Annotated in this window: 63 protein-coding genes and 1 tRNA gene (2 of these 64 only partly in view); 28 read left to right on the forward strand and 36 right to left on the reverse strand. The window is 64.9% G+C overall.

Features of this window, described 5'->3' with window-relative positions; all coding sequences use genetic code 11:
• The 4 genes from OU999_09915 to OU999_09930 all read right to left on the reverse strand — a co-directional run.
• On the reverse strand, positions 1-591 hold the 5' portion of the coding sequence (locus OU999_09915; protein ID WAC22083.1) for a nucleotidyltransferase family protein. It extends 435 nt beyond the left edge of the window; 591 of the gene's 1,026 nt are visible here — the first part of the coding sequence; it begins with the start codon at positions 589-591; its stop codon lies beyond the left edge, outside the window.
• The gene (locus OU999_09920; GenBank protein ID WAC22084.1) at positions 588-1,469 is read right to left on the reverse strand and encodes an HprK-related kinase A; all 882 of its coding nucleotides are present in this window, start codon (positions 1,467-1,469) and stop codon (positions 588-590) included. Before OU999_09920 ends, OU999_09915 begins: the two co-directional genes overlap by 4 nt.
• Positions 1,470-1,566: 97 nt before the next feature.
• Positions 1,567-1,878: an HPr-rel-A system PqqD family peptide chaperone gene (locus tag OU999_09925; protein WAC22085.1), complete on the reverse strand. Its 312-nt coding sequence runs from the start codon at positions 1,876-1,878 to the stop codon at positions 1,567-1,569.
• Between the two features lie 17 nt (positions 1,879-1,895).
• Positions 1,896-2,303 carry a hypothetical protein gene (locus OU999_09930; GenBank protein WAC25402.1) on the reverse strand — a complete coding sequence of 136 codons (408 nt, stop codon included), beginning with the start codon at positions 2,301-2,303 and terminating at the stop codon, positions 1,896-1,898.
• 215 nt (positions 2,304-2,518) lie between these two features.
• On the opposite strand from OU999_09930, the gene OU999_09935 reads away from it, so the two are divergent.
• The 8 genes from OU999_09935 (at position 2,519) to OU999_09970 (ending at position 11,103) form a co-directional block, all read left to right on the forward strand.
• Positions 2,519-3,817 (forward strand): ATP-binding protein, encoded by a 1,299-nt coding sequence (locus OU999_09935; protein WAC22086.1) that lies wholly within the window; start codon positions 2,519-2,521, stop codon positions 3,815-3,817.
• Between the two features lie 201 nt (positions 3,818-4,018).
• Entirely contained in the window at positions 4,019-5,071 is a 1,053-nt protein-coding gene (locus tag OU999_09940) for a substrate-binding domain-containing protein (GenBank protein WAC22087.1), read from the forward strand.
• An 8-nt stretch (positions 5,072-5,079) separates the two neighbouring features.
• A complete protein-coding gene (gene pstC, locus OU999_09945) occupies positions 5,080-6,456 on the forward strand; it encodes a phosphate ABC transporter permease subunit PstC (GenBank protein ID WAC22088.1) in 1,377 nt (458 codons plus the stop codon).
• A complete protein-coding gene (pstA, locus tag OU999_09950) occupies positions 6,449-7,744 on the forward strand; it encodes a phosphate ABC transporter permease PstA (GenBank protein WAC22089.1) in 1,296 nt (431 codons plus the stop codon). The genes pstC and pstA overlap by 8 nt, the downstream gene beginning before the upstream one ends.
• A gap of 8 nt (positions 7,745-7,752) precedes the next feature.
• Positions 7,753-8,538 carry a phosphate ABC transporter ATP-binding protein PstB gene (gene pstB / locus OU999_09955; protein ID WAC22090.1) on the forward strand — a complete coding sequence of 262 codons (786 nt, stop codon included), beginning with the start codon at positions 7,753-7,755 and terminating at the stop codon, positions 8,536-8,538.
• Between the two features lie 89 nt (positions 8,539-8,627).
• Positions 8,628-9,338, forward strand: a complete 711-nt coding sequence (gene phoU / locus OU999_09960) for a phosphate signaling complex protein PhoU (GenBank protein ID WAC22091.1) — start codon at positions 8,628-8,630, stop codon at positions 9,336-9,338.
• A 33-nt stretch (positions 9,339-9,371) separates the two neighbouring features.
• Positions 9,372-10,067 carry a phosphate regulon transcriptional regulator PhoB gene (phoB, locus tag OU999_09965; GenBank protein ID WAC22092.1) on the forward strand — a complete coding sequence of 232 codons (696 nt, stop codon included), beginning with the start codon at positions 9,372-9,374 and terminating at the stop codon, positions 10,065-10,067.
• A 139-nt stretch (positions 10,068-10,206) separates the two neighbouring features.
• On the forward strand, positions 10,207-11,103 hold the full coding sequence (locus tag OU999_09970) for an SDR family oxidoreductase (protein WAC22093.1): 897 nt from the start codon (positions 10,207-10,209) through the stop codon (positions 11,101-11,103).
• 172 nt (positions 11,104-11,275) lie between these two features.
• Here the strand turns inward: OU999_09970 and serB are convergent, their stop codons facing one another.
• Complete coding sequence (gene serB, locus OU999_09975; GenBank protein ID WAC22094.1) at positions 11,276-12,160, reverse strand: phosphoserine phosphatase SerB; 885 nt, start codon at positions 12,158-12,160, stop codon at positions 11,276-11,278.
• Here serB and miaA point away from each other — a divergent pair.
• From miaA to OU999_10030, 11 genes are all read left to right on the forward strand, one after another.
• On the forward strand, positions 12,147-13,112 hold the full coding sequence (gene miaA, locus OU999_09980) for a tRNA (adenosine(37)-N6)-dimethylallyltransferase MiaA (GenBank protein WAC22095.1): 966 nt from the start codon (positions 12,147-12,149) through the stop codon (positions 13,110-13,112). The two genes, serB and miaA, sit on opposite strands and share 14 nt — an antisense overlap.
• Before the next feature lie 223 nt (positions 13,113-13,335).
• Positions 13,336-15,084 carry a biosynthetic-type acetolactate synthase large subunit gene (gene ilvB / locus OU999_09985; protein ID WAC22096.1) on the forward strand — a complete coding sequence of 583 codons (1,749 nt, stop codon included), beginning with the start codon at positions 13,336-13,338 and terminating at the stop codon, positions 15,082-15,084.
• Entirely contained in the window at positions 15,084-15,599 is a 516-nt protein-coding gene (ilvN, locus tag OU999_09990) for an acetolactate synthase small subunit (GenBank protein ID WAC22097.1), read from the forward strand. Before ilvB ends, ilvN begins: the two co-directional genes overlap by 1 nt.
• A 147-nt stretch (positions 15,600-15,746) precedes the next feature.
• A complete protein-coding gene (ilvC, locus tag OU999_09995) occupies positions 15,747-16,766 on the forward strand; it encodes a ketol-acid reductoisomerase (GenBank protein WAC22098.1) in 1,020 nt (339 codons plus the stop codon).
• Between the two features lie 70 nt (positions 16,767-16,836).
• Positions 16,837-17,913 carry an 8-amino-7-oxononanoate synthase gene (locus OU999_10000; GenBank protein WAC22099.1) on the forward strand — a complete coding sequence of 359 codons (1,077 nt, stop codon included), beginning with the start codon at positions 16,837-16,839 and terminating at the stop codon, positions 17,911-17,913.
• Positions 17,910-18,527, forward strand: a complete 618-nt coding sequence (gene bioD, locus OU999_10005; GenBank protein ID WAC22100.1) for a dethiobiotin synthase — start codon at positions 17,910-17,912, stop codon at positions 18,525-18,527. Before OU999_10000 ends, bioD begins: the two co-directional genes overlap by 4 nt.
• Positions 18,524-19,777, forward strand: coding sequence for an adenosylmethionine--8-amino-7-oxononanoate transaminase (locus OU999_10010; GenBank protein ID WAC22101.1), 1,254 nt, complete (start codon positions 18,524-18,526; stop codon positions 19,775-19,777). The genes bioD and OU999_10010 overlap by 4 nt, the downstream gene beginning before the upstream one ends.
• An 86-nt stretch (positions 19,778-19,863) precedes the next feature.
• Positions 19,864-20,487: a YceI family protein gene (locus OU999_10015; protein WAC22102.1), complete on the forward strand. Its 624-nt coding sequence runs from the start codon at positions 19,864-19,866 to the stop codon at positions 20,485-20,487.
• 348 nt (positions 20,488-20,835) lie between these two features.
• Positions 20,836-22,500: a 2-isopropylmalate synthase gene (leuA, locus tag OU999_10020; GenBank protein ID WAC22103.1), complete on the forward strand. Its 1,665-nt coding sequence runs from the start codon at positions 20,836-20,838 to the stop codon at positions 22,498-22,500.
• 237 nt (positions 22,501-22,737) lie between these two features.
• Positions 22,738-23,712 carry a nitronate monooxygenase family protein gene (locus OU999_10025; GenBank protein ID WAC22104.1) on the forward strand — a complete coding sequence of 325 codons (975 nt, stop codon included), beginning with the start codon at positions 22,738-22,740 and terminating at the stop codon, positions 23,710-23,712.
• A gap of 121 nt (positions 23,713-23,833) precedes the next feature.
• Entirely contained in the window at positions 23,834-24,712 is an 879-nt protein-coding gene (locus OU999_10030) for a hypothetical protein (GenBank protein ID WAC22105.1), read from the forward strand.
• On the opposite strand, the gene OU999_10035 is transcribed toward OU999_10030, so the two are convergent.
• From OU999_10035 to gspI, 14 genes are all read right to left on the reverse strand, one after another.
• Positions 24,709-25,008, reverse strand: coding sequence for a putative quinol monooxygenase (locus OU999_10035; GenBank protein WAC22106.1), 300 nt, complete (start codon positions 25,006-25,008; stop codon positions 24,709-24,711). The two genes, OU999_10030 and OU999_10035, sit on opposite strands and share 4 nt — an antisense overlap.
• A gap of 11 nt (positions 25,009-25,019) precedes the next feature.
• Positions 25,020-26,993 (reverse strand): potassium transporter Kup, encoded by a 1,974-nt coding sequence (locus tag OU999_10040; protein ID WAC22107.1) that lies wholly within the window; start codon positions 26,991-26,993, stop codon positions 25,020-25,022.
• Positions 26,994-27,127: 134 nt separating this feature from the next.
• Entirely contained in the window at positions 27,128-27,829 is a 702-nt protein-coding gene (locus OU999_10045; protein ID WAC22108.1) for a tetratricopeptide repeat protein, read from the reverse strand.
• Positions 27,829-28,251, reverse strand: a complete 423-nt coding sequence (locus OU999_10050; protein ID WAC25403.1) for a cytochrome c-type biogenesis protein CcmH — start codon at positions 28,249-28,251, stop codon at positions 27,829-27,831. Before OU999_10050 ends, OU999_10045 begins: the two co-directional genes overlap by 1 nt.
• Positions 28,251-28,778, reverse strand: a complete 528-nt coding sequence (locus OU999_10055; GenBank protein WAC22109.1) for a DsbE family thiol:disulfide interchange protein — start codon at positions 28,776-28,778, stop codon at positions 28,251-28,253. Before OU999_10055 ends, OU999_10050 begins: the two co-directional genes overlap by 1 nt.
• 13 nt (positions 28,779-28,791) lie before the next feature.
• Positions 28,792-30,774: a heme lyase CcmF/NrfE family subunit gene (locus OU999_10060; protein WAC22110.1), complete on the reverse strand. Its 1,983-nt coding sequence runs from the start codon at positions 30,772-30,774 to the stop codon at positions 28,792-28,794.
• Positions 30,771-31,223, reverse strand: coding sequence for a cytochrome c maturation protein CcmE (gene ccmE, locus OU999_10065; GenBank protein ID WAC22111.1), 453 nt, complete (start codon positions 31,221-31,223; stop codon positions 30,771-30,773). The genes OU999_10060 and ccmE overlap by 4 nt, the downstream gene beginning before the upstream one ends.
• A gap of 16 nt (positions 31,224-31,239) precedes the next feature.
• Complete coding sequence (locus OU999_10070; protein WAC22112.1) at positions 31,240-31,368, reverse strand: hypothetical protein; 129 nt, start codon at positions 31,366-31,368, stop codon at positions 31,240-31,242.
• Entirely contained in the window at positions 31,365-32,096 is a 732-nt protein-coding gene (ccmC, locus tag OU999_10075; protein ID WAC22113.1) for a heme ABC transporter permease CcmC, read from the reverse strand. The genes OU999_10070 and ccmC overlap by 4 nt, the downstream gene beginning before the upstream one ends.
• A gap of 254 nt (positions 32,097-32,350) precedes the next feature.
• Positions 32,351-33,418, reverse strand: coding sequence for an NAD(P)-binding domain-containing protein (locus tag OU999_10080; GenBank protein WAC22114.1), 1,068 nt, complete (start codon positions 33,416-33,418; stop codon positions 32,351-32,353).
• Between the two features lie 65 nt (positions 33,419-33,483).
• Positions 33,484-33,560, reverse strand: a tRNA-His gene (locus OU999_10085).
• Positions 33,561-33,721: 161 nt separating this feature from the next.
• Positions 33,722-34,720, reverse strand: a complete 999-nt coding sequence (gene gspK, locus OU999_10090) for a type II secretion system minor pseudopilin GspK (protein ID WAC22115.1) — start codon at positions 34,718-34,720, stop codon at positions 33,722-33,724.
• Positions 34,717-35,328: a type II secretion system minor pseudopilin GspJ gene (gene gspJ / locus OU999_10095; protein ID WAC25404.1), complete on the reverse strand. Its 612-nt coding sequence runs from the start codon at positions 35,326-35,328 to the stop codon at positions 34,717-34,719. Before gspJ ends, gspK begins: the two co-directional genes overlap by 4 nt.
• Positions 35,328-35,705 carry a type II secretion system minor pseudopilin GspI gene (gene gspI / locus OU999_10100; GenBank protein WAC22116.1) on the reverse strand — a complete coding sequence of 126 codons (378 nt, stop codon included), beginning with the start codon at positions 35,703-35,705 and terminating at the stop codon, positions 35,328-35,330. The genes gspJ and gspI overlap by 1 nt, the downstream gene beginning before the upstream one ends.
• A gap of 131 nt (positions 35,706-35,836) precedes the next feature.
• On the opposite strand from gspI, the gene OU999_10105 reads away from it, so the two are divergent.
• From OU999_10105 to OU999_10125, 5 genes are read left to right on the forward strand one after another with little or no spacing between them, the layout of a single operon-like run.
• The gene (locus tag OU999_10105) at positions 35,837-36,478 is read left to right on the forward strand and encodes a 2OG-Fe(II) oxygenase (protein ID WAC25405.1); all 642 of its coding nucleotides are present in this window, start codon (positions 35,837-35,839) and stop codon (positions 36,476-36,478) included.
• Entirely contained in the window at positions 36,448-37,698 is a 1,251-nt protein-coding gene (locus OU999_10110) for a divalent metal cation transporter (GenBank protein WAC22117.1), read from the forward strand. Before OU999_10105 ends, OU999_10110 begins: the two co-directional genes overlap by 31 nt.
• On the forward strand, positions 37,695-38,483 hold the full coding sequence (gene pxpA / locus OU999_10115) for a 5-oxoprolinase subunit PxpA (protein WAC22118.1): 789 nt from the start codon (positions 37,695-37,697) through the stop codon (positions 38,481-38,483). The genes OU999_10110 and pxpA overlap by 4 nt, the downstream gene beginning before the upstream one ends.
• Complete coding sequence (locus OU999_10120) at positions 38,458-39,117, forward strand: carboxyltransferase domain-containing protein (GenBank protein WAC22119.1); 660 nt, start codon at positions 38,458-38,460, stop codon at positions 39,115-39,117. The genes pxpA and OU999_10120 overlap by 26 nt, the downstream gene beginning before the upstream one ends.
• Positions 39,114-40,055, forward strand: a complete 942-nt coding sequence (locus OU999_10125) for a hypothetical protein (GenBank protein WAC22120.1) — start codon at positions 39,114-39,116, stop codon at positions 40,053-40,055. Before OU999_10120 ends, OU999_10125 begins: the two co-directional genes overlap by 4 nt.
• Positions 40,056-40,067: 12 nt before the next feature.
• Here OU999_10125 and OU999_10130 read toward each other — a convergent pair whose 3' ends face one another.
• Entirely contained in the window at positions 40,068-40,703 is a 636-nt protein-coding gene (locus OU999_10130; GenBank protein ID WAC22121.1) for a glutathione S-transferase family protein, read from the reverse strand.
• A gap of 43 nt (positions 40,704-40,746) precedes the next feature.
• Positions 40,747-42,066: a serine hydrolase gene (locus OU999_10135; GenBank protein WAC22122.1), complete on the reverse strand. Its 1,320-nt coding sequence runs from the start codon at positions 42,064-42,066 to the stop codon at positions 40,747-40,749.
• 276 nt (positions 42,067-42,342) lie between these two features.
• Here OU999_10135 and OU999_10140 point away from each other — a divergent pair, with 276 nt between their 5' ends.
• The gene (locus tag OU999_10140; protein WAC22123.1) at positions 42,343-42,735 is read left to right on the forward strand and encodes a hypothetical protein; all 393 of its coding nucleotides are present in this window, start codon (positions 42,343-42,345) and stop codon (positions 42,733-42,735) included.
• Positions 42,736-42,745: 10 nt separating this feature from the next.
• Here the strand turns inward: OU999_10140 and OU999_10145 are convergent, their stop codons facing one another.
• From OU999_10145 to OU999_10170, 6 genes are all read right to left on the reverse strand, one after another.
• Positions 42,746-43,429: a glutathione S-transferase family protein gene (locus OU999_10145; protein ID WAC22124.1), complete on the reverse strand. Its 684-nt coding sequence runs from the start codon at positions 43,427-43,429 to the stop codon at positions 42,746-42,748.
• Positions 43,429-44,340: an alpha/beta hydrolase gene (locus OU999_10150; GenBank protein WAC22125.1), complete on the reverse strand. Its 912-nt coding sequence runs from the start codon at positions 44,338-44,340 to the stop codon at positions 43,429-43,431. Before OU999_10150 ends, OU999_10145 begins: the two co-directional genes overlap by 1 nt.
• A gap of 8 nt (positions 44,341-44,348) precedes the next feature.
• Entirely contained in the window at positions 44,349-44,999 is a 651-nt protein-coding gene (locus OU999_10155; GenBank protein ID WAC22126.1) for a 3-oxoacid CoA-transferase subunit B, read from the reverse strand.
• On the reverse strand, positions 44,999-45,451 hold the full coding sequence (locus OU999_10160) for a hypothetical protein (GenBank protein ID WAC22127.1): 453 nt from the start codon (positions 45,449-45,451) through the stop codon (positions 44,999-45,001). Before OU999_10160 ends, OU999_10155 begins: the two co-directional genes overlap by 1 nt.
• Positions 45,448-46,281, reverse strand: a complete 834-nt coding sequence (locus OU999_10165) for an acid phosphatase (GenBank protein WAC22128.1) — start codon at positions 46,279-46,281, stop codon at positions 45,448-45,450. Before OU999_10165 ends, OU999_10160 begins: the two co-directional genes overlap by 4 nt.
• Before the next feature lie 158 nt (positions 46,282-46,439).
• Positions 46,440-47,147 (reverse strand): CoA transferase subunit A, encoded by a 708-nt coding sequence (locus OU999_10170; protein ID WAC22129.1) that lies wholly within the window; start codon positions 47,145-47,147, stop codon positions 46,440-46,442.
• Between the two features lie 182 nt (positions 47,148-47,329).
• On the opposite strand from OU999_10170, the gene OU999_10175 reads away from it, so the two are divergent.
• Positions 47,330-48,148: a universal stress protein gene (locus tag OU999_10175; GenBank protein WAC22130.1), complete on the forward strand. Its 819-nt coding sequence runs from the start codon at positions 47,330-47,332 to the stop codon at positions 48,146-48,148.
• Between the two features lie 28 nt (positions 48,149-48,176).
• Here the strand turns inward: OU999_10175 and OU999_10180 are convergent, their stop codons facing one another.
• A complete protein-coding gene (locus OU999_10180; protein ID WAC22131.1) occupies positions 48,177-50,318 on the reverse strand; it encodes a TonB-dependent siderophore receptor in 2,142 nt (713 codons plus the stop codon).
• 205 nt (positions 50,319-50,523) lie between these two features.
• Here OU999_10180 and OU999_10185 point away from each other — a divergent pair, with 205 nt between their 5' ends.
• Positions 50,524-51,558, forward strand: coding sequence for an alpha/beta hydrolase (locus OU999_10185; protein WAC22132.1), 1,035 nt, complete (start codon positions 50,524-50,526; stop codon positions 51,556-51,558).
• 13 nt (positions 51,559-51,571) lie between these two features.
• Positions 51,572-52,315, forward strand: coding sequence for a ParA family protein (locus tag OU999_10190; GenBank protein ID WAC22133.1), 744 nt, complete (start codon positions 51,572-51,574; stop codon positions 52,313-52,315).
• On the opposite strand, the gene OU999_10195 is transcribed toward OU999_10190, so the two are convergent.
• The 8 genes from OU999_10195 to ispG all read right to left on the reverse strand — a co-directional run.
• Positions 52,297-52,425: a hypothetical protein gene (locus tag OU999_10195; protein WAC22134.1), complete on the reverse strand. Its 129-nt coding sequence runs from the start codon at positions 52,423-52,425 to the stop codon at positions 52,297-52,299. The genes OU999_10190 and OU999_10195 overlap by 19 nt on opposite strands.
• A 52-nt stretch (positions 52,426-52,477) precedes the next feature.
• A complete protein-coding gene (locus OU999_10200; protein WAC22135.1) occupies positions 52,478-52,858 on the reverse strand; it encodes a type II toxin-antitoxin system VapC family toxin in 381 nt (126 codons plus the stop codon).
• A complete protein-coding gene (locus OU999_10205) occupies positions 52,858-53,145 on the reverse strand; it encodes an AbrB/MazE/SpoVT family DNA-binding domain-containing protein (protein ID WAC22136.1) in 288 nt (95 codons plus the stop codon). Before OU999_10205 ends, OU999_10200 begins: the two co-directional genes overlap by 1 nt.
• 56 nt (positions 53,146-53,201) lie before the next feature.
• Complete coding sequence (locus tag OU999_10210; protein ID WAC22137.1) at positions 53,202-53,951, reverse strand: hypothetical protein; 750 nt, start codon at positions 53,949-53,951, stop codon at positions 53,202-53,204.
• Positions 53,952-54,029: 78 nt separating this feature from the next.
• Entirely contained in the window at positions 54,030-54,545 is a 516-nt protein-coding gene (locus OU999_10215) for a hypothetical protein (GenBank protein ID WAC22138.1), read from the reverse strand.
• A gap of 128 nt (positions 54,546-54,673) precedes the next feature.
• Positions 54,674-55,153, reverse strand: a complete 480-nt coding sequence (locus OU999_10220) for a GNAT family N-acetyltransferase (GenBank protein ID WAC22139.1) — start codon at positions 55,151-55,153, stop codon at positions 54,674-54,676.
• An 11-nt stretch (positions 55,154-55,164) separates the two neighbouring features.
• Complete coding sequence (locus OU999_10225; protein WAC22140.1) at positions 55,165-55,488, reverse strand: multidrug efflux SMR transporter; 324 nt, start codon at positions 55,486-55,488, stop codon at positions 55,165-55,167.
• A 3-nt stretch (positions 55,489-55,491) separates the two neighbouring features.
• Positions 55,492-55,694, reverse strand: the final stretch of a protein-coding gene (gene ispG, locus OU999_10230; protein ID WAC22141.1) for a flavodoxin-dependent (E)-4-hydroxy-3-methylbut-2-enyl-diphosphate synthase. The gene runs 949 nt beyond the window's last position; 203 of the gene's 1,152 nt are visible here — the last part of the coding sequence; its start codon lies beyond the right edge, outside the window; its stop codon occupies positions 55,492-55,494.

The raw sequence follows: 55,694 nt of genomic DNA on the forward strand, positions 1-55,694 counted from the left end.
CCCGGACGGCAGCGCGCGCGCATCCGCCAGCAGCGCCGCCGCATCGGGCCGAGGCCGCGCGGTCAGCGGCAATATGGTGTGATGGACGTCGATCATCCGATCCCGCTCGGCATGGATCAGCGGCGGCAGCTCGTGCATCCATTGGCGGTAATAGGCATCGTCATAGGGATCGGGCTTCACCCATTCCCACCCCGCCTGCAGCAGCAGCGCCTCGACCTGATCGAGCCCGTCGCGCGCGACCAATATGTCGAGATCGCCGATCGATCGGCCGCGCGCCGCGTCCAGCGCGGCAGCGGCAAAGGCGGTGCCCTTGAGCAGCACGACCTTGCCCGGATAATCGGCGAGCGCCATGCGGGCGCATTCCGCCTCCCACAGGGCCTGGCGCAGCCCGGTCTGGTTGGAAAGCCGCACATCGGCCAGCACGCGCGCGACATGATCGGGCAGCGGCTGGTCAGCCAGGATTTCCGCCAGCGTCCCGATCAGCGATAGCGCGCGCGCGGCGGCCAGCAGGCGCGTCCATTGGCCGGCATCCAGCCCGGCCACCGATGCCGGATCGGTCAGCGCACGCGCAACCGACCAGCCATCGGTCATGCCGCAGCCGCCCTGACTCCCTGTTCGGACCAGAGCCGCTCGACCAGTTCCGCGCCTTCTTCGCCATCGGCATAGTCGATTGCGCAGGCCGGGACCGAACGCACGAAGCCGGTCAGCGCGTCAAAGCCGCGATCCCCCAGCGCGACATAATTGGTCGAGGCCTGGGTCAGCCGAACGAAGCTTTCCGCCTCGTCCATCCGGCGCACGGCACGCGGATAGCCGAAGCGCGGGAACAGTAGCAGCGCCGGTCGCGTCTCGCGCGCCATCTGCTCGACCCATTCGGCGCGCGGCCGCAGATGGCGGATCGTGCCCTTGGGCGTATCGCGCATCACCGGACCGAAGCGCGCATCGTCATCGACCTCTTGTTCCATCGCGGCGATCGCCGCGTTCTTGAGGCTGATCGGGCGCGGGAACGGAGCGATATTGCCGGTATCGGGATCGAGCAGCACGAATTCATCGCCCAGGAAGCGCCAGCCGCGCTCGGCGAGCAGCGCCGAAAGCGTCGACTTGCCCGCCCCCGACACCCCGGTCATCACCACCGCGCGGCCATGGCGCGATACGGCACTGGCATGGAGCAGCAGGTGCCGACGCCAGCCCAGCGCCATCTGCAGGTTCATCGCCATTTCGGCTGCGAGCAGGCCCTGTTCCAGCGGCAGCGGCACCGCATCGGGCAGCATGAAATCGCCCGCGATGGCCACCTGCGGCCGGACATAGCGGCGCAGCGCCGACGTCGACTGCAGGCGCACGGTAAAATCGGGCACCACCTCGTCCATCGGATAATCGCTGTACAGCGCGCGCAGCTGATCGATCGGCGCACGCCAGTCGCTGCCGATGCGGAATCGGGCCGGGCCTACAGTGATGAAACAGGCGTGACGCATGCCTCGCGCCATATCGCGTGGGCGGGCGCGGACAAAATGGAAACAGGGGCTTAAGCGAGCAACCGATGCCGATTTGCATCGCGCTGATGCAAGCGTGTCACGCCTGCCGCCGCGACTCCACCAGCCCCAGCGCGGCGAGTTCGGCCAGCCGCTCGCCCAGCACCAGCTCGGGCAGCTCTGCCGGGTCGTCGCCCTGGATGTCGAAATGCTCGGCCATAAGTTCAAGAAGCTCACGCGGCGTCGCGAAACGGCCAGCGCCGATGGTGCCCAGCGCATCGAGCAAATCGGGCACGGGCTCTGCCAGCAGATGCGTGATGCCCGACGGCACGTGATAGATCGCCTCCAGCCCGCCCAGCCGCACGCGCTTGAGCGCAAGGTCGGGCAAGGCGGCGAAGGACAATTCGGCCATGAAATGGGTGCGCGCGCTCAGCGGCGCGGCATCTGCAGCGATGCGTAGCAGGTAAAGCCGCTCTGCCCGTTCTGCAGCTTGCGGATATAGTTGAGATAGGCCTGCGACTGTTCGCGCGTCGTGCCGGGCAGGTTACGGCCCTGCAGCGCCTGGCGCACCTCTTCTCCGGTGAAATCGCGCGGCGACGGCGGGAAGGCGCCGGGCGTATCGGGGGTTACCAGCTTGCCGGCCGGGTCGATGAACATGCCCTTGCCGCGCTCTGGCACGGGAATTTTGCAGTTGAGCACCGAGCCTGCCGTCTGCGCCAGCGCCGGGCGGATGCTGACCACCGCAGAGGTGGCGACCGCGCCGATCAGCAGCGTACGGCGCGCCGCGCTGGCGGGCGCGCTGGCTTCAGCCGATTCGGCGGGTTTCGGGCCATCCATCTTGCTGTCGTCTGCGTCCATCATCGTCCGTCCCAGGCGCGCGCAAGTGCGGCGCAAATATCCGTGGCCAAGACTAAAGACCCGTCAATTGGTCAAAGGCAAGGCATTTGATCGCCTGTCCTTCTGCGGGACAGCAGCGGACAATGCCGTGAATCTGCGCCTGCAGGCGATCATCGATAGCGCACCCCCATCAACGCTGGTATAGCGCGCAGCCGATGGGACAGGCCAGCGGAACGGGACTGAATGGCGGCCGCTTTCTCCTCGCGACGGCCTTGCTCGGCGCGGGAGTGGTGATCAGCCAGTTCGGCAGCAACGGCATTGAGCAGGCGATGATCTGCTTTGCCGCAGGCATTGTCGCGATCGTGACGATGGCCGACCTGTCCAGCCCGGCCAAGCACAACCCCCAGGCCGCCGCCCCCATTCGCGAGCCAGAGGTCAAGCCGATCAGCCAGCATCGCGATTTTACCAGTTTCATCGACGGGCTGGCCGATCCGGTGCTGGTGCTGACCGGCACCAATGTCCGCCGCGCCAACAGCGCCGCGCGCAAGCTGCTGGGCGAATATTGCGTGGGCGAGGATATCCGCCTGGTCATCCGCCACCCCGCCGCTGCCGATCTGCTGGCAGAAGGCACGCTGGCCAATGAGGGGCCGATCCAGCTGGTCGGCATCGGCAGCCGCGATCAGCGCTGGGAAATGCTGGTGCGCGACATGCCCGGTGGCGAGCGCATCCTGCACCTGTGGGATCGCTCGGGCGTCTACGCGGTCGAGCGGATGCGCACCGATTTCGTCGCCAATGCCAGCCACGAACTGCGCACGCCGCTGGCGTCGATCAAGGGCTTTATCGAGACGCTGGAGGACAAGGAGGCAGGCGACGATCCGGAAATCCGCGCGCGCTTCCTCAATGTCATGTTCCGCGAAGCCAACCGGATGCAGAAGCTGATCGACGACCTGATCTCGCTCTCGCGCATCGAGGCGGAGAAGTTCCGCGTGCCCGATACGCCGGTCGACCTTCCCGATCTGATGCGCGAGGTGCAATCGGTTCTGCGCCAGAGCCAACCCGAACGGGGTGCCGATATCGTGGTCGATGTCGGCCCGGAGCTGCCCCCCTTGCGCGGCGACCGCGCGCAGCTTTCGCAGCTTCTGCACAATCTGGTGTCGAACAGCATGAAATATGGCGAGGCAGGAACACCGGTGACCATGCGGCTGCGCGCCTCGCGCAACGCGGCGCTCGTCCGGCTGTCGGTCAGCGATTGCGGCGAAGGCATTGCGCCGGAACATCTGCCGCGGCTGACCGAACGCTTCTATCGCGTCGATTCGAGCCGCAGCCGCGCGATCGGAGGCACGGGCCTGGGCCTGTCGATCGTCAAGCACATCGTCGAGCGGCATCGCGGACGGCTGGAAATCGACAGCGAGGTGCAGAAAGGCACCACGATCACCATCACCCTGCCCGCCGATCCGCGCGGCCCGCAGGGCGATGCCGGCAGCCCTGCCAGCGAACCAGCACTGCCCGCCTGATCCAGCCTGCCGGGTTGTCCGGACAGGCTGTCACAAAACCGTCACGGCATTGTCATGTTCGGGCAACGGCCTCTGCCTAACGGCCTCAATCAAGGGGGCCGATCACGGGCATGAACAGCTGCATGCGATTCTGCCGTGTCCACTGCCGCCGCCATTCCGGCCGGACGTGCGGCTGCTGTTATTGCCCAGAGAGGGGTAGACGTGTTGATCAGGAAGCTCGCCTTTGCCTGCCTTCCGGCACTTTTGCTGGCCGGATGCAAGGACCCGGCGTCGACGAATGAGGGCAGCAGCCGCAGCGAGATTCGCATTGTCGGTTCGTCCACCGTCTTCCCCTTCGCCAAGAAGGTGGCGGAAGAGTTCGTCAATTTCGACCCCGAGCGGCGCTCGCCGATCCTCGAATCGACCGGGACCGGCGGCGGGGTTGAGCTGTTCTGCGCCGGTGTCGGCGCCAACACGCCCGATATCGTCAACGCCTCGCGCCGGATGAAGAGGAGCGAGTTCGAACGCTGCAAGGCCAATGGCGTCGATGGCGTGATCGAGATCGTCATCGGCTTTGACGGCATTGCGCTGGCGCAATCGACCAAGGGCCCCAGGCTGTCGCTGACGGTCGAGGAATTCTACACCGCGCTCGCTGCCCAGCCTTTCGGCAAGGGTCCCAACAAGGCGATGCGCTGGCCGGAGATCAACCCGGCGCTGCCCGACACCCGGATCAACATTTTCGGCCCGCCTGCAACCTCCGGCACGCGCGACGCGCTGGAAGAGATCATCATGGAAAAGGGCTGCAAGGCCGATCCGGCGGTCAAGGCATTGTCCGATACCGACAAGGACAAATTCGAGGAAATCTGCCATTCGGTCCGCACCGACCAGGCCTATACCGACACCGGCGAGAACGATAACCTGATCGTCCAGAAGCTGTCGACCAACCCCGATGCGGTCGGCATCTTCAGCTACAGCTATCTGGCCGACAATGCCGATACCGTGCGCGGCGTGCCGATCGGCGGGGTGGAGCCGAGCTACAAGACGATCGAGAACGGCGAATATCCGGGTGCGCGCACGCTCTACATCTATGTGAAGAAGAAGCATGTCGACGTGATCCCGGGCCTGCGCGAGTATGTCGCGGAGTTCCTGCGCGGCGGCGAGCATGAGGGCTATCTCACCCGCATCGGCCTGATCGCCGCGCCCGACAAGGTGCGCACACAGATGCAGGGCCGCATCCAATCGCTGACCGCGCTCGACGGCGCGGACCTGAAGTAAGCAGCGCCATGACCACAACCGCCATTTTCTTCCTGATCGCAGGGCTTGGCCTCATCACCTGGGTGTTCGCGCGTGCCCGCGCCGGACGCTTCATCCAGCAGGGCGCGGCCAGCGTGCATTCGCTGCCCAGCTATCATGGCTGGTACGCCGCGATGTGGGCGATCGTGCCTGCCATCCTGTTCGTGCTGGTCTGGAGCACCATCGCCCCTGCCCTGGGCAGCTATCAGGTCCTGGAAAGCCCGCTTGCCGCGCAGCTGCCGAACGACGCGTTCGAGCGTGCGGCCATCCTGTCCGAAGCGCGCGCGCTGTCGCACAATCCCGATCTCAAGGTGTTCAACGACGCTGCGACCCAGCTGGCGCCGCTTTATGCCGCCGCCGACCGCAAATATGCGCTGATCGGCGCGCTCGCCGCGTTCCTGCTGTGCTTTGCCGGCGGGGCCTATGCCTTCACCCGCATCCGCCCCGATTTTCGCGCGCGCACCCAGGTGGAGCGCACGGTGATGCTGGGCCTGCTGCTCGCCTCGCTGATCGCGATCCTGGCGACACTGGGCATCGTCGCGTCGCTGATCTTCGAGACGGTGCGCTTTTTCGGCATGGTCTCGCCGTTCGAATTCCTGTTCGGGCTGGATTGGAACCCGTCGGACAAGCTGGTCGATGGCCAGGCGACCGGGTTCGGCGCGGTGCCGCTGTTCTGGGGCACGGTGTTTATCGGTGCGATCATCGCCATGCTGGTCGCCATCCCGCTCGGGCTGATGAGCGCGGTCTACCTTACCCAATATGCCAGCAGCACGGTGCGCAAGTGGATGAAGCCGATCCTCGAGATCCTCGCCGGCGTTCCGACAGTGGTCTATGGCTATTTCGCCGCGCTGACCGTCGCACCCGCGCTGCGCAGCTTTGCCGTGGCGATCGGCATCACCGATGCCTCATCCGAATCCGCACTGGCTGCAGGCCTGGTGATGGGCGTGATGATCATCCCGTTCGTCTCCTCGATGGCCGATGACAGCATCGCCGCCGTGCCCGCCAGCATGCGCGACGGATCGCTGGCCATGGGTGCGACCAAGAGCGAGACGATCAAGCAGGTGCTAATCCCCGCAGCGCTGCCCGGCGTGGTCGGCGGCGTGCTGCTCGCGGTCAGCCGCGCGATCGGCGAGACGATGATCGTGGTGATGGCTGCAGGCCTGGCCGCGAACCTGACCGCCAATCCGTTCGCCAGTGTCACCACCGTGACCACCCAGATCGTGCAGCTGCTGACCGGCGATACCGATTTCGACAGCCCGATGACGCTGGCCGCCTTTGCGCTGGGCCTGACGCTGTTCGTGGTCACGCTGCTGCTCAACATCGTCGCGCTGCAGATCGTCAAGAGATACCGGGAAGCTTATGACTGAGGCCGCCATCATGTCCGCAACGCACCAGCCCCCCGCATCGTCGTCGCGCAAGACCGACTGGATGGGCGATGTGATGCAGAAGCGCATCGCGCGTCGCTATGCCGCCGAACGCCGGTTCAAGTTCATGGGCCTGGCCGCCGTCGCGCTGTCGTCGCTGTTCCTCGCCTTCCTGCTGGTCGTCATGATCGGCAACGGGGCCAAGGGCTTTATCAGCACCGAGGCGACGCTGACCGTCGATCTGCCCGCCGCCACCGGCAGCATCTCGCCCGACCAGCTGACCCAGCCGCGGCTGTCTGCGACCATGGCCTCGATCGACGTCCGCCGCATTTTCGACAATGCCGTGCAGGCCCAATATGGCGAGGATGGCGCGCGCTATTTCGCCAGCACCGCCTGGACCGCGCTGCGCGACCAGCTGGTCGAGAATCCCAATCTGGTGATGGGCAAGACCAGCTTCTGGCTGCCCACGTCCAGCGATATCGACCGCGCCGCCAAGGACCGCTCGACGCCCGAGGCAGAGGCCGATTATGCCATGCTGACCAAGGCAGGCGAGGTGCGCCAGAGCTTCAACTGGCAGTTCCTGACCGGATCCGACGGCACCGATCCGGCGCGCGTCGGCATCTGGGGTGCGCTGAAAGGCTCGCTCATCACGATGGTGGTGACGCTGTTCCTCGCCTTCCCGGTCGGCGTGCTGTCGGCAGTGTATCTTGAGGAATATGCCCCCAAGAACCGCTTCACCGATCTGATCGAGGTGTCGATCAACAACCTGGCGGCTGTCCCGTCGATCATCTTCGGCCTGCTGGGTCTGGCGGTGTTCCTGCAGTTCTTCTCGATGCCGCGCTCGGCAGCGCTGGTCGGCGGCCTGACGCTGGCGCTGATGACCATGCCGGTGATCGTGATCGCTGCCCGCAATGCCATCAAGGCGGTGCCGCCCTCGATCCGCGAGGCTGCGATGGGCGTGGGGGCCAGCCCGATCCAGGTGGTGTTCCACCATGTTCTGCCGCTCGCCATTCCCGGCATCATGACCGGAACGATCATCGGCATGGCGCGCGCGCTGGGCGAAACCGCGCCGCTGCTGATGATCGGCATGCGCGCCTTCACCACCACCCCGCCCGATGGCCTGACCGATCCGGCCACGGTGCTGCCGGTGCAGATCTTCCTGTGGTCGGACGAGGTCAATCGCGGCTTTGTGGAGAAGACCTCCGCCGCGATCATCGTTCTGCTCGTCTTCCTGCTCACCATGAATGCGATTGCCGTCTATCTGCGCAACCGCTTCGAAACGCGATGGTAACCCGATCCATGCTCGACAATATGGCCACCACCAGCACCAAGCCGAAGATGTCCGCGCGCGACGTCAAGGTGTTCTATGGCGAAAAGCAGGCGATCAAGGGCGTGTCGATCGATATCGACATGGACAATGTGGTCGCGTTCATCGGTCCTTCGGGCTGCGGCAAGTCGACCTTCCTGCGAACGCTGAACCGCATGAACGACACCATCCCCATCGCGCGGGTGGAAGGCGACATCACGCTGGACGGAGAGAATATCTATTCGAGCAGCATGGACGTGGTGCAGCTGCGCGCCCGCGTCGGCATGGTGTTCCAGAAGCCCAACCCCTTCCCCAAATCGATCTATGACAATGTCGCCTATGGCCCGCGCATCCATGGCCTGGCCCCCAACAAGGCGGAGCTCGACCAGATTGTCGAGAATTCGCTGGTGCGCGCAGGCCTGTGGAGCGAGGTGAAGGACCGGCTCGCCGATAGCGGCACCGCGCTTTCTGGCGGCCAGCAGCAGCGGCTGTGCATCGCCCGCGCCATCGCGGTCGATCCCGAGGTCATCCTGATGGACGAGCCCTGCTCGGCGCTCGACCCGATTGCCACCGCCAAGATCGAGGAACTGATCCACGAGCTGCGTGGCCGCTATGCCATCGTCATCGTCACGCACAACATGCAGCAGGCCGCGCGCGTCTCGCAAAAGACCGCGTTCTTCCACCTGGGAACAATGGTGGAATATGGCGACACTTCGGATATCTTCACCAACCCGCGCGAGGAACGGACGCGGGATTATATCACTGGCCGTTATGGCTGACGCACCACATGCTTAAGCGACGGGGCCTGGCACCACGGGGATAAGGGCAGCCCCGCCAGGCCCGGCATCGCGATGAACTGGAAAACTTGATGAACCATAGCCTCAACGAACACACTCTGAAGGCCTTTGACGGCGACCTGATCACTCTGCGCGGCCTCATCGCGGAGATCGGCGGGCGCGCGGAAAAGGCGGTGGAAGGCGCGATGGCGGCGCTGGCCAATAACGATCACGATCTCGCGCGCCAGGTGATCGAGGGCGACAAGCGCATCGATGCGCTGGAAGAGCAGATCGACCGCATGGTGATCCAGACCATCGCGCTGCGCGCGCCGATGGCCGATGATCTGCGCGAACTGGTCGCGGCGCTCAAGATCTCGGGCGTGGTCGAGCGCATCGGCGATTATGCCAAGAACATCGCCAAGCGCGTGCTGCTGATCGACCCTTCGCAACAGATCGATGCCGCGCGGCTGCTACCCGCCATGGCCGATGCGACGCGCCAGCTGGTCGACGATGCCTTTACCGCCTTTGCCAAGCGCGATGCGGACCTGGCAGTCGCGGTGTGCGCGCAGGACAAGACCGTTGACGATTTCTACAACAGCATCTTCCGCGCGCTGATCGCGCACATGATCGCCAATCCCGAACATGTCGGCGCGGGCACGCACCTGCTGTTCATCGCCAAGAATCTGGAGCGCATCGGCGACCACGCCACCAATGTCTCCGAAATGGTTTACTTCGCCGTCACGGGTCATTCGATGAACGAGCGCGAGCGCGGCGATGACGCGCTGGCGCCCGGCAGCGATTGATCCGGACGTTTTTTTGGAACGGAAAGCACGACGATGACCACCCCGCATCTGCTTCTGGTTGAGGACGACATGGCACTGGCCGAGCTGGTGTCCTGGCATTTCGACAAACAGGGCTTCCGCGTCAGCCAGACCGCCGATGGCGAGGAAGCGATGCTGATCGCGCGCGAGGAACGGCCCGATATCGTGCTGCTCGACTGGATGATCGAGAACCTGTCGGGCATCGAGGTCTGCCGCCGCCTGCGCCGCGACAACGATACCTCGAACATCCCGATCATCATGATGTCGGCGCGCGGCGAAGAGGAAGACCGCGTGCGCGGGCTCGACATCGGCGCCGACGATTATGTCACCAAGCCGTTTTCCCCGCGCGAACTGATCGCGCGGGTCAACGCGGTGCTGCGCCGCGTGCGCCCGGCGCTGGCAGGCGAGGCGCTGAGCTTTGCCGATATCGAGATGGATACCGTGGGCTACAAGGTGAAGCGCGCCGGGCAGACCATTCCGCTCGGCCCCACCGAATTCCGCCTGCTGCGCCATTTCCTCGAGCATCCCGGCTGGGTGTTCTCGCGCGAGCGGCTGCTCGACAGTGTCTGGGGGCATGACAGCGATATCGAGATTCGCACCGTCGATGTGCATATCCGCAGGCTTCGCAAGGCGCTCAACGCCAATGGCCAGCCCGATATCATCCGCACCGTGCGCTCTGCCGGATATGCGCTGGACAGCGAACTGGCCTGATCGCCGTAACGTCACCCGTGCTTTACGGGCGCGTAAAGGCAGACGGCATCAGCTTGGCGCTTGCCAAGCGCTTCAACATGGCTAAAACCCGCGCCATTCCGGGCGCGTTTGCCGCGCCATCAGCGAGAGGATGCTTGCCATGACCATCAGTTTCAAGGACCGCGTTGCCATCGTGACCGGCGCAGGCGGAGGCCTGGGCCGTGCCTATGCGCTTGACCTTGCCGCCCGCGGCGCGAAGGTCGTCGTCAACGATCTGGGTGGTGCCCGCGACGGCACCGGCACATCGGACGCCGCCGCTCAGGTGGTCGAAGAGATCAAGGCTGCTGGCGGCGAAGCCATGGCCAATGGCGGATCGGTCACCGAGTATGAGCAGATGGTCGAAATGGTCGCCAAGGCCAAGGAAGCCTGGGGCGGCGTGCACGTGCTCATCAACAATGCCGGCATCCTGCGCGACAAGAGCTTCGCCAAGATGGACCCGGCCGATTTCGATCTGGTGGTCAAGGTTCACCTGCTGGGCTCGGCCAACTGCACCAAGGCGGTGTGGGAAACGATGCGCGAGCAGAATTACGGCCGCATCCTGATGACCGCGTCGTCGACAGGCCTGTACGGCAATTTCGGCCAGGCCAATTATGGCGCGGCCAAGCTGGGCCTCGCCGGCCTCACCAAGACGCTGTACCTCGAAGGCGCGAAGAACAACATCAAGGTCAACACGCTGGCACCCGTTGCCGGCACGCGCATGACCGAAGACATCTTCCCGCCTGAAGCCTTCGCGCAGTTCAAGCCCGAGAATGTCGTGCCTGCTGCCATCTATCTGGTTTCGGAAGACGCACCGACCAACATGATCATCGGCGCAGGCGCAGGCGCGTTCCACGCAGCCTATGTCACGATGACCCAGGGCGCGGCCCTGCCCGAGGGCGAGCGTACCGCCGAAGGCGTGGCGCGCATCTTCGACAAGATCACCGACCGCACCGGCGAGACCGTTCCCCAGTCGGGCAGCGAACAGGCGATGACGATCATGCGCCTGCTGCAGGGCTGATCTTCGGTCCGATCCAAGGGCTCTGGACGAAAAGGTTATTTCGTCACCCCCGCGCAGGCGGGGGTCCCGCTTCTGATCGGGCTTGAGCTGCGGCAGCGGGATTCCTGCCTTCGCGGGAATGACGAAGAATAGGGGCGCAGCGAGCGATCGCCGCGCCCTTTTTCGTGAGCGCCTATTCGCTCCAATCGCCCCGCGCGATGCCCAGCGCGTGGAGCAGCGCGGTCCAGTCGCCATGCGCGATATGCGCGTCGGCGGCGGCGATCGCGGCGGGCTTGGCGTGATAGGCGACCCCCGTGCCCGCAGCTTTCAGCATCGGGATGTCGTTGGCGCCATCGCCCAGCGCGATGACCTGGCTCGCTTCCAGGCCCTGCCCCACCGCCTGTTCCATCAGGATCGTCGCCTTGCGCGCGGCATCGACGATCCCGCCTTCGAGCGCGCCGGTCATATGGCCGTGCTCGATCACCAGACGGTTGGCGAACACCGCATTGAAGCCCAGCTCCGCGCCGATCACGTCGGCAAAGGAATGAAACCCGCCCGACACCAGCACGCAATCCACCCCGCGCGAACGCAGCGTGCGCACCAGCGTGCGCGCGCCGGGCATCGGCTGGATGCGATGGCCCAGGCAATCACCGATGACATGCTCGCTCAGGCCCTTGAGCAGCGCCACGCGCTCGCGCAACGCCGCCTCGAAATCGAGCTCGCCCTGCATCGCGCGTTCGGTAATCTCGGCGACCTGCGGCTTGACCCCGGCATAATCGGCCAGTTCGTCGATGCACTCGTTGATGATCATCGTGCTGTCCATGTCGGACACCAGCAGCCGCGCGGCGCGGGCGGCCTCGTCCAGCACCAGCACATCGGCCTGGCGGCGATAGACGGCCAGCGCGGCATCGCCCGCCGCGCGATCTCCGGCAAAGTGCAGCTCGCCCACCAGCCCCGGCTCGATCCAGCGCACGGACCCTGGAACCAGCCCTGCCTGATGCAATCTGTCGGCGGCGGCGTTTAGCTCTCCCGCTGGCAAGGTTTCTGCTGCTATCAGCGTGGCGATGGGCACGAACATTTCCCCTGAGACCACCGGAGACATCCGCCCGGCGCTGGCGCTTATTGCCGGACCTACCGCCAGCGGCAAGAGCGGATTGGCGGTGCGCTATGCCCAGGGCCTGGCAAGGCGCGGGCAAGAGGCGGTTATCATCAATGCCGACAGCGCGCAGGTCTATGCCGATCTTTCGGTCCTTTCCGCCCGTCCGGACGCTGAAGAGATGGGCGAGATCGCGCATCGGCTATTCGGCACGTTCGATGGCGCCCATGCCTGTTCCGCTGCGGACTGGGCACAGCAGGCAAAGGCGGAGATTGCCGCAGCGCATGAAGCGGGCGCGCTGCCGATCCTGGTGGGTGGCACAGGCCTGTACCTGCGCACGCTGCTGGACGGGATTGCGCCGGTCCCGCCGATCGATCCGGATATTCGCGAAACGGTGCGCGCGCTTCCCGTCGCCGAGGCTTATGCGGCACTGCAGAGCGAGGACCCGGCGGCAGCAGCGCGGCTCAATGCCGCTGACACCACCCGCGTCGCCCGCGCGCTGGAGGTCGTGCGCTCGACCGGCAAGCCGCTGGGCGAGTGGCAGGCGCAAAAGCAGGGCGGTATAGGCGAGCACGTGACGCTGCACCCGTTGATCCTGCAGCCTCCGCGCGACTGGCTGCTGGAGCGGTGCGACCGAAGATTCGCGCAGATGCTGGATCGCGGCGCGGTTGCCGAGGTCGAGGCGCTGCTCACGCGCGGGCTGAACCCCGACCTGCCGGTGATGCGCGCGATCGGCGTGCCCGAAATCGCGCGCTGGCTGGGCGGTGCGATCGATCGCGATCAATGCCTGGCCGAAGGGCAGCTGGCGACGCGGCAATATGCCAAGCGGCAATATACCTGGTTCCGCAACCAGCCGCCGCCGGGCTGGAAACGGTATACGGAAGCATATTCCGATAGCATTGACATAGATTTTGATATTTTATTTCACATTTAGCTGTTGACACGGCATTTTGTGTCCCATAGAGCGGCCTCGTCAGGCGTTGCTGCCAGCGCCCATGTGACACGTCGCATATTCACCCTGCCCGGCGCGGCCAGTCTGCGCCGGGTGTTTTTTCGCCCCGGGCGAAGCATGCGACACCCCCGGCAGCATATGGTTTTGCAACATCGGTCCGCTTTGTCTAATCGGGCTCACATTCAATCGAGATAAGGCTTTCATCATGGCCGAATTGAGCGGCGCGCAGATATTGGTTGAAACGCTGGTCGAGCAGGGCGTCGAAGTGATTTTCGGCTATCCCGGCGGCGCGGTACTGCCGATTTACGACGCGATCTTCGGCCACCCGTCGCTGCGCCATATTCTCGTCCGCCACGAACAGGCCGCCGCGCATGCTGCAGAGGGCTATGCCCGCGCCACCGGCAAGCCGGGCGTCGTGCTCGTCACCTCGGGCCCCGGCGCGACCAATGCGGTCACCGGCATCACCGATGCGCTGATGGATTCGATCCCGATGGTCGTCATCACCGGCCAGGTCGCGACCACGCTGATCGGCACCGATGCGTTCCAGGAAGCCGACACCATCGGGATTACCCGCCACTGCACCAAGCACAATTATCTGGTGAAGGACCCCGCGCGGCTGGCCACGACCGTCCGCGAAGCCTTTCATATCGCCACGCAAGGCCGCCCCGGCCCGGTTCTGATCGACATTCCCAAGGACGTCCAGGTCGCCACTGCTGCCCATGACGCCGAAGCCCCTGCCCGGCCTAACCAGCGCTATGCGCCGGTCAAGCAGGGCACGGCCGACGATATCGCCACCGCCGCAAGGATGATCGCGGACGCCGAGTGTCCGGTCATCTATTCGGGTGGCGGCGTCATCAATTCGGGACCAGAGGCCAGCGCGCTGCTGCGCCGGTTGCAGGCGGTGACCGGTGCGCCCGTCACCTCGACGCTGATGGGCCTGGGCGCCTTCCCCTCCGAGCATCCCGATTGGCTGGGCATGCTGGGCATGCACGGCACCTATGAAGCGAACATGACGATGAACCGCGCGGATCTCATCATCTGCGTCGGCGCGCGCTTCGATGACCGCGTCACCGGCAGGCTCGACGCTTTTGCGCCCAATTCGAAGAAGATCCATATCGATATCGACCGTTCGTCCATCAACAAGACGGTGCGCGTGGACCTGGGCATCATCGGCGATTGCGGCACCGTGCTCCAGCAGATCATCGACCAGCTGGACGCCATCGGCCATATCCCGCGCGACCTCACCGAATGGAAGGCACGGATCACCGGCTGGCGCACCCGCGATTGCCTGGCCTATCCGGGCAACAAGAGCGAGATCATGCCGCAGCTGGCGATCGAGCGGCTCTATGCGCTGACCAAGGACAAGAGCCCGATCATCTCGACCGAGGTCGGCCAGCACCAGATGTGGGCCGCGCAATATTTCCGCTTTGAAGAGCCGAACAAATGGCTGACTTCCGGCGGCCTTGGCACGATGGGCTATGGCCTGCCCGCGGCGATCGGCGCGCAGCTGGGCCATCCGGACACGCTGTGCATCGACATTGCGGGCGAAGCCTCGATCCAGATGAACATCCAGGAACTGGGCACCGCCACGCAATACCGGCTGCCGGTCAAGATCTTCATCCTCAACAACGAATATATGGGCATGGTGCGCCAGTGGCAGCAGCTGACCTATGAAAGCCGCTATTCGGAAAGCTATTCCGACGCGCTGCCCGATTTCGTTGCCTTAGCGGAGGCCTATGGCTGGAAGGGCATCCGCATTTCGGATGAAAGCGAGCTCGACAGCGGCATCCAGGCGATGATCGATCATCCCGGCCCCGTGATGGTCGACTGCCGCGTCGCGAAACTCGCCAACTGCCTGCCGATGATCCCTTCGGGCGCGGCGCATACCGACATGATCCTCTACGGCGATGAAGTCGCCGGTACGATGGAAGACGAAGCGAAAGCCCTGGTCTGATGCATATCCAGCAAGCCGCGTCCGAGCGGCACGTCCTGACCGTCACGGTCGATAACGAGGCGGGCATCCTCGCCAAGATCGCGGGCATGTTCACCGCGCGCGGCTATAATATCGAAAGCCTGACGGTGGCCGATATCAGCGAGGACCATGCCACCAGCCGCATCACCATCGTGACGGTGAGCCCGCCTGCGGTGATCGACCAGATCATTGCCCAGCTGGACCGGCTGGTCGCCGTGCACCGGGTCGCCGACCTCACCGAGCTCGGGCCGCATGTCGAGCGCGAGCTGGCGCTGGTCAAGGTGGCCGGCACCGGCGAACATCGCATCGAGGCGCTGCGCCTCGCGGACATCTTCCGCGCGCGCCCGGTCGATACCAGCACCAACAGCTTCGTTTTCGAGATTTCCGGATCGGTCGAGAAGATCAACCAGTTCATCGCGCTGATGCGTGAGGTCGGGCTGGTCGAGGTCGCCCGTACCGGCGTGGTCGCCATGACCCGGGGGGCCGTGGCGGGCTGAATTGCCCCTCTCCCTGGAGGGGAGAGGGACAGGCGCGAAGCGCCAGGGAGAGGGACCCTCTCCAACCTCCACTAGGCAGGCAAGCTGCCAAGTTTCGGTATCCTCTCCCGTAAAGGGAGAGGAGATAAGACAGGGAATGAGAAGGTTATGCGCGTTTATTATGATTCCGATTGCGATCTGAAGCTGATTGCCGACAAGAAGATCGTCATCGTCGGCTATGGCAGCCAGGGCCATGCCCATGCGCAGAACCTGCGCGACAGCGGCGTCAAGGATGTCGCCATCGCGCTTCGCCCCGGCAGCGCCACCGCCGCCAAGGCCGAAGGCGCAGGCTTCAAGGTGCTCAGCAATGCCGATGCCGCCGCCTGGGCCGATATCGTCATGATCCTGGCACCCGACGAGCATCAGGCCGCGATCTATGCCGATGACTATCACGCGAACATGAAGCCCGGCGCGGCGCTCGCATTCGCGCATGGCCTCAACATCCATTTCGGCCTGATCGAGGCGCGCGAAGACCTCGACGTGATCATGATCGCACCCAAGGGCCCCGGCCACACCGTGCGCAGCGAATATGTCCGCGGCGGCGGCGTGCCCTGCCTGATCGCGGTGGAACGCGACGTTTCGGGCAACGCGCATGACATCGCCTTGGCTTATGCATCGGGCGTTGGCGGCGGCCGCAGCGGCATCATCGAAACCAACTTCCGTGAAGAGTGCGAAACCGATCTGTTCGGCGAGCAGGCGGTGCTGTGCGGCGGCCTGACCCACCTGATCCAGGCCGGGTTCGAGACGCTGACCGAAGCCGGTTACGCGCCCGAAATGGCCTATTTCGAGTGCCTGCACGAGGTGAAGCTGATCGTCGACCTGATGTACGAAGGCGGCATCGCCAACATGCGCTATTCGATCAGCAACACCGCCGAATATGGCGACATCACCACCGGTCCGCGCATCATCACTAGCGAGACCAAGGCCGAGATGAAGCGTGTTCTGGAGGACATCCAGCTGGGCCGTTTCGTCAAGAACTTCGTGCTCGACAACCGCGCCGGCCAGCCCGAGCTGAAGGCCGCGCGCAAGCTTGCCGCCGCGCACCCGATCGAAAAGACCGGCGCGCAGCTGCGTGCCATGATGCCGTGGATTGGCGCGAACAAGCTGGTCGACAAGGCGAAGAACTGACCCTTCGTTGACCACGCCCTTTTTCGAGGACCATGCAGCGCAGCTCGAATCCCTGAAAAGGGGTTCGAGATTGCGCGCGCTGGCGCCCCGCGTGGGCAAGGATTTCGCCTCGAACGACTATCTGGGGCTGGCCGGATCCACCCTGCTGCACGATGCCCTGCGCGAAGGCATGGCGCTGGGACTGCCGGCAGGATCGGGCGGATCGCGGTTGCTGCGCGGCAATCATGCGGCGCACGAGGCGCTGGAGGCCGATGCCGCCGCGCATTACGGCACGCAATCCGCCCTGTTCATGCCGACCGGCTTTGCCGCCAATGCCGCGATCTTCGCTACCCTGCCCCAGCGCGGCGACCTGGTGGTGCACGACGCGCTGATCCACGCATCCGCGCATGACGGCATGCGGCTGGGCCGCGCCGAGACGCGCGCTGCCGGGCACAATGATCCCCAGGCGTTCGAAGATGCCATCACCGCCTGGCGCGCTTCCGGCGGCACCGGCCGCGCGTGGATCGCGGTCGAAAGCCTGTACAGCATGGACGGCGACCGCGCGCCGCTGGCTGATCTGGCCAGCGTTGCCGCGCGGCATGACGCTGTGCTGATCGTTGACGAAGCGCACGCGACCGGGGTGTTCGGCACCGAGGGACGCGGACTTGCCGAGGCGCTGGCAGGCCAGCCGAACGTCATCACGCTGCATACCTGCGGCAAGGCGCTGGGCTGTGAAGGGGCGCTGGTCTGCGGCCCGAAAACCGTCACCGATTTTCTGGTGAACCGCGCGCGGCCGTTCATCTTCTCGACCGCGCCCTCGCCGCTGATCGCGCATATGGTGCGCAAGGCATTGGCGCTGGTCGCCGCGCATGACGACTGGCGCGACGACCTGTTCGCACGGGTGGCCGAGGCGCGCAGCCTGCTCGCCCCCCGGCTGGGTGCAGAACCCTCCGACACGCAGATCCTGCCGGTCATCATCGGCGAGGATGCCCGCACGATGCGCATTGCATCGGCGCTGCAGCGCCAGGGCTTCGACATTCGCGGCATCCGCCCGCCGACGGTGCCGCAGGGCACCGCACGGCTGCGCATTTCGATTACCCGCAACGTGACAAAGGGTGATATCGGCGCGCTCTCCGAATCACTCGACAGGATCATGATCCCCGCATGAAACCCCGCTTTGTTGTGACAGGCACCGACACCGGAATCGGCAAGTCGGTGTTCAGTGCTGCGCTGACCCAGGCGCTTTCCGCCCGTTACTGGAAGCCCGTGCAGTCGGGCATCGAGGACGAAACCGATACCCAGTTCGTCGAGCGCATGGCCCCCGGCTCCACCCTGCCCGAGGCATGGCGGCTGGTGACCCCGCTTTCCCCGCACCGTTCGGCCGAGATCGACGGCGTCGAGATCGACACCGCGGCGCTCAACCCTCCGCAGGTCGATGCGCCGCTGGTGATCGAAGGCGCAGGCGGCGCGCTGGTGCCGGTGACAAGGGCAGTGCTCTATGCCGATGTGTTCGCGCGCTGGCAGATCCCGGTGATCGTCTGCGCGCGCACCGCCTTGGGCACGATCAACCACAGCCTGATGACGATCGAAGTGCTGAAGGCGCGCGGCGTGCCGATCCATGGCATCGCGTTTATCGGTGAAGCCATGCCCGACAGCGAAGAGACCATCGCGCAAATCTCCGGTATCCGCCGCCTGGGAAGGCTGGACATGCTGCCCGAGATCACGCCCGACACCCTGCGCACCGCGTTTACCGCCGGGTTCGACCTCGCCGATTTCGCGTGAGGAGCTCTCCGGTCTGGCACCCCTTTACCCAGCACGGCCTGGGCGAAGACATCCCGCTGATCGCGCGCGGGCAAGGCGCGGTGCTGCATGGCGCCGATGGCCGGGAGTGGATCGATGCGATCTCGAGCTGGTGGGTGACCACGCACGGCCATGCCCATCCGCGCATCATGGCCGCAATCCGCGAGCAGGCGGACAGGCTCGACCAGATCATCTTCGCCGGATGGACGCACGAGCCTGCCGAAACGCTGGCGCGCGGGCTGGTCGAGATCATGCCCAAGGCGCTGACCCGCGTGTTCTTCAGCGATTCGGGCTCCACCGCGGTCGAGGTCGCGCTGAAAATGGCGCTCGGCTATTTCCACAACCGCAAGCAGCCGCGCCAGGGCATCGTCGTGATGGAGCACAGCTATCATGGCGACACCATCGGCGCGATGTCGGTGGGTGCACGCGGCGTGTTCAACCGGCCCTATGCGCCCTTGCTGTTCGATGTGACGAGCATCCCCTTCCCCGCTGCCGGTGCCGAGCAGGCGACGCTCGATGCGCTGGAGGCTGCGTGCCGTGCGGGCGCGGCGGCGTTCATCGTCGAGCCTTTGGTGCTCGGCGCAGGCGGCATGCTGTTCTATCCGCCCAGCGTGCTCGCCGAGATGGCAGCCATCTGCGCTGCCCATGATGTGCTGTTCATCGCCGACGAGGTCATGACCGGCTGGGGCCGCACCGGCACGATGCTGGCCTGCGAACAGGCAGGCGTGGTGCCCGACATCCTGTGCCTGTCCAAGGGGCTGACCGGGGGATCGGTGCCGCTCGCCGTGACCATGGCGCGCGAGGAGATTTTCATGGCGCATTGGTCGCAGGACCGCGCCGACTGCTTCTTCCATTCGAGCAGCTACACCGCCAATCCGATCGCCTGTGCCGCGGCGGTCGCCAATCTCGCCATCTGGCGCGACGAACCGGTCCAGGCGCGGATCGATGGCCTGGCCGCGATGCAGGCGACCGAACTCTTAGCGATGGCGACGCATCCCAAGGTCGCCAGCACCCGCCAATGCGGCACCATCGCCGCGTTCGATCTGCACGCCGATGCCAGCGGATACCTGTCCAACTGGGCAGTGCATCTGAACGCGCACGGCAAGGCCCATGGTGTCCTGATCCGACCGCTGGGCAATACCGTCTATGTGATGCCGCCCTATTGCATCACTGCAGAGCAGCTGGCCCATGTCTATGCCGTGGTGCAGGCCGGACTGGATCGCGAAACGTAAACGGTGCGTTGCATTTATGAGCAATTGACTTGCGGCGGCGTGGAACCCAGTTTCCCGGTTCCTACCCCCCTCCCAAGGAGTTCGTCATGCGCAAGACTCTCGCTATTCTCGCTCTCGTCGCCGCCACGCCGCTGATCGGCCAGGGCATGCAGCTGCCCGGCCAGAAGGACGCTGCCCGCGTCACCGCCGGCACCTACAAGACCGACCCCGGTCACTCGCTGATCGGTTGGGAAGTCAACCATTTCGGCTTCAACGACTATTTCGGCATTTTCGGTGATGTCGCCGGCACGCTGACCATCGATCCGGCCAATCCCAATGCCGCCAAGGTCGATGTGACCATTCCGGTGGCCAAGGTGACCACCGCGAGCGCGGGCCTCACCAGCCATCTGCTGCGCGCCGGCAAGGATGGCGGCAAGCCCGACTTCTTCGGCCCCGCTCCGGCAGACGCCCGCTTCGTCTCGACCAAGGTCGTGGCCAGCGGCATGACCGCCAAGATCACCGGCAACCTGACGCTGAACGGCGTGACCAAGGAAGTGACCCTGGACGCAGAGTTCACCGGCGCGGGCGCCAACCCCTTCAACAAGAAGGAAACCATCGGCTTTGAAGCCGATACCACCATCAAGCGCAGCGATTTCGGCATCGCCTATGGCCTGCCGGTGGTGAGCGACGAGGTCGAACTCGACATCAGCGTGGCGTTCGAAAAGCAGTAAGCGGCATTTCCCCTCCCCGGCATTGTGTCGGGGAGGGTTTTGCACCGAACCGACCCCGCTCAGCCTGAGCGGACGTGGATATTCTCCGTCGCACATTTGCCGTCATCCATTTTTTTGTTGCGCATTTCCGCCCGTTCACGCAATGACGCTTCCATCATGACCGGATCGGCCCTCCTTCTTGGACTGCGACTTACACGCCCTTAGGCGTGTACCGACCGTGTGCGCCGATGCGGCGCGCCACGCCTAAGGGCTTTTTCACCTGCCAGCACCCCAAGCGCCCATCACCGGTTGCGCTGATCGCTGGCCACCCTTATCGCATCTTCAAATAATCAAAGGCGCCTTTCAGCCATGCCGATGCTCACCGATCCTTCGCAAAAATACCGACCGTTTCCGCGCGTCGACCTGCCGAACCGCACCTGGCCCGATGCGGTCATCACCGCGCCGCCACGCTGGCTTTCCACCGACATGCGCGACGGCAACCAGGCGCTGATCGATCCGATGGACGGCGCGAAGAAACAGCGGTTCTTCGACCTGCTGGTCAAGATCGGCCTCAAGGAGATCGAGGTCGGCTTTCCCTCGGCGGGCGAAACCGAATTCAACTTCATTCGCGGGCTGGTCAATGGCGGCAAGATCCCCAAGGACGTGACCGTGCAGGTGCTCACCCAGTCGCGCCGCGACCTGATCGAGCGCAGCTTCGAGAGCCTGGCCGGGGTTCACCGTGCGATCGTCCACCTGTACAACGCCGTCTCGCCCGCCTGGCGCGAGATCGTGTTCGGGCTGGACCGCGCCGGCGTGAAGGCGATCGCGGTCGAGGGCGCGAACATCCTCAAGGAACAGGCGGCAAAGTACCCCGAGACCGACTGGCATTTCGAATATTCGCCGGAAACCTTCTCCACTGCAGAGCTCGATTTCAGCCTGGAGGTGTGCGAGGCGGTGATGGAGGTGCTGCAGCCGACCCCGGACAAGCCGCTGATCCTCAATCTGCCCGCGACGGTCGAGGCTGCCGGGCCGCATATCTATGCCGACCAGATCGAATGGATGTGCCGCCATATCAGCAAGCGCGATTGCGTGGTCATCAGCCTGCATCCGCACAACGATCGCGGATCGGGCATCGCTGCGGCCGAACTCGGCCTGATGGCGGGCGCGGACCGGATCGAGGGCTGTCTGTTCGGCAATGGCGAACGCACCGGCAATGTCGATCTCGTGGCTCTGGGCCTCAATATGTACACGCAAGGCATGCACCCCGGGCTCGACTTTTCGGACATGGACGAGATCGTCAAGACGGTCGAATATTGCAACCAGCTGAAAGTGCCCGAGCGGCACCCTTATGCGGGCGAGCTTGTGTTCACCGCGTTTTCCGGCAGCCATCAGGACGCGATCAAGAAGGGCTTTGCCGCACAGGAAAAGCGCAACGACCAGATCTGGACCGTGCCTTACCTTCCGCTCGACCCGGCGGATATCGGACGCAGCTACGAAGCGGTGATCCGCGTCAATTCGCAGTCGGGCAAAGGCGGCGTTGCCTGGGTGCTCGAACAGGACCAGGGGCTCAAACTGCCCAAGCGCCTGCAGGCTGATTTCAGCAAGACCGTGCAGGCGCTGGCCGATGCCAGGAGCATGGAGCTGTCCTCGTCCGATATCTGGCAGGCCTTCCAGACGCGCTATCGGCTGGATGGCGAAGGCAAATACCGGCTGGTCGATTATGAAGAGCGCAAGGCGGGTGCCGACCGGCTGTTCGTCGGGCGCATCCTGGCAGACGGCAAGGAAATCCCGGTGAGCGGGCGCGGCAACGGCCTGATTTCGGGCGTCGTCGACGCGCTGTCCTCGGCGCTCGGCATCGCCATCGACATTGCCGATTATCGCGAGCATGCGATCGGATCGGGCTCCAAGGCGCGCGCGGCGGCCTATGTCGAATGCGCGATCGACGGCCGTTCGCCCTGCTTTGGCGTCGGCGTGGACGAGGACGTCGCCACCGCCTCGATCAAGGCCGTGCTGAGCGCGCTGGAAGAAATCTGAGGAACTTCAAATCCTCCCCCAGCTCGCCTGGGGGAGGGGGACCATCCGCAGGATGGTGGAGGGGCTTTTCCTCACCGGTAGCGCATCCCCCCTCCACCATTCGCTGCGCGAACGGTCCCCCTGCCCGAGCAAGCTCGGGGAGGATTTAAGTGGCCCCTAGCCGTTTTCTTTCAAAACTTAATCGTCTGGTTAAGAATGTCTCTGGACAGCCATAGAACGATGGCTAATGTCGCGGCCATGACCATGCCATCTCCGCTTTGCGATAGCCTGCGCCTGCCCGTCATCGGGTCGCCGCTGTTCATCATTTCCGGCCCGGAGCTCGTGATTGCCCAGTGCAAGGCGGGCATTATCGGCTCGTTCCCGGCGCTCAATGCGCGGCCGCAAAGCCAGCTCGACGAATGGCTGCACCAGATCACCGAGGAACTGGCCGAGTATAACCGCGCCAATCCCGATGCGCCCGCCGCGCCTTATGCGGTCAACCAGATCGTCCACAAGTCGAACGACCGGCTGGAAGCCGATATTGCCACCTGCGCCAAATGGCAGGTGCCGATGGTGATTACCTCGCTGGGCGCGCGCGAAGACCTGAACAAGGCGGTGCACGACTGGGGCGGCATCACCATGCACGACGTGATCGACGACCGCTTTGCACGCAAGGCGATCGAAAAGGGCGCGGACGGCCTGATCCCAGTCGCGGCCGGCGCTGGCGGCCATGCCGGCACCATCTCGCCCTTCGCGCTGATGCAGGAAATCCGCAGCTGGTTCACCGGCCCCGTCGCACTCTCGGGCTCGATTGCCTGCGGTGCCTCGATCCTGGCGGCCCAGGCCATGGGCGCGGACTTCGCCTATATCGGATCGGCCTTCATCGCGACCGCAGAAGCGCGCGCGGACGACGGCTACAAGAACGGCATCGTCGAGGGCAAGGCAGCCGATATCGTCTATTCCGACCTGTTCACCGGCGTGTCGGGCAACTATCTGCGCCAGTCGATCGTGAATGCCGGGCTCGACCCCGACAACCTGCCCAAGGGCGATTACAGCACGATGAACTTCGGCTCGGGCGGCAATACCGAAGCCAAGGCCTGGCGCGACATCTGGGGCAGCGGGCAGGGCATCGGCGCGGTCGACAAGGTGGATACCGTCGCCGACATGGTCGCACGCCTCACCCGCGAATATCAGGCCGCCAAGGCCTCACTGCTGGCGCGTTCGAATTATTGACCGAAACGCGCGTCAGTTCATCCGCCGGACAGCATCTGCGATATTAGAATAGCTCCCGTGGTGTTCATTCAGCACGGGAGCTTTTTTCATGCGGGTCGCTTGCAGTTTCACCATTCTGACGATGGTTCTTGCGTCTCCGGCCTTGGGCAAGGCCAGACCTGGTTTGCCGGACGAGCTGGTTCTTTCGGGCAGCAATATCATCGACGTCACGATCAACGGTCAGCCGCTGCGGCTGGAGGTGCGGCCCGAAGCGGCCGAAGCGCCGACGCTCAACGCCGATGTCGCAGCGAAACTTGGCCTCAAGCCCGGCATGATCGCGTTTCGCAGCATGGTCGGCCCCGAAAAGATTAACGGCAACTCGTCTGTACACCGGGTCGATTATGGCGCGGGCGAGAAGAAGCAGCGGATCTTCTGGACTGATCGGCAGAGCTCGACCATCGCCGACGGCACGATCAGCCCTGCTTCGCTCCCTTACAAGAAGGTCACCTTCCGGCTCGGCGAGGTTAGCGCCGCAGCACGCGAGATCAGCCTGCCACTCGACAATTTCGGCTTTCTCGGCCGGTTGGGGGTCGGCACCACGTTGAGCCTTGGCGACGAGAAGGTGCGGTTCCAGTTCAGCCTGGCCCGCGACGAAACCCTGGTCAGCGCGCCGACCGGGAACTGGCTGGCGCAGTATCGCGGCGGCAAGTTCTCCGGCCAGCCCCGCCAGACGCTGATCTTTTACGGCATCCAGCGCCCCACCCGCGAAATGACGCTGGCCGAGCCTATTGCGCTGGGCCAGCGCCAGTTGGTCACCGCCGATGTCCGTTACAGCGATTATGGCGATGCCAGCGGCATTGCTGCGGCTGATGCGGCGGCAGCGGATTCGGACGAAATCGTCGTCGTCGGCGACAAGAAAAAGGATGTCGACCTGCGCATCGTCGCTGGACGCGCGTTCCTTAAGGGATGCGCCAGCCTGACCTATGACATGCAGAAGCGGACGCTGGGGCTTCGCTGCTAGAGCGTCCGAGACCCTGTCACCTCATAGGCGGTGATCGTACGGTCGTGGATGCCGTGCGCGGCGCTAGCGGCGCGCCATTCGGCCATATGTGCGCTGGCGGCGTGCGCCTTGAGTGCATCCTCGTCCGCCCAGCTCTCGCTCACGCGCACCATGCCGGGTTCGACGACATCGAACGAAAAGGCGTAATGGCCGCATCCCGCTTCTGATCGGCTCAGCTCGATCATCTTGGCCATCGCGGGCTTCACCGCCTCGATCTGGTCGAGCGGGAAACGATAATATCCGGCAATGACGATCATCGGCGCGCCTTTCAGATTTCGAGCTGGCTGCCCAGTTCCACCACGCGGTTGGACGGCAGGTTGAAGAATTCCATCGGGCTCGCCGAATTGCGCAGCATCCAGGCGAAGATCTTCTCGCGCCAGACCGGCATGCCGGGCCGCTCGGCGGTCAGCAGCGTCTGGCGCGACAGGAAGAAGCTGGTCTGCAGCATCTCGAACTTGCCGCCGCACAGCTCCTTCACGTCCTTGAGCGCGGCGGGCACATCGGTCGACTGCATGAAACCATAGCGCAGCACCATGCGGTAGAAGCCATGGCCCAGATCCTCGACATGGAAGCGGTTGGCATCGGTGACATAGGGCACTTCCATGATCTGCACGGTCAGGATGACCACGCGCTCATGAATGACCTTGTTGTGCTTCATGTTGTGCAGCAGCGCGGTGGGTACGCCGGTGGTCGCCGATGCCATGAAGATCGCGGTGCCCTTGACCCGGGTCGCCGAGCCCTGCGCGGACTTGACGAACACCTCGATCGGCAGCGCGCTTTCGATCATCGTCTCGCGCATCAGCTTGCGCCCCCGCGCCCAGGTGGTGAGCAGCGTGAAGGTGAACGCACCGATGACCAGCGGGAACCAGCCGCCATCGGGAATCTTGGTCGCGTTGGCGAGGAAATAGGCGCCGTCGACCACCACGAAGGTGACGATGATCGGGATGGCCAGCCATAGCTTCCATTTCCACATCGCGATCAGCAGCACCGCCATCAGGCAGGTGTCGATCAGCATCGCACCGGTCACCGCGATGCCATAAGCTGCGGCGAGATTGGTCGAGCTCTGGAAGGTCAGCACCAGCAGGATCACCGCGACCATCAGCACCCAGTTGATCAGCGGAATGTAGATCTGGCCGCTTTCCGACGCGCTGGTGTGCTTGATCGATAGACGCGGGATATAGCCCAGCTGGATCGCCTGATGCGTGATCGAAAACGCGCCCGAGATGACCGCCTGGCTGGCGATGAACGTCGCGCAGGTCGCCAGCAGCACCAGGGGCAGGCGCAGCGCATCGGGGGCGAGCAGGAAGAACGGGTTCTTGATCGTCTCCGCTGCCACTTCAGGGCTCATGCCGATGATCATCGCACCCTGGCCGAAATAGTTGATCAGCAGTGCAGGCATGACAAACGCAAACCAGGACAGGCGAAGCGGTCCGCGCCCGAAATGGCCCATGTCCGAATAAAGCGCCTCTGCCCCGGTCACCGCGAGCACGACCGAGCCCAATGCCAGGAAGGCAAACCAGCCGTCGTTGATGAAGAAGCGCACGGCGTACCACGGGTTCAGCGCCAGCAGGATCTGCGGGTTGAACACGATCTGATAGACGCCGAGCACCGCGATGGTGGCAAAATACAGCACCATGATCGGCGCGAACAACGTCCCGATCTTCGCGGTTCCGCGCGACTGGATGAAGAACAGGAAGACCAGCAGGCCGACCGCGATCGGGACGACCAGCGGTTGCAGCCCGGGATTGACGACGGTCAACCCCTCCACCGCCGATAGCACCGAGATCGCCGGGGTGATCATGCTGTCGCCATAGAATAGCGCGGTGGCGAACACCCCCAGCAGGATCAGCAGCCAGCCATAGCTGGTCTTGCCGATGCTGCGCGAGATCAGCGCGACGAGTGCAAGACTGCCGCCCTGCCCCTTGTTGTCGGCGCGCATCAGGATGCTGACATATTGCACGCCGACGACCAGGGTCATCGACCAGAAGATCAGGCTGACGACGCCGAAAATATGTTCACGATCCGGCGTGAGCGGATGATGGCCGGCAAAGGTCTCGCGAAAGGCGTAGAGCGGGCTGGTACCGATATCGCCGAACACGATGCCGATCGCCCCGAACGCCAGCAAGGCGACCGAACTGCTCTGCGCATGGGCATGGCCAGCCTGCTCTGCGGTCTGACCTCCGGCAACCGAACCGGCGGTTGGCTGCGCTGCGGGCGCGTCTGATGGTGAATCGCTGATCATCGGGCAATATGCGAGGGCTGCGGACCTTGCGATCAAACAGCGCTCATCGTCCCCTTTCGCCTATCGCCACTCCGGCAACGGCATGGCGATTAGCATGGCACATGATGCGGTGCAATATAATCGCAATAGAGCGATTATGGTTTGTTTTCAGGAGCTTGCGCTGCTGGAGGCGCGGGCGGGACTGATCCGGGCATGCCCGGCGCGGGCGCACCGCTCTGCTGGGCGATCAACGCGTCGATCCGCGCGAGTCGTGCGGTCAGGTCCTCGCGCCATTCCGCGTCGGGCGGAGAGCGCTCAAGCAGCTCTGCCCAGATGGCCCGCGCCTGCTGCAACTGGCCCGATGTCGCGAGCGCAAGGCCCAGGAAGAACGGCGGTGCGGGGTGATCGGGCGAGAGGGTCGCGGCCTTCTGATAGGCATATTGCGAGGCCGGGGTCAGCAGGCCATTGCTGTGGCCGACCAGCGCATTGCCCAGCGCCACCCACAGGTCGGCATCTTCGGGAAAGGTCTCCAGCCCCTTGCTGAGCGCGGTGGCGGCGGTAGCGAACTTGCCCTGACGGCTCTGCGCATCGGCCAGCACCAGCCAGGCGCGGGCATCGCCGAAATTGCCGCCCATCTCGTCGCGCTGCTTGGCAAGGTCCTCGTCGAACATGCCGAGCTTCTCGACCGGCTCCTTGGGCGATCCGGCGAGCGAAGGCTGGCCCTGCCAGGCATAGCCGGCGATGCCGACGAACAGTGCAGCCCCGGCCAGTTCCCAGGCCTTGCGCGGCATCCTGCCCAGCCAGATCAGCCCGGCCATGATCAGCACGGCGAGCAGTCCCACGACGATCCAGGCCATCAGCTCTTCTTTCCTTGCGCCTTGGCGCGGGTAAATCGCTTGCGGACAATCACCGCGGCGAGCAGCAGCAGCACGACCGGCGCGGCGAACAGCGGCCAGGTCATGGCCGTCACCTGCGGCTGATAGGACACCCAGTCGCCATAGCGTTCGATCAGCCATGCACGAATGGCCTCGGGATCCTCGCCGGCAGCGATCCGCTGGCGCACCTGGTTGCGCATGTCGCCCGCCATCGGCGCGTCGGAATCCGCGATCGACTGGCTCTGGCAGGTCAGGCAGCGCAGCGTCATCATCAGGTCCTGCGCGGCCTTTTCCTTGGCCGGGTCGTCCAGCTGCTTATAGGCATAAGGCGCGGGCGGCAGCGAATCCTGCGCCGCCACCGGCCCGGCCAGCGCGAGCGCAAGCATGAGGATCAGGGCGCGGATCACTGCGCTTCCTTCAGCTTCTGCAGGATCATCGGCACCTGATCCGCCCGGATTTCACCGATATGCTGATAGGTGATGATGCCCTTGCCGTTGATGACGAAGGTCTCAGGCACGCCGGACGATCCCAGATCGAACTGGATCTTGCTGACATCATCGCGCCCGATCCGCGCATAGGGATTGCCGTTGCGGGCGAGGAACGCCTGCACATCGGGGGTACGATCGCGAATGGCGACGCCGTTGATCTCGACACCCGAATTGGCGAGCTGCTGCAGGATCGGCGCTTCGGCGATGCACGGCACGCACCAGCTGGCAAAGACATTGAGCAGCTTGGGCTTGCCATCGGCGAAATTGGCCTTGGCCAGCGCCGGGCGATCCGGCACCGCCTGAGGCAGGTCGAAATCGGGCAGCGGCTTGCCGATCATCTGCGACGCGATGGTGCGATCGCCGGGCGAAAGCAGCCCCGACGCAAAGACAGCAAACAGCAGGCCGAACAGGGCCAGCGGCAGCCAGATGGCCCAGTGTTTCATGACTTTACGCGTTTCATGCGAGCGCTTCCTGGCCTCCGGCAGCGGGCTTGGGCGCAGCCGGTTCGGACACCGGCTCCAGCTCGGGCTCGCCCTTGCGGCGCAGGTCGCGCGCGGTACGGCCGACCAGCGACAGCACGCCGCCCAGGCCGACGAGCAGGCCGCCATACCAGATCAATGGCACGAAGGGCTTCCACCAGAGGCGCAGCTGCCAGCGGCCATCGTCACCCTCTTCGCCCAGCACGGCATAAAGCTGGCCGTTCCAGCGGGTCAGCAAGGCTGCCTCGCTGGTCGCGGTCGGTGGCGATGCGAACATGCGCGCCTGGGGGTTGAGCACAGTCTGGACGTTGCTGTCGCCATAGCGCGCCACCAGCCGCGCCTCGAGCGCGGTCCAGTTGGCACCGGCAATGGGTTTCACGCCCTGCAGCTCGATGGTCCAGGGGCCGACGGTGTGGCTCTGCCCGATCTCGCTCGCCACCAGCCTTTCGGTGTTAAACGCGCTTTCCGAGGCCATTCCGGCGAGCGCGACGGCAATGCCGAAATGCGCGATCACCATGCCCCAGATATGCGCGGGCGTGCGGCGCAGGTTGCGCTTCCACAGCGGCAACAGGCTGGCCACGGCCAGGCCTGCAGCAAAGACCAGACCCAGCAGCGGCAATATGCCGATATCGCCGCCGAACACGACGACCAGCGCCAGCGCCACCGCTGCCACCACCGCAGGTACGGCGAGCAGGTTGGCGAGCTTGCGGCCATTGTCCTGCCGCCAGCGCATCAGCGGGCCAGCGGCCATGATGACCAGCATCGGGAAGACGAAAATGGCGCTGACCGGATTGAAATAGGGCGGGCCGACCGAAACCTTGGTGCCAAAGGCTTCGGTCACCAAGGGATAGAGCGTCCCCATCAGCACGATGCCCAGCACGCCGACCAGCAGCACATTGTTCATCACCAGCGAGCCTTCGCGGCTGAACAGGTGGAATTTCGCGCCCTCGGTCACGGTCGATGCGCGCAGCCCGAACAGCGCGAGTGCGCCGCCGATATAGATGGCCAGCAGCGTCAGGATGAAGCTGCCGCGTTCCGGATCGACCGCAAAGGCATGGACGCTGGTGAGAATGCCCGAGCGGACCAGGAACGTGCCGACCATCGACATCGAGAACGCGACCACTGCGAGCATCACCGTCCAGGCCTTGAGGGCATTGCGCGTCGCCAGCACGCTGACCGAATGCAGCAAAGCGGTCGCGGCGAGCCAGGGCATCAGCGAGGCGTTCTCGACCGGATCCCAGAACCACCAGCCACCCCAGCCGAGCTCGTAATAGGCCCACCACGAGCCTGCCGTGATGCCGAGCGTCAGGAAGATCCACGCGCCCATCACCCAGGGCCGCATGGCGCGGGCAAAGGCAGGGCCGACATCGCGCGTGATCAGCGCGCCGACCGCGAAGGAAAAGGCGATCGAGAGGCCGACATAGCCGATGTACAAGGTCGGCGGATGGAAGGCGAGACCGGGGTCCTGCAGCAGCGGGTTGAGACCGTTGCCTTCGACCGGTGCGGGGTTGAGCCGCTCGAACGGGTTGGAGGAAAACAGCATGAACGCATAGAAGCCCAGGCTGACAAAGGCCTGGCCCGCCAGCGTCGCCACCATGGTCCGCTCATTGAGCCGCCGTTCGAGCAGCGCCACGAAACCGCCGGCCAGGCCCATGACGGTGACCCAGAGCAGCATCGAGCCCTCATGATTCCCCCAGGCTCCGGCGATCTTGTAGATCAGCGGCTTGAGCGAATGGCTGTTCGCCGCGACCAGCTTGACCGACAGGTCGGTGCGCAGGAACAGCACGATCAGCAATGCGAACGCAGTGGCCACGAGCAGCCCCTGAACGACGGCGATCGGCCGAACGGCGCGCAGGAACTCGGCCCCGCGCGCGGTCAGCGCATAGCTGCCCAGGCCCAGCTGGAGGACAGCCAGCGCGGCGGCGAGCCACAGGATCGCAAGCGCGATTTCGGCAATCATGGCTGCTGCACCGTCCCGCCGAGCTTTTTGACATCGGCCTTGGTCATGTCGCGCATCTCGCGCGGCACGTAGTTTTCATCATGCTTGGCCAGCAGGTTGTCGGCGACGAAATGACCGGCCTTGTCCATCCGGCCTTCAGCAACCACGCCCGATCCTTCCACGAACAGGTCCGGGGTGATGCCGGTAAAGCGCACCGGTACGGTGCCCTTGCCGTCCTCGACGATGAAGTCGATCGTCACGCCATCGGCCTGGGTCTTGATCGAGCCCTTCTGCACCATGCCGCCCAGGCGGATGGCGCGGCCGGGCTCCACGCCCTTTTCGGCAATGTCACCGGGGGTGTAGAAATAGCTCGCCTGGTCGCGCAGCGCATAGGCCGCGATCAGCCCGGCGGCGATCAGGCCGACAAAGGCGATGCAGATCAGGACGAGACGCTGGTGCTTGGCTTTCATGGGGTATGTGTCCGGTTCACTTGCGCTTGAGCGCATCGAGCCGCGCTTCTGCGCGCCTCAGCGCCATCCAGCAATAGCCGACCAGCCCGGCTGTTCCGGCGATGCCCAGCCCATAGGCCATGATGACATAATGCCACTGGGTCATGCGGCAGCCAGACGGCGCATGCGCGCCTCGATACGGATATCGGCGAGCAGCGTGCGCATGCGCATCAGCACGATCGCGCCGAAGATCAGCGAGAAACCGATGACCGCCATGCCCAGCGGCCACAGGAAGGCCGGGTCGATGGCAGACTTGCCCATCGAGATGCTGGCCGGCTGGTGCAGGCTGTTCCACCACACCACCGAGCGGTTGATGATCGGCACGTTGACCGCGCCGACCAGGCCGAAGATCGCAGCCACCCGGGCCGTGCCGGTGCGGCCTGCCGCAGCATCCTTCTGGCTGGCATCAGCCAGCGCGATATAACCCAGATACAGGAAGAACAGCACCAGCATCGAGGTCAGCCGTCCGTCCCAAACCCACCAGGTGCCCCAGGTCGGCCGCGCCCAGATCGATCCGGTCGCAAGGCACAGTGCGCAAAAGAATGCGCCGGGAACGGCCGAGGCACGCGCGGCGATTCCCGCCAGGGGATGCCGCCAGACCAGCTCGACCAGGCTGGCAATGGCAATGCTGGTCCAGCCTGCCATGCCCAGCCAAGCGGCAGGTACGTGAATATACAGGATGCGCACCGTCTCGCCCATCAGGCGGTCGGCGGGCGCGTTGAAGACGCCCAGGAAAAGCGCAATGGCGACCATGATCAGGCCGGTGACCATCAGCGCCGGGGTCAACGGCCGGGCGATGGACAGGAACCGCGTGGGATTGGCAAAACCGTGCATGAGCAAAAGCGCGTCAGCTTCCTAGCGCCGAGGCATATCGGCGTCGCTCCTTGTTGCCACGATGCCGCGACAGCCTCAAGGGAATTTGCGTTCTCGCCACCGCTGATCTGCACCTCTCCCCTCCCGCCTGCGGGAGGGGCAGGTTCAGCTTGCTGAACCGGGGTGGGCCGGAACGGTGGCGAGGTCGCCCCCACCCCGTCTTCGCCTTTGGCTCAGACACCCCTCCCGCAAGCGGGAGGGGAAAACAACAAGGCTCAACCCCGACCGATCAGCTTCTGCGCCATGCGATCGGCCACCGTGGCGGGCGATTCGCCGGTGGTGCGGCTTTCCTGCCAGATGCCGGTGAGGCGCTGAGGGATGCCGGTAAGGCGCGCGTGCACCTCTTCGACCTGCGCTGCGCGGCCTTCGGCCTGGGCGAAATATTCCAGCGCAACCGAGATGATGCCGCCTGCGTTGATCACATAATCGGGCGCATAGAGAATGCCGCGGTCGATCAGCATGTCGCCATGGTGCGGCCGTGCGAGCTGGTTGTTCGCGCCGCCGGCAACGATGCCGACATTGAGCTTCTCGATGCTTTCCGAATCGAGGATGGCGCCCAGCGCATTGGGGCTGAACACATCCGCCTCGACCTGCATGATGCGGTCCGCGCTCACGGTTTCGGCGCCCAGCTCGTCGGCAAGCTTCTGCGCGCGATCGGCGTTCACATCGGCCAGCGTCAGCTTCGCGCCCTCGGCGGCGAGCAGACGGGCAAGGCCGCCACCGACGCTGCCGGTACCCTGGACCGCGATGCGCACGTCCTTGAGCTGGTCGGTGCCCAGCTTGAACGCGACCGCCGCCTTGACGCCCAGGAAGATGCCCTTGGCGGTGAACGGCCCGGGATCACCCCCGGCCGAGCCTGCGTCCTGCACCGGAAGACCAGACACGAACCTGGTGCGCTTCGAGATCGCAACCATGTCGGCATCGGACATGCCGATATCTTCCGCCGTCACATAACGGCCGCCGAGCGCATCGATGGCATCGCCAAAGGCCGCCAGCATTTCGGGCGTCTTGCGATTGTCGGCATCGGCAAGGATCACCGCCTTGCCACCGCCCATCGGCAGACCGGCCATGGCGTTCTTGTAGCTCATGCCGCGCGACAGGCGCAGCGCATCGGTGATGGCGCGGCCCTTGTCGGCATAATGCCAGAAGCGCGTGCCGCCGCCTGCAGGGCCAAGCTTGGTCGAGTGAATCGCAATGATCGCCGATAGCCCGGAGGCGCGGTCGTGCACATATTGCACCGCCTCATGCTCGTCAAAGTCCGGCAGATCCCAATAGCTTTGCACGCGCCCGTCTCCCCAAGGCTGGTCGCGCGGCAGAGCCTGAAAAATGTCGTCATTTCAAGAGCAGATGGGGCGACCGAGGGGTCTCGAACCCCCGACCTCCGGTACCACAAACCGGCGCTCTAACCAACTGAGCTACGGTCGCCACACACTGCGTACGCCACGCGGAGCGGTCCCTTAGGGGCGCGCGGGCGATATCGTCAAGCGACGAAATCAAGGCGGTCGCTATCTTACAAACCATGGCCCCATTGCAAGGGAAAATGCGGCAAAAAAGCGGTCCTGCGAAATTAAATTAGCCAGACATTGTCAAGGCTCGCCAATGCGGCGGCTGATCACGCGTGCGGGTGTCAATTGCGCATCGAGCAGGCTGGTCTGCCGCCAGCGACTCTCGCCCTGCTCGATCACCAGATCGAGTTCGAACCAGCGCGTGACGATCTGCGGCTGCGATTCGATCTCGGGGCCGAAGGTCTGCGATTGCAGCGCCAGCGGCCGCCAGAAATCGGCGATCCGCGCATAGCCCAAGGCCGGGCGCTGCGCGATCAGGCCGCGCGCACGGTCGAGCGGGATCTTGCCCGGCGCAAGCATCATGATCAGCGGAGCCTGTTCGGGCAGCAGCGTGTTGACGTTGATCGGCGACAGGATCGCATCGGGCAGCGCGCAGATCCACGGCTCAAGCCGCGCATAGATTTGCGGCGTCATCCCGCGCAGCGCCTGCACCTCGCCCTTGTCGCCCAGCAGCCGCCCGGCGGTGCGATAGGGCTGGTCGAGCTGCTGGTAGAACTGATCCTCAGCCCCGGCAGGCAGGGCGACCTGGTCGCTATCGATCCAGTCGGCCAGCGCATCGGCCAGCCCGCTTGCCTCGTCCGACCCGATCCCCAGCGCCTGCATCAACCCGGCAAACTGGCCGATGCCCAACGGCCGCGCGGCAAAATCGCCCGGCTGGCCTTCCACTACCGAATTGAGGTTGAAGCAGTTGCCGCCATCGTTGACGGTCGCGGTCACCACAGCGCCAGAGCCATCGTCGATCGGCAGCACATTGGGCTTGCCGATCCAGCCGCCGACATTGACCGTGCGCGCAGGACTCAGATCGAGCTGGCGCTTGATCTCGCGCGCGGCATAGCGCTCCGCGCCCAGCGCGGCAAAACGCGCCCTGTCGGCTGCACCGGCATTGGCGGCCAGGCGCACTGCCAGATTGACGCGGTCGAGGATCAGGGTGGTGACGATGGCCATCACCGCGACCAGCAACAGGACGCTGAGCAGCGCGATGCCGCGCTCCGAAGGCCGGGGAACGCGACGCCCGCTCATCCGCCGCCACCTGCGACCAGAAACTCCAGCGTCAGCGCCTGGGACGGGTTGTCCCGCTGAGCCAGGGTCAGTTCGATGGCGATCGGCAGCTCGTCGGTACGCTGCGGTCGCCAATCGGTCTGCCAGACGCCCTGCTTGTCACGAAAGCGGAGCGTGGCGCTTTCCACCCCCTCCAGGATTGCCACTGGCGCGCCGGTCTTTGCACCATCGGCCTTGGCGGCGACCGCGCGGGTCAGTTGCCCGCCCTCCAGCGCCCATTCGATCCGCTGCAGGCTGGAACTGCCAGGCTGCGGATCGATCTGCGGTATCTGGCGCGAAAAGCCGAGCAGCAGACCATCGCCAGTCATCAGCGCCACCCGGTCGCCCCCCAGTGCATCGCGCGACGGACGCGGCAGCATCAGCGTCATGTCCTGCGCCATGATCGCCGAGAAACGGCGCAGATCGCCCATCTCCTCCAGCCGCACCGCGCTGCGCGCCTCGGCCTCGACGCTCTGGCGTAACAGAACGACCGATGCGGTGGCGATCATCCCGAAGATGAACAGGGCGACCAACATTTCGACCAGGGTGAAGCCGGCGGCCCTGCGCCCGCCCCTGTTCTGCGCGTCCATCACGACACCGGTCTCAGCACGATGAGCGTCACCTCAGGCCCGGCACCCTGTTTCACCGCCAGATCGACCTTGAGCAGTTCGCCGCCCTCCAGCGCGGTGGTGGTGCGCCGCCAGGTGAAATTGCGCCCGGCATTGGTGGCGGCACCTTGCGTGTCGCCCAGCGCGGGCGGGTTGGGGTCGGTCAGCGCCTCGACCGCCAGATTGCGCACCGTGATCTCGCTGTAGAGCCGACTGTCGAGTTCCGCCGTCTGCATCAGGCTGGCCCCCTGCAGCTTGATCAGCGCCAGCGCCGCGATCGAGAATACGGCTAGCGCCACCAGCATTTCCAGCAGGCTGAAACCCATGTCTTGGCGGGGGTGGCGGGCGCGGCGCGGCATGGGCTGCCATTTAGCCGCCAATGCTGGCCTGCGCCAGCCGTTTGCGCCTTGAAACGCACCCCGATTGGTGGCTATTCGCATTGCAGGGCTAGGCCGCAGCGCGGATGGGAACGATGAGCGACAGCGAGAGCATGATCGAGCCTGGCAGCAACCAGTGCGACACAGCCGCGCTGATCAAGGTGCCGGGCGTCCAGAAGGTGCCGACCCCGCGGATGGAGCTTTTCATCCTGCGCAATTTCCTGTCAGCAGAGGAATGCGCGCGGTTCATCGCCAAGATCGATGCCGACCGACGGCCATCGACCATCGCCGACCCCAATGGCGACAGCTATTTCCGCACCTCTGAAACCTGCGACATGCGCGCCGACGATCCCGATGTCATCGCGCTCGACCAGCGGCTGAGCGCGCTTTCGGGCATCGATCTGCAGTATGGCGAGACGATGCAGGGCCAGCGCTATGCCGTGGGCCAGGAATTCAAGGCGCATACCGACTATTTCGAGCCCGGCGGCGAGGATTTCGCGCGCTTTACCAGCGTGGCCGGGCAGCGCACCTGGACCTTCATGCTCTATCTGAACGAGCCGGAAGCCGGGGGCGCGACGCGGTTCAAGACGATCGGCAAGTCGATCCAGCCCGAAGCCGGCAAGCTGCTCGCCTGGAACAACCGCCGCCCCGATGGCAGCGTGAACCCGGCGACCATCCACCATGGCATGAAGGTGCGCGAAGGCACGAAGTACATCATCACCAAATGGTATCGCGAGAGGCCCTGGGGCTGGTGAGGCTCACCGCCTATCGCCCTGGGCCCGCGATGCTGGTGACTGCGGCCTTTATCGGCCCCGGCACCGTCACCGCGTGCGCCAGCGCCGGGATCGGCTTTGGCTATGCGCTGCTTTGGGCGCTGGTCTTTGCAACCATCGCCACCATCCTGCTGCAGAACATGGCGGCGCGCGTCGCCATCGTGACCGGGCAGGGGCTGGCCGAGGCGATCCTTGCGGCGGCGGCCAACCCGGCGCTGCGCTGGGCGATGGCGGCGCTGATCTTTGCATCGCTGGCCATCGGCAATTCGGCCTATCAGGCGGGCAATGTCAGCGGAACGGCGGCGGGCCTGAAGCTGCTGGGCGTAACCGGGGTGTCCCCTGCCCTGCTCGCGCTGGCCATAGGGACGGTGGCGGCCGCGCTGGTGATCATCGGCAAGCCCGCCTGGCTGGAAAAGCTGCTGATCGCGCTGGTGCTGGCGATGTCGCTCGCGTTTATCGGGGGGCTGGCGGTGATCGAGGTCGACTGGGCGGCCGCCGCGCGCGGCCTTGTCCCCAGCCTGCCCAGCGACAGCCTGTTCACCGCGATTGCGCTCATCGGCACCACGGTGGTGCCGTATAACCTGTTCCTGCATGCAGCATCGGTGCGCGGCAAGTTCAGCGCCGACAACGAAGGGCTGGCGGCATCAAATCTTGATACGGCCATTTCGGTGACGCTGGGCGGACTGCTCTCCATGGCGATCGTCATCATGGGCGCGGCGACGGCGGCGATGGCGGCGAGCGGCGCGGGGCCGCTCGATGACACCGCGCTGCGGCTGGAGAGCCTGTTCGGGCTGCCCGCACGCATCGTCTTTGCCTCGGGCCTGATCGGTGCGGGATTCAGCTCGGCACTGACCGCGCCGGTGGCGACCGGCTATGTGCTCGCCGAGATGATGGGCGGCGCGGGCGATCCGGCCAGGCGTGCGCGCATCTTCAAGGGTACCGCGCTCGCGGTGGTGATCATCGGCACGCTGTTTGCCGTGTTCGCGGTGAACCCGGTCGAACTCATCCTGATCGCCCAGTCCGCCAATGGCCTCTTGCTGCCGATCCTCGCCGCGTTTCTGCTCTGGGTCGCCTCGCGCCGGGCGAGCCTGGGCAGCTTTGCCAATGGCCCGGTCGCCAATGCGGCAGGTGTCGTCGTGGTGCTGATGTGCGCTGGCCTTGGCATGCGGCTGATCCTGCGGTCGATCGGCATCTGGCCGTGACCCGATCGATCGATCTCAATGCCGATCTGGGCGAAGAGCCCGACCAGCAGCCGCGCGACATCGCGCTGATGCAGGTCCTATCCAGCTGTAATATCGCCTGTGGCGGCCATGCCGGGGACGAGGCGAGCATGACGACGATGCTGCGCGCGGCAAGCGCCGCCGGCGTCGCGCCAGGTGCGCATCCCAGCTATCCTGATCGCGCAGGGTTCGGGCGGGTATCGCTTGCCATGCCGCTGCCCGAGCTGATCAATTCGCTGCTGGATCAGGTGCGCGCGCTGGACGCCGTGGCTGCGCGCGAAGGCATTGCGCTCACCCATATCAAGCCGCACGGCATGCTGTACAACGACCTCGCCAACCGGCCCGACATGGCGCTGGCGGTGGCGACCGCGCTGTACCAGGCCTTTCCGCATCTCGCACAGGTAGGGCTGGCGCATTCGGCCAGCGCGCACGCCGCACAGGCGGCCGGCGCCCGCTTCATCGCCGAGGGCTTTGTCGACCGGGGCTATACGCCTGCGCGGCGGCTGATCCCGCGCAGCCAGCCTGGCGCGCTGATCGCCAGCGACGCCGATCGCGCCGCACAAGCCGTCGCGATCGCCACCGGCCAGCCGCTAACCGCCAGTGACGGCAGCCTGATCGCGGTTGAGGCGCAAAGCCTGTGCATCCATTCCGACAGTCCGGGCGCGGAACAAACCGCTTTGCGGATAGCAGACGAGATGGCACTCTTGGGGATAACGATAAAGGCCCCTGGAGAGCTGCCCGATGACCCAGCCGATCTATTGCGCTGACGACTGGTTGATGATTCGAGGTCTGCCGCCCGAACGCGTAGCGGCCTTGGCCACGGCAGCAGAAGCGCAAGGCTGGGACGATATCGTGCCTGGGCTGGACAGCCTGTCGCTGGGCTGGAACCCGGCCGAGCGCGGAATCGAGGCAGCACAGGCGCTCGCCCGGGCCCTGACCGACGGCGATGCCACAGCGCCCGACATCGCATCCGCGCCGTTGGCGACGCTGCACATCTGCTACGAAGCGCCCTGGGCGCATGATGCGGACATTGTCGCCGAACTGCTCGGCATGGCCACCGATGCGCTGCCGCAATGGCATGCCGCGCAGGACTGGAGCGTTGCCATGCTGGGTTTCCAGCCGGGCTTTGCGTACCTGACCTGCGACGCGCGCATCCCTGACATCCCCCGCCTTTCCGATCCGCGTGCGCGGGTCGAGGGTGGGTCGGTCGGGTTGCTCGGCCAGATTTGCGGGCTCTATCCGCATGCCGGGCCCGGTGGCTGGCCGATCATCGGCCGCATTGCCGAAACCCTGTTCGATCCGCATGCCGCATCCCCCGCCTTGCTTCAGGCCGGGCAGAAGGTGCGCTTCGCGCGGATCAGCGCCGACGATCTCGCGGCACGGACGGGAGGCAGCGCATGAGCCTTACCGTCCTCAAGGCCGGGCTGCAGTCGAGCATCCAGGCCGGCCCCTTCCGATCCTTGCGCAAGCTGGCGGTGCCGTCGGGCGGCGCGGCCGATACGCTGAGCCTGGCGCTCGCCAACCGGCTGGTCGGCCAGCCGCTCGATGCAGCCGGAATTGAAATCACGCTGGGTCCGGCGGAGTTCCGCGCGGAGCGGGCGCTGAGCGTCGCAGTCACCGGGGCACCGTGCCAGATCCAGATCAACGGCGATGAGGCCGAACCGCACCACACGCTGCACCTGAAGGCGGGCGACACGCTCAGCATCGGGCGCGTCTGGGCGGGATGCCGCGTGTACCTTGCGCTGTCGGCGCAGATCGATGTCCCCGAATTGCTGGGCACACGCTCGACGCTGATCGGGGCGGGCTTTGGCGGGCTGGACGGTCGCGCGCTGGCCGATGGCGATGTCATCGCGCTCGGCAGCGGCGGTGCGGATTCTCCATCGCTCGTCACCCCTCCCGAGTTGCAGCCGTTTTTCGGCCATGGCTTCGTGCTGCGCATCGTTGCCGGGCCGGAAAGCGAGCGGCTGGCGCTGGGGATGGCGGCCTTGGCGCGCAAACGCTGGCGCGTTTCCTCCAGATCGAGCCGCATGGGCCTGAAATTGCAGGGGACCGCGATCGACCTCAACTCTGCCGCACCGATCCGCAGCGGCGCGGTCTTCCCCGGAATCATCCAGTGCCCGCCCGACGGGATGCCCTATCTGATCGGCTGCGAAGGCCAGACCACCGGCGGCTATCCGCGCATCGGCCAGGTCGTTCGCGCCGACCGGCACCTGATCGGCCAGCTCGCGCCCAATGCGACGATGCTGCTGGTGCCGGTCCAGCCCGAACAGGCCGAACAGATCCACGCCGAAAAGCTGGCGCTCTGGACGGACTGGCTGCCCGGTCTGGCGCTCGCCTGACCGGGCGCGCGGTCAGGCGCTGATCGCGGCAAAGATCATCGGGCCGCCAAGCTCGATCGACTTCTTGTACGCCGGGCGATCGCGCAGGCGGTCGAGATAGGCGATCAGATTGGGCCGATCGCCAATCTGCTTGCTCGCCGTTGCGACCTCGAGCAGATAGGCCATGTTGATGTCCGCGCCGCTTAGCCGATCGCCAACGAGATAGTCATGGCCGGTCACCGCGCGTTCGACATGGTCGAGCAGCTTGGTCACTTCCGCGCCCATGAAGCCGCCGAGCATCGGGCCCAGGCCGCCGAAGCGCGGACCCAGCGCGGTGAAGATAATCGGGCTCGACATGGTGCCTTCGGCAAAATGCAGCCATTCGAGATAGGCCGGACGGTCCTTGGCATTGGACGGTGCCAGCGTCTCGCTGCCGAAACGCTCGATCAGATATTCGATGATCGCACCCGATTCGACCATCACATGGCCATCGACGACCACCGTCGGGGCCTTGGCCAGCGGATGCACCTCGCCCAGCGCAGGCGGCGCGCGGAAGGTCTGCGGATCGCGCTGGTGCCGCACCATCTCGTATGGCGTGCCCATTTCCTCCAGCAGCCAGATGACCCGGGTGGACCGCGAATATTCCAGGTGATGCAGCACGATGCTCATTGAAGGTCTCTCCATTTCTGTTCTGTTTATGGAATAGCTGCGGTCAATCGGCCGAGGTCATCGTCTCCGGTGCGCCGGTGTCCGGCAGGCTCGCCGGGCCGTTCAGCGCGGGGTCGTTGTCCATCTCGGTCCAGTCGCTGAACGGACGGCCATAGATCTGGTCGAAAAATTCGTAAGGCAGGCGGAAGGGCCGGGTCGAACCGCTGTTCCACAGCATGACGATGCCGGTGCGCAGCTCCGGATCGAACCACAGCACCGCGCGATAGCCGTTCACCGCGCCGCCATGGCCGACCAGCCAATGGCCGTCATAGATATGGCTGCGCCAGCCCTGGCCATAGCCATGGCTGATGATCAGCGCTTCGGGTCCGCTGCGACCACCCTTGTAGGTAGCAACGCGCGGGCGGTGGATCTCAGCCAGCACGCCGGGCGTGATCACCTGGGGCGCCTGGCCCATCTGCGCCTGCATCCAGCGCGCCAGATCGACAATGTTCGAGCTGACCCCTGCCGCAGCGGGCACACGAAAATAGGCATCGGACAGCGTCTGGACATGACGGTGGCGATAGGGCCGCGCCCAGTTGGCCGCGCCGGTGAGGTTGGCCATCCCCAGCCCTGCGCTCTTCATCCCCAGCGGGCCGAACAGCATCTGCTCTGCCGCCTTGTCGTACGGCGTCCGGGTCGCGTTGGCGACGATCTCGCTGAACGCATCATAGGCAACATTCTGATAGCTGTGGCAATCGCCCGGCATGCACTGCTGCGGGACGGTGGAGAGCATGTTGCGCAGCATGGGCGCAGGGTCGCCCGATTCCAGCTTGCCGTCATAGGCGTTGCGCGCCAGGCCCAGCCGGTGCGCGAGCAGATCGGGGATCGCCAGCCGGGTTTCCGCGCCGCCCGCAAGCTTCAGCGTGGTGTTGAAAGAAGAGAGCGGCGCCGACAGGCTGAGCTTGCCCTGCTGCGCGAGCTGATAGGCCAGCGTCCCCGCCACGCCCTTGGACACCGAGGCCCAGCGGAACACGGTTTGCGGCGTCACTGGCATGCCAGCCTCGCGATCGGCAAAGCCATAGCCGTTCACAAAGGTCAGCCGTCCGTTCTCGACTGCGGCGACAGCCAGCCCGACCATTTCAGGATCACGCATCAGCCTGGTGATACGGGCATCGAGCGCGGCATAATCGACCTTGCCCTGCCAGCGGTCGGGCGTCAGCGGCAGATTGGCATCGTCGATCAGCGCCGTGCTGGCCTGGGCCGCGATCGCCGGCGTACCAGTGACGACACCGCCCCCGCGCGACACGCTCATGCCAATGAGCAAGGCTCCTGCGGCAATGCCGCCCGCGGTCCAGAATAACGGACTACGCAGCCAGTGCTTCATGCTGTCTCCGAATGGTAAATTGCGCCCCGGCTGCAATGCCTTATCGCCTGCATTTCAGCCAATATGCACGTAATGCCCTGTAAAATGCTTAAGCACAAGTGAGGCGCGATTCGGTTAGTCGCCCACCCGGTCCGGATCATCGGCTCTTGGCGTCTGTCCCTCCGTTCGGGAGCCAGAGCACTCCCGGTGTGGCTGTGGTCACAAGCCTGCCGCCGATGGCTGGTAGAAGGCGCGCAAACCTATCGCAAAACCTTGATCGAGCAGGAGAGCCCCCTCATGACCTTCGCCCGCAACACACTTGCTGCGCTCGCTTTGCTGAGCTTGCCCGCCCTTGCCGCTGCCGCGCAAACTCCCGGCCCGCTGACCGGCACATGGACCAGCGATTTTGGCACCCTGACGTTGCTCGACCGGCAGGGCGAGATCACGGGATCCTATGACACCGATGACGGCCGGATCACGGGCACCTTCGATGGCAAGGTCCTGCAGGGCTATTGGATCGAGTCCATATCGGATTATACCTGCGACACACCACGGATGGGCAGCCGCCACTGGGGACGCATCCGCTTCGAGTTGAACAGCGCCGGGACCGGATGGACCGGCACCTGGTCCTATTGCGACTATGAATATCTCGAAGGCAATGTCTGGAACGGTCGCCGCGCACCGCGCTGACCGGGCGGTATCAGGCGCGATAGTCGGCCGTGATCGTGGCAACCCCGGCGATCTCGTCCTCATGCGCGGGATCGCGCCAGGTTTCGGCAAGCGCTGCGGCCTCCCAGTCGAGCATTGCCGGATGGGCGAGCATCCGGTCGACCCAGGCCTGGCCCTTCTCGCCAATGGCCAGGCCAAAGCTGCGCACGCGATAGGCGACGGGGGCGAAGAACGCGTCGACTGCGGTGAAGCGCTCGCCCGCCAGCCAGGGGCCGCCGAACCGGTCGAGCCCTTGCGCGAACAGCGCGCCGATGCGGTCGATATCGTTCTGCAGCGCGGGCGGCACCGCGATCAGTTCCGCGCACACACCGACGCTCATCGGGCAGATGTTGCGCAAGGGCGAAAAGCCCGAATGCATCTCTGCCGCCGCGCACCGCGCCCAGGCGCGCGCGACCGGATCGGCCGGCCACACGCCATCATGCCGCTCCGCCAGATATTCGACGATCGCCAGCGAATCCCAGACGACGATATCGCCATCGTGCAGGCACGGCACCTTGCCATTGGGCGCGAAGCTGCGGAATTCCTCCGAATTGTCGGGCCCGGCAAAGGGCACCAGCCGGTCGTCGAACGGGATTTCCAACGCACGCATCAGCAGCCAGGGGCGCAGCGACCAGCTCGAATAATTGCGGTTGGCGGTGAAAAGCGCATAGCCCATCAATCTTGTACCCCCGTCTTGCCCAGATGCCGGTTGAGGAACGCGGTGCTGTCGGCGAGCACCGGCCCCTTGCTGCGGAACGGAACCGACAGCGCCATCACCACCTCTTCATGGTCCAGCCCGCGATAGTTGATCAGCTCAGCCGGTGCGCCGAGCGCCGTCAGCCGCCGGGACAGGTTGATCGCGTTGCGCGGACGAACGGTCTCGTCCCTGGTGCTCGTCACCAGCAGCATCGGCGGCGCATCGGCGCGGGCCTGGTCGATCGGCTGGGTGACCTTGGGATCAGCATATTGGCCCATCGCGTCGATCGAACGCTTGGTGGTGAACGGGTAGAAATCATAGGGTCCGCTGAGGCCCACCACCGCCTTGACGATGCCGGGATCGACATCCGCCGCCTTCAGCCAGCGCGGATCGAGCGCCAGTAGCACGGCGGTATGCGCGCCCGCCGAATGGCCCGAAAACGCGATGCGCTGCGGATCGCCGCCAAAGCGGTCGATATTGTCGCGCACCCAGGCGACGGCTTGCGCGCCATCCTGGACAAAGGCCGGGAAGTGCACTTCGGGCACCTTGCGGTAATCGGGGATGACGACGACGAACCCTTCGCGGGCCAGCGCACGCCCGGCAAAGGCATAATCCTGACGCGCACCCTTTACCCAGCCGCCGCCATGCCAGAAGATCAGCACCGGGCGCTTGTCACCGGCCGAGGCACCTTCGGCGCGCCACACGTCGAGCGTCTGGCCATGGCTGCCGAAGCGCACCGCCTCGGCGACCAGCCTGGCCCCCTTGCCGCCCCCCATCGCCGCATCGAGCTGGCTCAGCAACAGCGGCGGCGATGTGGTCGCGGCATAGAGGCCGAACCCGCCCAGCAGCGCGGCAAAGGCCGCCATGCCCAGCTTGGTCGAACGCTTCATGGCCCGGTTCAGCTGACGTAATGGGCGGTGGTCTTGGCCGCGACCTCGTCCGCCGTGACACCGGGCGCCAGTTCGATCAGCTTGAACGGGCTGTCATGGTCGGGGCGCTGGAACACCGCCAGATCGGTGATGATCATGTCGACCACGTTCTTGCCGGTCAGCGGCAGCGTGCACGAAGGGATGAACTTGGGGTCGTCGTTCTTTGAGGTGTGCTCCATCACCACGATGATCTTCTTGACGCCCGCGACCAGATCCATCGCGCCGCCCATGCCCTTGATCATCTTGCCCGGGATCATCCAGTTGGCGATGTCGCCATTCTCCGCGATTTCCATCGCGCCCAGCACGGTCAAGTCGATATGCCCGCCGCGGATCATCGCGAAGCTGTCGGACGAGCTGAAATAGCTCGACGAGGCAAGCTCGCTGATCGTCTGCTTGCCCGCGTTGATCAGATCGGCGTCCTCGTCGCCATCGAACGGGAACGGGCCGATGCCGAGCATGCCGTTTTCCGACTGCAGCGTCACCTCGATGCCTTCGGGCACATGGTTGGCGACCAGCGTCGGGATGCCGATGCCGAGATTGACGTAATAGCCGTCCTTGAGTTCCTTCGCGGCGCGCGCCGCCATGTCGTCACGGGTCCAGCCTTTGGTTTCCTGGGGCATTACAATGCTTCCTTCTTTGAAAGAGCTGGCCATGCCGCCCAGGTACCGACGGCATAGACAAGGCCGTAGACCAGCACGATGAGCGAGGACCAGATGTTAAAGGGGGTACGCGCGGGCGGTTCGATGAGGATCGGAATGATCAACAGCCCCCGCGCCAGATAGATCGCGCTGATCAGCACCAGGGCGGTGCGCATCAGCGGCAGTTTCGGCAGGCGCCCTGCCCCGGCAAAGGCGTACCAGGCCCAGATCGCAAGGACGACGGCAATCCCGACAGTGAGCAGCGCAGGCTGCCACAGTCCGCGCTCCGCCATGCGTGCCATGTCCTCGCCCGCGCCGAAAAAGCGGTACCAGTCGGGCCCACCTGCAATGACGGCCAGGTGCAGCACAGCTGCGCACAGGCTGAGGCAGCCGCCGATCACGAGCCAGCGATTGCCCCGCCCGTTCCGGATCACGGCTGCGGCTGCCAGTGCGTTTCGGGCGGGAAGATGTCGTCAAAGCCGCCGCGGATGGATGGGCCGTAGACCGGGTTGGCGAACAGGAACCAGCCATTGCCCCACAGCCGGTCATAAGGTGCGGCGGTGGCCAGCGCGCGGCGCTGCAGCGGCGGCAGCTCGGGCTTGTTGAAGCCGTTGCGGAAATCGCCGAGCTGGTCGCCGGCCATGGCAATGACGCACCAGCGCGCGGCGATGGTGGCGCGGCGCTGATCCTTGCTCGATCCGGTCGCATCGTCGCCCATCAGGAACAAGGTCTCGCCATGCCTGAAATCGCCCAGGCCCGCAGCGGCGAGCGTCTGTTCGCTGCCCTTGGCATTGGCGGAGGAGCGGTTGGTGTTGGCAATCGGCGTGATGCCCGCTGCCCGCAGCGCCTGCATCGCATCGAGCGCGCCGGGCATGGCCACGGCCTTGCCGATGCCGGTGCGTTCCCACTGCTCCCAGGTCTTGGCGTCGAATTCCTTGCCGGTCAGCGCGAACCAGCGCATCGGGCCGATATTCCAGATCAGCGTTTCATCGGCATCGAACACGGCCGCAAGCGGCTTGTTGCCGCAGGCGAATGGCTTGCCGGTCGTCTCGTCGATGATCACGCTGTCGGCGGGCCGCGCCTTGGCCTTTGCGAGCGCATAAGCCGTCAGCGCGCCATAGGTCTGCCGCACCGAGATCGCACCTTCGGCCGAACCGTAGAGCCATTGCTGGCCCATCGGGACGGCTGGTACCGTGGCAGCGGCAGGCGCTGCCGGAGCGGCAGGCGCTTCGATAATGGTCGTGGTGCACGCCGTAAGTGCCAAGGCAGCGACCGCTGCGACGAGCTTTCCCCTCCCGCTTGCGGGAGGGGCAGGTTCAGCTTGCTGAACCAGGGTGGGCTGGGAGCACAAAGGTTGGCACATCCCCACCCCGGCCTGCGGCCACCCCTCCCGCCTGCGGGAGGGGAAAGGGGTCGCATTCATCACGCGTCGGCCCGTTCGCGGACGGTGCGGAATTCGATCTTCTTGTCATAGGGTGCGCCGCAGATCAGGCGCTTCACATAGATGCCGGGCAGGTGGATGGCGTCCGGATCGAGGCTGCCGGTCTCGACAATCTCCTCGACCTCGGCAACGCAGATCTTGCCCGCAGTCGCCATCGGCTGGTTGAAGTTGCGCGCGGTCTTGCGGAAGATCAGGTTGCCCGACTTGTCGGCCTTCCAGCCCTTGATGATGCACAGATCGGCATAGATGCCGCGCTCCAGGATATAGGTCTGGCCGTCGAAATCCTTGTGCTCCTTGCCCTCGGCAACCTGGGTGCCGACACCGGTCTTGGTGTAGAAGCCCGGAATGCCCGCGCCGCCAGAGCGGCAGCGTTCGGCAAGCGTGCCCTGGGGGCAGAATTCCACTTCGAGCTCACCTGCCAGATACTGCCGCTCGAACTCCTTGTTCTCGCCGACATAGCTGGAGATCATCTTCTTCACCTGGCGCGTGCGCAGCAGCTTGCCGAGGCCCTCGCCGTCGATCCCGGCGTTGTTCGAGGCGATGGTCAGGTCCTTGACACCCGAGTCGCGGATCGCATCGATCAGGCGTTCGGGAATACCGCACAGCCCGAAACCGCCGGCGCAGATCTGCATCCCGTCGAACAGCAGACCTTCCAGAGCGGATGCGGCATCGGGATAGATTTTCTGCATGACGGATGTCTCCCAGTCAAAAGGGTCAGGAACGGCGGCAAAGCGGCAGGATTCCGTGATTCGCGCACCCTGCCCTGCCCTAGCGGCAAGCCTGCGCTTTTTCCAGCGCCCGGTTGATATGAATCAATGCGCTTGGCCGGGTTAAGGCGCAAGGTGCACGCACCAAAAGAGGAGAGCGTGTGATGAAATCCATTCTGGTTTACGCCGATGGCGGCAAGGCCTTTGAATCCCGATTGCAGGTGGCGCTGGACCTTGCTCGCAGCCAGGGGGGGCATATCACCTTTCTGCAGGCGACGCCCTTGTCCGGCTTCATCGTGATGGACCCGATGGGCGGCAGCTATGTGCCCAGCGCCATTCTGGAACAGCTGCGCGTGGACGAGGACAAGTTGCGTGCAATCGTCGAAGCGCAGATGGGCATCGAAGGGCTGCCCTGGGACTGGACCGCCTATGACGGCGACGTCACCCAGGCGGTGATCAGCGCCTCGCGGCTTGCCGATGTGATCGTGCTGTCGCTCGACAATGCCGAGCGCAATGTGCGGCCCCACCCGCTGCTGTCGATTGCCGATGTCGCGGTGGAAACGCTCTGCCCGGTGCTGGCGGTGCCGACGACGCACAAGTCGCTCTATACCGGCGGCAAGATCCTGATCGCCTGGGATGGCAGCCACGAGGCGGCCAATGCGGTGCGCCAGGCGCTGCCGCTGCTCAAGTCTGCAGGATCGGTGCATCTGGTGACGGTGGTCGAACCCAAAAAGGCAGGCGGTTTCCCGTCGACCGAAGCATGCGAATATCTCTCACGCCACGGCGTGCACAGCGAACTGATCGAACGCGAACGCGGGCTGATGTCGATCGAGGAGATCATCGAGAATGTTGCGGGCGAGATCGGCGCGGACATGCTGGTCATGGGCGCGTTCGGCCACAGCCGGCTGCGCGAGGTGCTGCTCGGCGGGGTGACGCGCTATTTCCTCAAGGACTCGAACATCCCGCTTTTGCTGGCGCACTGATCCGCACCAGCGCCAACGGCCGCGCGCGTCAGAAGCGCGCGCGGACCGTGAAGCGGGCGTTGATCGGTTCGCCCGTGGTGATGTTGTTGTCGTTGTGCGAGGCCGGGAAATAGCGGGTGTCGAACAGGTTCTCGACATTGACCTGCGCCTCGATCTGGTCCGTCAGCTTGAAGAACAGAGCGGCATCGACGCGGGTGAAGGCGGGCAACCGCACGGTGTTCGATATGCTGGCGAACTGGCTTGCCTGGTGCGTGACGCCCAGACCAAAGCCGAGGCGCTCGTTCACGTCATAGCGGTTCCACAGGCTCGCCATATGGCGCGGCACCTGGCCGATCGCGCGGTTGGCGAGAGCGCCTGCGACCACGCGGCCGCGTTCGTCGGCGTCGAGATAGCTATAGCCTGCATTGACCTGCCAGCCGGGCAGGATCTGGCCGGTAAACTGCGCCTCGAACCCGCGTGTGCGGCTGCCGGTGAGGATCGAATTGGCGGGGTTGGCGGGATCGACCACCACGCCGTTCTCGCGATCGAGCTGGAAGATCGCTGCCGATACGCGCAGATTGTCGGCAATGTCCCATTTCGCGCCGATCTCGTAATTGTCGAACGATTCAGGTGCCAGCGTCGCCTGGGCGGGGGTGAGCGACAGGAACTGGTCGCCCGAGCGCGGCAGGAACGTCTTGGTGTAGCTGGCGTAGAACGACATCTGCTCCATCGGCTTGAAGATCAGCCCCAGGCGCGGCGACCATTCGGTATCGGTGCGCGCAAGCAGCCGTCCGGCCTGGATGTCGTTCACATCGATCTCGAACCGGTCGTGGCGCGCGCCGAGCACGATGTCGAAATGGTCGCCGATGCCGATCTGGTCCTGCAGATAGACCGAGGTGAAATTGACCTGCGAACGGGTGTTGCGGTTGTTCACCGGGAAGGTGATCGCAGGGATGACCAGCGGGTCGGTAAAGGCAAAGGTCGCAACATTGGTGCCGCTAGTGGCAAAGCGGCCATTCTGCCGCGCGTTGGCCGATTGCTGGTCGCCATATTCGAACCCGGCCAGCAGCGTGTGGCTGAGCGGTCCGGTCTGGCCGGTCCACACCAGATTGCCTTGCACGAAAAAATTCTCGCGCTGGGTCGTATCGCGATAGGAATCGAGCGTGACGCGGCCGGCGGCCAGATTGCTCGCTGCTGCGAACAGGTTGGTATAGGCCTTGTCATAATCGGCATATTGCACGGTCATGTCGAAGCGCAGCGTATCGGTGAAGCTGTGCTCCAGCCGCCCACGCAGGATATGCGCTTCCAGCGAAGTGGTGTTGAGCTCCGGCGATCCGAAAAAGGTGCGGTAGACACCGCGCACCGGGCCTGCCGGATTGGCGATGGTACCGCCGGTGGTCGACGGAATGCCGCGATCGACGATCCGGTCGTCATCGATGAATTCATAGGAGAAGAGCAGCCGGGTCTTTTCACCCAGGGCCGCGCCGATGGTCGGGTTGATCGCGATGCGGTTGCCACCAAAGGCATCGCGATGGTTGTCGAACTCCTCGTACATCGTGTTGATGCGCAGGCCCGCGCTATCGCCCAGCGCCGCATTGACGTCGCTGGTCAGCGCGAACGCCCCGAAGGTGTCGACCGAGGCCGAGCCGCCGTAAAAGGTTTCGCCCAGCACCGGTGTCTTGGTGACGCGGTTGACCACCCCGCCACCGCCGCCGCGACCGAAGAGCAGCGCGTTCGATCCCTTGAGGATCTCGACCCGCTCCAGATTGTAGAGCGGGCGGTAATATTGCACGTCATCGCGCACGCCATCGACAAAGAAGTCGGCAGTGGTGTCCTGGCCGCGAATGGAAATCTGGTCGCGGTGCCCTTCGCCCTGGTTCGACGAGACGCCGGGGGTGTAACGCAGCACATCGGCCAGGTCCTGCAGCGCCTGGTCCTCGATCTGCTCGCGCGTGTAGACCGAGATTGCCTGAGGAATATCGACCAGCGGGGTCGGCGTCTTGGCTGCGCGCACGATGTCGAGCGCCAGATAGCCTTCGCTGCGTCCAGTCACGATGATCTCGCGCTGGTCCTCTGCGGCAGTGTCTTCGTCTTGCGCAGCATCGCCGGCCGTTTGTGCAAAAACCGGTGCAGCAAAGCCCAGGACCGATACCGCGCTGACGGCAACCAGCAGACGTGACTTGAACAGCATAAATGAACCATCCCATCGGCGCGGCCATGGCGTGGCAGCGATTCTCGTTCTCAAGGTCGCCGCACTAATGATAAGCATTCTTAACTGCAACACAAAACAGCGCGCCGAGGCTTGACAGAGATGCGCGCTGCAAGGTGCTGGAAGTGCAGCGATATTGCCACTAGCATGCGCACGAGGCACTGCTGTCGCGAGGAACCCTGACCCGATGATCAAATTGCTGAAATGGCTGGCTATCCTGCTGATCGTCGCAGTCATCGGCCTGGGCATCTGGGGCTTTGCACCGAATATCGAGCCAAGCGAACTGCAGGCGCAATATGGCCAGCCGCCCTCGCGCTTTGTCGAACTGCCCAATGGCCAGAGCGTCCATATTCGCGACGAGGGTCCGCGCGACGCGCCGGCCATCCTGCTGATCCATGGCTCCAACGCGTCGCTGCACACCTGGCAGGGCTGGGTCGATGATCTGAAGAAGGATTATCGCGTGGTGCGCTATGACCAGCCGGGCCATGGCCTCACTGGCGCACAGATCAAGGGCGACTACAGCACCGAGGCGTTCCGCGACACCGGGGCAGAGGTGATGAACGCGCTCGGCATCAACCGCTATGTCGTGGCGGGCAATTCGATGGGCGGCTGGGTCGCGTGGAACATCGCGCTCAAATATCCGAAGCGCGTCACAGGGCTGGTGCTGGTCGACAGCTCGGGTGCGCCCGAGGCCAAGCCGACCAGGATTCCGATCGGCTTCCGGCTGGCGCAAAGCGCGGCGGTCCGGCCGATCCTGAAGGTCTTCACGCCGCGCAGCATCATCGAACAGAGCCTGCAGCAAAGCGTCGGCGATCCATCCAAGGTCACGCCCGCAATGGTCGATCTCTACTGGAAGCTGCTGCGCCATCCCGGCAATCGCGAGGCGACGGTGGCGCGCGGCGATTTCCCCCGCAAACCCGCCGATGCGATGGAATTTGCCGGGCTGACCATGCCCTCGCTGATCCTGTGGGGAAAGAAGGACACGCTGATCCCGCTGGCCAATGCCATCTGGTTCTCGCGCCAGCTGCCCAACGACACGCTCGTCACCTATGACGATCTGGGTCATATCCCGATGGAGGAAGACCCCAGGCGCACCGTCGCCGATTTGCGCGCCTGGCTGGAAAAGACCGGACTCAATCGCACTGCAACAGCCACGACACAATCAGGCTCTAGCCCTGCCGCTGCGCCTGCCGCCGCAGATGCGGTGCAGCAGGGAGGCTGATATGGGGGACCGGATGCACAGCATTGCCGTCTACAATCTGAAAGGCGGCGTGGGTAAAACCACCAGCGCGGTCAATCTGGCATGGTGCTCTGCGGTCCTCTCCTCGCGTCGTACGCTGTTATGGGATCTCGATCCGCAAGGCGCGGCGAGCCATCTGATCGGCGATGACAAGGCGGTGAAGGACGAGGCGCGGTCGATCTTCGCGCGCGACGTGTCGCCCGAAAAGCTGGTGCGCCCCTCGCGCATCCCGGGGCTCGATCTGCTGGCGGCGGACCACTCGCTGCGCGGGCTGGACCGGATGCTGTTCGAGATCGGCAAGGCCAAGCGGCTGAAGAAGCTGATCGACGGGCTGGGCAAGCATTATGACCGCATCGTGCTCGATTGCCCGCCGGGCCTCAGCGAAACATCGGACCAGGTGCTGCGCGCGGCCGATCTGGTGATCGTGCCGATCATCCCTTCGCCGCTGTCGCAGCGCGCCTTTGTCGAGGTGCAGAACTATCTGGACGGCAAATCGGGTCGGCATGCCCCGATGCTGCCGGTGTTCGTGATGGTCGACCGCAGGCGTGCGCTGCACAAGCAGGCGCTGGAGACCTATCCAGACTGGCCGGTCATCCCGATGGCCAGCGCGGTCGAGCGGATTGCGGAAGAGCGGCTGCCGGTGGGCGCGTTCGACGCAAAAAGCCCGGCGGCCCAGGCTTATGCGAAATTGTGGCAGGGGATCGAGCGCAAGCTCGCCGTTCAGAAGGGCAGCGGATAACGCGCCAGGATCAGCGCGCTGGCGCATCCAGAAACGAGCACGAAACGCAGCACCACGGTCCAGGCGGCATCTGTTTGGGCGCGGGCGGAGATGGCGATGGCTTTGCTCATGCCGCCAAGGGTCACGCAAAGGCACTAAGATCGCGTTAACGCGCCAAGCCAGTCATCGAATCAGGCGGATTTCCACGCCCACATCCAGCCCTTGCCATTGCCTGTCGGCGGTGATTACCGGCACGCCTTCCTGGCGAGCCAGTGCCAGGCAGGCCCGATCACCGAGTGAAAGACCGCGATGGCGAGTGGGCTCACGCAAACCTGCTGTCACTCGAGCATGAACCGCACCGAATGGCACAACCGCGATATTGAGTCGCGCCACTTGGCGCTCTGCAAAATCCGAATTCATGCCGCGATCGAGGCACCTGGTCAGGATTTCGCTATAGTTGACGCTCGATAGCAATCCGTCGAGCAATTCGCCGACATCCAGATTTCCGATTGGCTCCTCAAAGAGGACAGCCAGAACCACTGAAGCGTCTAGAACGAAAGCCATCACCGTCTATCGCGCGGGACTGAGGCGGCTGCTTCATCATCCTCCTGCTGAGCTTCCCGACGGCGCTCTGCTATGAGGTCGTCGACCATGCTGCGCCCATCCTGAGGCTGGTATGGGCGAAACACCTCCTGAACCTCTCGCACCACCTGCCGATAGCTCTTTACCACCAGCGCCTCGCCCTCGCGCTCCAGAACCAGGCGGTCACCATCAGCAAAACCGAGCTCACGGCGCAGCTCTGCCGGAATGACGATCTTGCCGCCCTTGATCACCTTGGCCGAATAGGTCATGCGTGCCTCCTTGGGTCCTGCCTTGTACCACAGGACCCAAGGGCACTCAACGAAGCTTACTGGCCGATAGCGGCCAAGCTGCCATCCGGCCCCTTGGCGACGATGGTCAGCGAACCGGGATCGATCTCTGCCAGGTCCTGGCCGAAATCGAAGAACCAGGCATAGCCCTGGGCGGCGCGCCAGAAGCGGAAGCCTTCATCGAAATAGCCAAGGTCGCCGCACACCGCGACAGGACTGCCATCTGCCGTAGTCGATCCGTTGGGGTCGGCATCGACCACCATTGCATCCTTAGGCCAGCCTTGCTGATTGGCCGGTCGGGCCTTGCACTTGGCCGCTTCGGCCTGGTCTTCGATCACCGAACGCGCGCGCTGGGTGATCGCCTCGGCGGGATCGCCCTCTGCGGTGTACATATAGCCGATGGTCAGCGGCTCGCCCAGTTCGCCCAGCATCGCGGCCTTGGTCATCTGCAACTCGGCGCGCTCGGCCCCGCCGGCCACTTCGATCTGCACCGCCTTGTCGCCGCAGACGAGGCCGCGATAGAGCAGCACTTCATCGGCAGGAAGCGCGGCTTCCATCACCTGCCATTCGCAGCCATCGGGTGCCTCTGGCGAAGCGCTGGCATCCATGTTCATGTAATTGACCGCCCGGCCCTTGCACAGGCCGGTCAGCTTCAGCTTCTCGCCATCATCGGCGCAGCTGGCATCAGCGGCCTTGTCCGCCCCTTCTGGAGCCTTGTCATCGGCTCCGCCGCCGCACCCCATGAGTGAAAGGCTGAGCACGCCAGCCAGCATCCATTTGCCACGCATTCCGGACCTCTCTTTCGTCAAAAGACAGGTCCGGGCGCTGCGCCCCCCGCAAATAGCGACCGGACCTGCCAGAAAATGTCAGCCTTCGCTTTCGCCCTGCGTGCAGAAGGTGACAAACGTGTCGGCTTCGCCCTCGGCAGGCGCGTCGACATTGATCGTGTTCATGCCGAACGACAGCACCTGCTTGCCGGCAAAGGCGCTCTTGAAATTGTCAGGCAGCGGCGCGCTGCCGCTGGCAAAGCCGTCACCCCCTGCGGGCACCATGATGCTGAGCGCCGGTTCGCCGCCATCGGGGGCAAGAGTCAGCGCGATCTCTTCGGGAATGCGTGCAAAGCCCGGCACTTCCATCTCCACCGTCTTGCTGCCGTTGGCGCATTTCAGCGTGGCAAGCGGTGCATCCGCGCCATTGGCCAGCGACATCACGGTCTTGCCGTCTTCGGCCGAGATCGACCAGATCGGGCCGGAAGCAGCGGGTGCGGCTTCAGTCGCCGCCTCTCCCTCGGCAGTGGCCTCGGCGGCCTTTTCCCCGCCGCACGCGGCCAGCACAGACACCATCATCGTCACGCCCAGAAGGCGCAGCTTGGTCAGTTTCATCGCATATTCCCCATCTCGATCCGGTCCGCAGGCCCTCCCCTGCGATCCTCGCGCGAAACTAGGGGGACGCGCGCCTGGGGCAAGCGCAATCCGGGGTGCCTGTACGGCTGTACAGGGCAGCTGCCCGCCTAGCTGGCGGCAAGCCGATCCAGCGCCTCGCCCTCGATCCGCCAGGGCTCCCAGCCCTTCGAATGATGCGCGCCGATATGGGTATAGAATTCCCGCGCCTTCTCGTTCCAGTCGAGCACGGCCCAGTCCATTCGCGCGCACCCGCGCGCCTTGGCCTCGCGCGCCAAAGCCGTCAGCAGCGCCCGCCCGGTGCCGGTGCCGCGCGCCGTGTCCGCGACGAACAGATCTTCCAGATAGAGCGATGGCGCGCCGGTCCAGGTCGAATAGGTGAGGAACCACAGGGCCAGCCCGACGATCTCGCCCTCGATCTCGGCCAAATGCGCGAACACCTGTGGGTTCTCGCCGAACAAGGTGGCGCGCAGCGACGCTTCGGTTGCCTTGACCGCATCGGGCTCGCGCTCATAGACCGCCAACGCGATGACCATGCGCAGAATAGCAGCCTCGTCGCCGGGCACTGCCGACCGGATTGTTACAGTCATTTTTCGTGTTCCTAATGCTGCCCGGCAAATTTAAGACCGATGACGCAGCCGATTAGCCCGATGATCAGCGCAAGCCGCACAATGCCCAGCGTCTCATCACCGGTCGCAACGCCCACTGCCAGGGTACCGACGGCACCAATGCCCACCCATACTGCATAGGCGGTTCCCAGCGGAATTACCTTGGCTGCCTTGTCGAGCAGGGTGAAGCTCAGAAATGCGCAGAGGATAAAGCCCGCCGTCCAGCCAATCTCGCGAAAGCCGTTTGCATAGCGCATGCAGGTAGTGAACCCGACCTCGAACAGGCCGGCACCCAGCAGCAAAAGCCATGGCCCCATGGACTATTCCGCCGCGACCGGCTCGGCATTCCCGGCGTCGCTGGCTTCCGCCTCGATCTCGGCGGCCTTGGCCTCGACCAGCCTGACGATATGCTCGACCATGCCTTCATCCTCGACCGTATGGTCGGTGATGCCGGACAGGTACACCATATGCTTGCCCTTGCCGCCGCCGGTCAGGCCGATGTCGGTCTCGCGCGCTTCGCCCG

This window comes from Blastomonas sp. SL216 (assembly GCA_026625625.1).
In the GTDB taxonomy this organism is placed as follows: domain Bacteria; phylum Pseudomonadota; class Alphaproteobacteria; order Sphingomonadales; family Sphingomonadaceae; genus Blastomonas.

Coding starts and splice junctions, on each gene's coding strand:
- OU999_09920 (WAC22084.1), bottom strand. CDS start 1,469: ATGCGTCACGCCTGTTTCATCACTGTAGGCCCGGCCCGATTCCGCATC.
- OU999_09925 (WAC22085.1), bottom strand. CDS start 1,878: ATGGCCGAATTGTCCTTCGCCGCCTTGCCCGACCTTGCGCTCAAGCGC.
- OU999_09930 (WAC25402.1), bottom strand. CDS start 2,303: ATGGATGGCCCGAAACCCGCCGAATCGGCTGAAGCCAGCGCGCCCGCC.
- OU999_09935 (WAC22086.1), top strand. CDS start 2,519: ATGGGACAGGCCAGCGGAACGGGACTGAATGGCGGCCGCTTTCTCCTC.
- pstC (WAC22088.1), top strand. CDS start 5,080: ATGACCACAACCGCCATTTTCTTCCTGATCGCAGGGCTTGGCCTCATC.
- pstA (WAC22089.1), top strand. CDS start 6,449: ATGACTGAGGCCGCCATCATGTCCGCAACGCACCAGCCCCCCGCATCG.
- pstB (WAC22090.1), top strand. CDS start 7,753: ATGCTCGACAATATGGCCACCACCAGCACCAAGCCGAAGATGTCCGCG.
- phoU (WAC22091.1), top strand. CDS start 8,628: ATGAACCATAGCCTCAACGAACACACTCTGAAGGCCTTTGACGGCGAC.
- phoB (WAC22092.1), top strand. CDS start 9,372: ATGACCACCCCGCATCTGCTTCTGGTTGAGGACGACATGGCACTGGCC.
- OU999_09970 (WAC22093.1), top strand. CDS start 10,207: ATGACCATCAGTTTCAAGGACCGCGTTGCCATCGTGACCGGCGCAGGC.
- miaA (WAC22095.1), top strand. CDS start 12,147: ATGGGCACGAACATTTCCCCTGAGACCACCGGAGACATCCGCCCGGCG.
- serB (WAC22094.1), bottom strand. CDS start 12,160: ATGTTCGTGCCCATCGCCACGCTGATAGCAGCAGAAACCTTGCCAGCG.
- ilvB (WAC22096.1), top strand. CDS start 13,336: ATGGCCGAATTGAGCGGCGCGCAGATATTGGTTGAAACGCTGGTCGAG.
- ilvN (WAC22097.1), top strand. CDS start 15,084: ATGCATATCCAGCAAGCCGCGTCCGAGCGGCACGTCCTGACCGTCACG.
- ilvC (WAC22098.1), top strand. CDS start 15,747: ATGCGCGTTTATTATGATTCCGATTGCGATCTGAAGCTGATTGCCGAC.
- bioD (WAC22100.1), top strand. CDS start 17,910: ATGAAACCCCGCTTTGTTGTGACAGGCACCGACACCGGAATCGGCAAG.
- OU999_10015 (WAC22102.1), top strand. CDS start 19,864: ATGCGCAAGACTCTCGCTATTCTCGCTCTCGTCGCCGCCACGCCGCTG.
- leuA (WAC22103.1), top strand. CDS start 20,836: ATGCCGATGCTCACCGATCCTTCGCAAAAATACCGACCGTTTCCGCGC.
- OU999_10025 (WAC22104.1), top strand. CDS start 22,738: ATGACCATGCCATCTCCGCTTTGCGATAGCCTGCGCCTGCCCGTCATC.
- OU999_10030 (WAC22105.1), top strand. CDS start 23,834: ATGGTTCTTGCGTCTCCGGCCTTGGGCAAGGCCAGACCTGGTTTGCCG.
- OU999_10035 (WAC22106.1), bottom strand. CDS start 25,008: ATGATCGTCATTGCCGGATATTATCGTTTCCCGCTCGACCAGATCGAG.
- OU999_10040 (WAC22107.1), bottom strand. CDS start 26,993: ATGATCAGCGATTCACCATCAGACGCGCCCGCAGCGCAGCCAACCGCC.
- OU999_10045 (WAC22108.1), bottom strand. CDS start 27,829: ATGGCCTGGATCGTCGTGGGACTGCTCGCCGTGCTGATCATGGCCGGG.
- OU999_10055 (WAC22109.1), bottom strand. CDS start 28,778: ATGAAACACTGGGCCATCTGGCTGCCGCTGGCCCTGTTCGGCCTGCTG.
- OU999_10060 (WAC22110.1), bottom strand. CDS start 30,774: ATGATTGCCGAAATCGCGCTTGCGATCCTGTGGCTCGCCGCCGCGCTG.
- ccmE (WAC22111.1), bottom strand. CDS start 31,223: ATGAAAGCCAAGCACCAGCGTCTCGTCCTGATCTGCATCGCCTTTGTC.
- OU999_10070 (WAC22112.1), bottom strand. CDS start 31,368: ATGACCCAGTGGCATTATGTCATCATGGCCTATGGGCTGGGCATCGCC.
- ccmC (WAC22113.1), bottom strand. CDS start 32,096: ATGCACGGTTTTGCCAATCCCACGCGGTTCCTGTCCATCGCCCGGCCG.
- gspK (WAC22115.1), bottom strand. CDS start 34,720: ATGAGCGGGCGTCGCGTTCCCCGGCCTTCGGAGCGCGGCATCGCGCTG.
- gspJ (WAC25404.1), bottom strand. CDS start 35,328: ATGGACGCGCAGAACAGGGGCGGGCGCAGGGCCGCCGGCTTCACCCTG.
- gspI (WAC22116.1), bottom strand. CDS start 35,705: ATGCCGCGCCGCGCCCGCCACCCCCGCCAAGACATGGGTTTCAGCCTG.
- OU999_10105 (WAC25405.1), top strand. CDS start 35,837: ATGATCGAGCCTGGCAGCAACCAGTGCGACACAGCCGCGCTGATCAAG.
- OU999_10110 (WAC22117.1), top strand. CDS start 36,448: ATGGTATCGCGAGAGGCCCTGGGGCTGGTGAGGCTCACCGCCTATCGC.
- OU999_10120 (WAC22119.1), top strand. CDS start 38,458: ATGACCCAGCCGATCTATTGCGCTGACGACTGGTTGATGATTCGAGGT.
- OU999_10125 (WAC22120.1), top strand. CDS start 39,114: ATGAGCCTTACCGTCCTCAAGGCCGGGCTGCAGTCGAGCATCCAGGCC.
- OU999_10130 (WAC22121.1), bottom strand. CDS start 40,703: ATGAGCATCGTGCTGCATCACCTGGAATATTCGCGGTCCACCCGGGTC.
- OU999_10135 (WAC22122.1), bottom strand. CDS start 42,066: ATGAAGCACTGGCTGCGTAGTCCGTTATTCTGGACCGCGGGCGGCATT.
- OU999_10140 (WAC22123.1), top strand. CDS start 42,343: ATGACCTTCGCCCGCAACACACTTGCTGCGCTCGCTTTGCTGAGCTTG.
- OU999_10145 (WAC22124.1), bottom strand. CDS start 43,429: ATGGGCTATGCGCTTTTCACCGCCAACCGCAATTATTCGAGCTGGTCG.
- OU999_10150 (WAC22125.1), bottom strand. CDS start 44,340: ATGAAGCGTTCGACCAAGCTGGGCATGGCGGCCTTTGCCGCGCTGCTG.
- OU999_10155 (WAC22126.1), bottom strand. CDS start 44,999: ATGCCCCAGGAAACCAAAGGCTGGACCCGTGACGACATGGCGGCGCGC.
- OU999_10170 (WAC22129.1), bottom strand. CDS start 47,147: ATGCAGAAAATCTATCCCGATGCCGCATCCGCTCTGGAAGGTCTGCTG.
- OU999_10175 (WAC22130.1), top strand. CDS start 47,330: ATGAAATCCATTCTGGTTTACGCCGATGGCGGCAAGGCCTTTGAATCC.
- OU999_10180 (WAC22131.1), bottom strand. CDS start 50,318: ATGCTGTTCAAGTCACGTCTGCTGGTTGCCGTCAGCGCGGTATCGGTC.
- OU999_10185 (WAC22132.1), top strand. CDS start 50,524: ATGATCAAATTGCTGAAATGGCTGGCTATCCTGCTGATCGTCGCAGTC.
- OU999_10190 (WAC22133.1), top strand. CDS start 51,572: ATGCACAGCATTGCCGTCTACAATCTGAAAGGCGGCGTGGGTAAAACC.
- OU999_10195 (WAC22134.1), bottom strand. CDS start 52,425: ATGAGCAAAGCCATCGCCATCTCCGCCCGCGCCCAAACAGATGCCGCC.
- OU999_10200 (WAC22135.1), bottom strand. CDS start 52,858: ATGGCTTTCGTTCTAGACGCTTCAGTGGTTCTGGCTGTCCTCTTTGAG.
- OU999_10205 (WAC22136.1), bottom strand. CDS start 53,145: ATGACCTATTCGGCCAAGGTGATCAAGGGCGGCAAGATCGTCATTCCG.
- OU999_10210 (WAC22137.1), bottom strand. CDS start 53,951: ATGCGTGGCAAATGGATGCTGGCTGGCGTGCTCAGCCTTTCACTCATG.
- OU999_10215 (WAC22138.1), bottom strand. CDS start 54,545: ATGAAACTGACCAAGCTGCGCCTTCTGGGCGTGACGATGATGGTGTCT.
- OU999_10220 (WAC22139.1), bottom strand. CDS start 55,153: ATGACTGTAACAATCCGGTCGGCAGTGCCCGGCGACGAGGCTGCTATT.
- OU999_10225 (WAC22140.1), bottom strand. CDS start 55,488: ATGGGGCCATGGCTTTTGCTGCTGGGTGCCGGCCTGTTCGAGGTCGGG.